General features: G+C 64.1%; 60 protein-coding genes and 1 pseudogene (2 of these 61 running past the window's edge). 32 read left to right on the forward strand and 29 right to left on the reverse strand.

What is annotated here, in order from left to right:
- Together HWV23_RS14585 and HWV23_RS14590 are read left to right on the forward strand one after the other, a co-directional pair.
- Nucleotides 1-367, forward strand: the final stretch of a protein-coding gene (locus HWV23_RS14585; RefSeq protein WP_178291119.1) for a zinc-dependent alcohol dehydrogenase family protein. 680 nt of this gene lie to the left of the window's left edge; only the last 367 of its 1047 coding nucleotides appear in the window; the start codon falls outside the window, past its left edge; its stop codon occupies nt 365-367.
- A 57-nt stretch (nt 368-424) separates the two neighbouring features.
- Nucleotides 425-2650 carry a CDC48 family AAA ATPase gene (locus HWV23_RS14590; RefSeq protein WP_178291120.1) on the forward strand — a complete coding sequence of 742 codons (2226 nt, stop codon included), beginning with the start codon at nt 425-427 and terminating at the stop codon, nt 2648-2650.
- Nucleotides 2651-3070: 420 nt separating this feature from the next.
- On the opposite strand, the gene HWV23_RS14595 is transcribed toward HWV23_RS14590, so the two are convergent.
- The 3 genes from HWV23_RS14595 to pstB all read right to left on the reverse strand — a co-directional run bounded on the left by HWV23_RS14595 (nt 3071) and on the right by pstB (nt 5101).
- Nucleotides 3071-3400, reverse strand: a complete 330-nt coding sequence (locus tag HWV23_RS14595) for a hypothetical protein (RefSeq protein ID WP_178291121.1) — start codon at nt 3398-3400, stop codon at nt 3071-3073.
- A gap of 97 nt (nt 3401-3497) precedes the next feature.
- The gene (gene phoU, locus HWV23_RS14600; RefSeq protein ID WP_178291122.1) at nt 3498-4178 is read right to left on the reverse strand and encodes a phosphate signaling complex protein PhoU; all 681 of its coding nucleotides are present in this window, start codon (nt 4176-4178) and stop codon (nt 3498-3500) included.
- A 65-nt stretch (nt 4179-4243) separates the two neighbouring features.
- The gene (gene pstB / locus HWV23_RS14605; protein ID WP_178291123.1) at nt 4244-5101 is read right to left on the reverse strand and encodes a phosphate ABC transporter ATP-binding protein PstB; all 858 of its coding nucleotides are present in this window, start codon (nt 5099-5101) and stop codon (nt 4244-4246) included.
- A gap of 275 nt (nt 5102-5376) precedes the next feature.
- Between pstB and HWV23_RS14615 the strand changes: the two genes are divergently transcribed.
- From HWV23_RS14615 to HWV23_RS14625, 3 genes are read left to right on the forward strand one after another with little or no spacing between them, the layout of a single operon-like run.
- Nucleotides 5377-6372 carry a phosphate uptake regulator PhoU gene (locus tag HWV23_RS14615; RefSeq protein WP_178291124.1) on the forward strand — a complete coding sequence of 332 codons (996 nt, stop codon included), beginning with the start codon at nt 5377-5379 and terminating at the stop codon, nt 6370-6372.
- A 47-nt stretch (nt 6373-6419) separates the two neighbouring features.
- Nucleotides 6420-7094 carry an MBL fold metallo-hydrolase gene (locus HWV23_RS14620; protein WP_178291125.1) on the forward strand — a complete coding sequence of 225 codons (675 nt, stop codon included), beginning with the start codon at nt 6420-6422 and terminating at the stop codon, nt 7092-7094.
- Nucleotides 7095-7131: 37 nt separating this feature from the next.
- On the forward strand, nt 7132-7497 hold the full coding sequence (locus HWV23_RS14625) for a hypothetical protein (RefSeq protein ID WP_178291126.1): 366 nt from the start codon (nt 7132-7134) through the stop codon (nt 7495-7497).
- A 15-nt stretch (nt 7498-7512) separates the two neighbouring features.
- On the opposite strand, the gene HWV23_RS14630 is transcribed toward HWV23_RS14625, so the two are convergent.
- From HWV23_RS14630 to HWV23_RS14650, 5 genes are all read right to left on the reverse strand, one after another.
- Entirely contained in the window at nt 7513-7836 is a 324-nt protein-coding gene (locus tag HWV23_RS14630) for a DUF7126 family protein (protein WP_178291127.1), read from the reverse strand.
- Nucleotides 7829-8746 (reverse strand): glutamine-hydrolyzing GMP synthase, encoded by a 918-nt coding sequence (gene guaA / locus HWV23_RS14635; protein WP_178291128.1) that lies wholly within the window; start codon nt 8744-8746, stop codon nt 7829-7831. Before guaA ends, HWV23_RS14630 begins: the two co-directional genes overlap by 8 nt.
- Nucleotides 8746-10389 (reverse strand): glutamine hydrolyzing CTP synthase, encoded by a 1644-nt coding sequence (pyrG, locus tag HWV23_RS14640; protein ID WP_178291129.1) that lies wholly within the window; start codon nt 10387-10389, stop codon nt 8746-8748. The genes guaA and pyrG overlap by 1 nt, the downstream gene beginning before the upstream one ends.
- Before the next feature lie 96 nt (nt 10390-10485).
- Entirely contained in the window at nt 10486-11004 is a 519-nt protein-coding gene (locus HWV23_RS14645) for a hypothetical protein (protein WP_178291130.1), read from the reverse strand.
- Between the two features lie 160 nt (nt 11005-11164).
- Nucleotides 11165-11749, reverse strand: a complete 585-nt coding sequence (locus tag HWV23_RS14650; RefSeq protein WP_178291131.1) for an alpha/beta hydrolase — start codon at nt 11747-11749, stop codon at nt 11165-11167.
- Between the two features lie 92 nt (nt 11750-11841).
- On the opposite strand from HWV23_RS14650, the gene HWV23_RS14655 reads away from it, so the two are divergent.
- Entirely contained in the window at nt 11842-12660 is an 819-nt protein-coding gene (locus tag HWV23_RS14655) for a PspA/IM30 family protein (protein WP_178291132.1), read from the forward strand.
- Here HWV23_RS14655 and HWV23_RS14660 read toward each other — a convergent pair whose 3' ends face one another.
- From HWV23_RS14660 to HWV23_RS14670, 3 genes are all read right to left on the reverse strand, one after another.
- Complete coding sequence (locus HWV23_RS14660) at nt 12661-13059, reverse strand: acyl-CoA thioesterase (RefSeq protein WP_178291133.1); 399 nt, start codon at nt 13057-13059, stop codon at nt 12661-12663.
- The gene (gene thrS, locus HWV23_RS14665) at nt 13060-14988 is read right to left on the reverse strand and encodes a threonine--tRNA ligase (RefSeq protein WP_178291134.1); all 1929 of its coding nucleotides are present in this window, start codon (nt 14986-14988) and stop codon (nt 13060-13062) included.
- An 814-nt stretch (nt 14989-15802) separates the two neighbouring features.
- A complete protein-coding gene (locus tag HWV23_RS14670; RefSeq protein WP_178291135.1) occupies nt 15803-16759 on the reverse strand; it encodes a ribose 1,5-bisphosphate isomerase in 957 nt (318 codons plus the stop codon).
- 75 nt (nt 16760-16834) lie between these two features.
- Here HWV23_RS14670 and deoC point away from each other — a divergent pair, with 75 nt between their 5' ends.
- Nucleotides 16835-17479, forward strand: coding sequence for a deoxyribose-phosphate aldolase (gene deoC / locus HWV23_RS14675; protein ID WP_178291136.1), 645 nt, complete (start codon nt 16835-16837; stop codon nt 17477-17479).
- On the opposite strand, the gene HWV23_RS14680 is transcribed toward deoC, so the two are convergent.
- On the reverse strand, nt 17480-18637 hold the full coding sequence (locus tag HWV23_RS14680) for an outer membrane protein assembly factor BamB family protein (protein ID WP_178291137.1): 1158 nt from the start codon (nt 18635-18637) through the stop codon (nt 17480-17482). It abuts the gene before it with no gap.
- 87 nt (nt 18638-18724) lie between these two features.
- Here HWV23_RS14680 and HWV23_RS14685 point away from each other — a divergent pair, with 87 nt between their 5' ends.
- Nucleotides 18725-19969, forward strand: coding sequence for a tRNA (N(6)-L-threonylcarbamoyladenosine(37)-C(2))-methylthiotransferase (locus HWV23_RS14685; protein WP_178291138.1), 1245 nt, complete (start codon nt 18725-18727; stop codon nt 19967-19969).
- A gap of 6 nt (nt 19970-19975) precedes the next feature.
- On the opposite strand, the gene HWV23_RS14690 is transcribed toward HWV23_RS14685, so the two are convergent.
- Together HWV23_RS14690 and HWV23_RS14695 are read right to left on the reverse strand one after the other, a co-directional pair.
- Nucleotides 19976-20911 (reverse strand): cation diffusion facilitator family transporter, encoded by a 936-nt coding sequence (locus HWV23_RS14690; protein WP_178291139.1) that lies wholly within the window; start codon nt 20909-20911, stop codon nt 19976-19978.
- A 69-nt stretch (nt 20912-20980) separates the two neighbouring features.
- The gene (locus HWV23_RS14695; RefSeq protein ID WP_178291140.1) at nt 20981-21520 is read right to left on the reverse strand and encodes an HIT family protein; all 540 of its coding nucleotides are present in this window, start codon (nt 21518-21520) and stop codon (nt 20981-20983) included.
- Between the two features lie 236 nt (nt 21521-21756).
- Between HWV23_RS14695 and HWV23_RS14700 the strand changes: the two genes are divergently transcribed.
- A complete protein-coding gene (locus HWV23_RS14700) occupies nt 21757-21954 on the forward strand; it encodes a DUF7835 family putative zinc beta-ribbon protein (RefSeq protein ID WP_178291141.1) in 198 nt (65 codons plus the stop codon).
- A 110-nt stretch (nt 21955-22064) separates the two neighbouring features.
- Here the strand turns inward: HWV23_RS14700 and map are convergent, their stop codons facing one another.
- The gene (map, locus tag HWV23_RS14705; RefSeq protein WP_178291142.1) at nt 22065-22958 is read right to left on the reverse strand and encodes a type II methionyl aminopeptidase; all 894 of its coding nucleotides are present in this window, start codon (nt 22956-22958) and stop codon (nt 22065-22067) included.
- Nucleotides 22959-23054: 96 nt separating this feature from the next.
- Here map and HWV23_RS14710 point away from each other — a divergent pair, with 96 nt between their 5' ends.
- The 7 genes from HWV23_RS14710 (at nt 23055) to pstA (ending at nt 30093) form a co-directional block, all read left to right on the forward strand.
- A complete protein-coding gene (locus HWV23_RS14710) occupies nt 23055-23885 on the forward strand; it encodes a DUF63 family protein (protein WP_178291143.1) in 831 nt (276 codons plus the stop codon).
- 53 nt (nt 23886-23938) lie between these two features.
- Nucleotides 23939-24781 (forward strand): ATP-dependent ribose-1-phosphate kinase, encoded by an 843-nt coding sequence (locus tag HWV23_RS14715; RefSeq protein ID WP_178291144.1) that lies wholly within the window; start codon nt 23939-23941, stop codon nt 24779-24781.
- Entirely contained in the window at nt 24781-25314 is a 534-nt protein-coding gene (locus HWV23_RS14720) for a hypothetical protein (protein ID WP_178291145.1), read from the forward strand. The genes HWV23_RS14715 and HWV23_RS14720 overlap by 1 nt, the downstream gene beginning before the upstream one ends.
- A gap of 90 nt (nt 25315-25404) precedes the next feature.
- Nucleotides 25405-26130 (forward strand): guanosine phosphorylase, encoded by a 726-nt coding sequence (locus tag HWV23_RS14725; protein ID WP_178291146.1) that lies wholly within the window; start codon nt 25405-25407, stop codon nt 26128-26130.
- A gap of 173 nt (nt 26131-26303) precedes the next feature.
- Nucleotides 26304-27284 (forward strand): PstS family phosphate ABC transporter substrate-binding protein, encoded by a 981-nt coding sequence (locus HWV23_RS14730; protein WP_246282696.1) that lies wholly within the window; start codon nt 26304-26306, stop codon nt 27282-27284.
- A gap of 78 nt (nt 27285-27362) precedes the next feature.
- Nucleotides 27363-28340: a phosphate ABC transporter permease subunit PstC gene (pstC, locus tag HWV23_RS14735; RefSeq protein ID WP_178291148.1), complete on the forward strand. Its 978-nt coding sequence runs from the start codon at nt 27363-27365 to the stop codon at nt 28338-28340.
- A gap of 1 nt (nt 28341) precedes the next feature.
- Nucleotides 28342-30093: a phosphate ABC transporter permease PstA gene (pstA, locus tag HWV23_RS17125; RefSeq protein WP_178291149.1), complete on the forward strand. Its 1752-nt coding sequence runs from the start codon at nt 28342-28344 to the stop codon at nt 30091-30093.
- A gap of 37 nt (nt 30094-30130) precedes the next feature.
- Here pstA and HWV23_RS14745 read toward each other — a convergent pair whose 3' ends face one another.
- The 3 genes and pseudogenes from HWV23_RS14745 to HWV23_RS17300 all read right to left on the reverse strand — a co-directional run.
- Nucleotides 30131-30325 (reverse strand): hypothetical protein, encoded by a 195-nt coding sequence (locus tag HWV23_RS14745; protein ID WP_178291150.1) that lies wholly within the window; start codon nt 30323-30325, stop codon nt 30131-30133.
- 123 nt (nt 30326-30448) lie between these two features.
- Entirely contained in the window at nt 30449-30688 is a 240-nt protein-coding gene (locus HWV23_RS14750; RefSeq protein ID WP_178291151.1) for a DUF7511 domain-containing protein, read from the reverse strand.
- Nucleotides 30689-30728: 40 nt separating this feature from the next.
- Nucleotides 30729-30941, reverse strand: a pseudogene (locus HWV23_RS17300) (DUF7260 family protein); the annotation flags it as partial.
- 266 nt (nt 30942-31207) lie between these two features.
- Here HWV23_RS17300 and HWV23_RS14755 point away from each other — a divergent pair.
- From HWV23_RS14755 to HWV23_RS14770, 4 genes are read left to right on the forward strand one after another with little or no spacing between them, the layout of a single operon-like run.
- Complete coding sequence (locus HWV23_RS14755; protein ID WP_246282697.1) at nt 31208-32164, forward strand: PstS family phosphate ABC transporter substrate-binding protein; 957 nt, start codon at nt 31208-31210, stop codon at nt 32162-32164.
- Between the two features lie 57 nt (nt 32165-32221).
- On the forward strand, nt 32222-32614 hold the full coding sequence (locus tag HWV23_RS14760; protein WP_178291153.1) for an ArsR/SmtB family transcription factor: 393 nt from the start codon (nt 32222-32224) through the stop codon (nt 32612-32614).
- Nucleotides 32611-33783: an ACR3 family arsenite efflux transporter gene (gene arsB / locus HWV23_RS14765; protein WP_178291154.1), complete on the forward strand. Its 1173-nt coding sequence runs from the start codon at nt 32611-32613 to the stop codon at nt 33781-33783. The genes HWV23_RS14760 and arsB overlap by 4 nt, the downstream gene beginning before the upstream one ends.
- 1 nt (nt 33784) lies before the next feature.
- On the forward strand, nt 33785-34207 hold the full coding sequence (locus HWV23_RS14770; RefSeq protein WP_178291155.1) for an arsenate-mycothiol transferase ArsC: 423 nt from the start codon (nt 33785-33787) through the stop codon (nt 34205-34207).
- A gap of 11 nt (nt 34208-34218) precedes the next feature.
- On the opposite strand, the gene tgtA is transcribed toward HWV23_RS14770, so the two are convergent.
- Entirely contained in the window at nt 34219-35712 is a 1494-nt protein-coding gene (tgtA, locus tag HWV23_RS14775) for a tRNA guanosine(15) transglycosylase TgtA (protein WP_178291156.1), read from the reverse strand.
- A gap of 96 nt (nt 35713-35808) precedes the next feature.
- Here tgtA and HWV23_RS14780 point away from each other — a divergent pair, with 96 nt between their 5' ends.
- A complete protein-coding gene (locus tag HWV23_RS14780) occupies nt 35809-36096 on the forward strand; it encodes a ubiquitin-like small modifier protein 1 (RefSeq protein ID WP_178291157.1) in 288 nt (95 codons plus the stop codon).
- 541 nt (nt 36097-36637) lie between these two features.
- On the opposite strand, the gene HWV23_RS14785 is transcribed toward HWV23_RS14780, so the two are convergent.
- The 3 genes from HWV23_RS14785 to HWV23_RS14795 all read right to left on the reverse strand — a co-directional run bounded on the left by HWV23_RS14785 (nt 36638) and on the right by HWV23_RS14795 (nt 39196).
- Nucleotides 36638-37543 carry a GNAT family N-acetyltransferase gene (locus tag HWV23_RS14785; protein ID WP_178291158.1) on the reverse strand — a complete coding sequence of 302 codons (906 nt, stop codon included), beginning with the start codon at nt 37541-37543 and terminating at the stop codon, nt 36638-36640.
- 1 nt (nt 37544) lies between these two features.
- The gene (gatD, locus tag HWV23_RS14790) at nt 37545-38804 is read right to left on the reverse strand and encodes a Glu-tRNA(Gln) amidotransferase subunit GatD (RefSeq protein ID WP_178291159.1); all 1260 of its coding nucleotides are present in this window, start codon (nt 38802-38804) and stop codon (nt 37545-37547) included.
- Between the two features lie 125 nt (nt 38805-38929).
- Nucleotides 38930-39196 (reverse strand): hypothetical protein, encoded by a 267-nt coding sequence (locus HWV23_RS14795; protein WP_178291160.1) that lies wholly within the window; start codon nt 39194-39196, stop codon nt 38930-38932.
- A gap of 88 nt (nt 39197-39284) precedes the next feature.
- Here HWV23_RS14795 and HWV23_RS14800 point away from each other — a divergent pair, with 88 nt between their 5' ends.
- Nucleotides 39285-39782, forward strand: a complete 498-nt coding sequence (locus HWV23_RS14800; RefSeq protein ID WP_178291161.1) for a hypothetical protein — start codon at nt 39285-39287, stop codon at nt 39780-39782.
- Between the two features lies 1 nt (nt 39783).
- Here HWV23_RS14800 and HWV23_RS14805 read toward each other — a convergent pair whose 3' ends face one another.
- Nucleotides 39784-40455, reverse strand: coding sequence for an ArsR/SmtB family transcription factor (locus HWV23_RS14805; RefSeq protein ID WP_178291162.1), 672 nt, complete (start codon nt 40453-40455; stop codon nt 39784-39786).
- A gap of 52 nt (nt 40456-40507) precedes the next feature.
- Nucleotides 40508-41317, reverse strand: a complete 810-nt coding sequence (locus tag HWV23_RS14810) for a hypothetical protein (RefSeq protein ID WP_178291163.1) — start codon at nt 41315-41317, stop codon at nt 40508-40510.
- A gap of 237 nt (nt 41318-41554) precedes the next feature.
- On the opposite strand from HWV23_RS14810, the gene HWV23_RS14815 reads away from it, so the two are divergent.
- The 7 genes from HWV23_RS14815 (at nt 41555) to HWV23_RS14845 (ending at nt 47161) form a co-directional block, all read left to right on the forward strand.
- The gene (locus HWV23_RS14815) at nt 41555-41899 is read left to right on the forward strand and encodes a DUF5802 family protein (protein ID WP_178291685.1); all 345 of its coding nucleotides are present in this window, start codon (nt 41555-41557) and stop codon (nt 41897-41899) included.
- A 24-nt stretch (nt 41900-41923) separates the two neighbouring features.
- Nucleotides 41924-42802, forward strand: coding sequence for a Vms1/Ankzf1 family peptidyl-tRNA hydrolase (locus tag HWV23_RS14820; RefSeq protein WP_178291164.1), 879 nt, complete (start codon nt 41924-41926; stop codon nt 42800-42802).
- 74 nt (nt 42803-42876) lie between these two features.
- Nucleotides 42877-43668: a methyltransferase domain-containing protein gene (locus HWV23_RS14825; protein ID WP_178291165.1), complete on the forward strand. Its 792-nt coding sequence runs from the start codon at nt 42877-42879 to the stop codon at nt 43666-43668.
- 114 nt (nt 43669-43782) lie between these two features.
- Entirely contained in the window at nt 43783-44247 is a 465-nt protein-coding gene (locus tag HWV23_RS14830) for a GNAT family N-acetyltransferase (protein WP_178291166.1), read from the forward strand.
- 73 nt (nt 44248-44320) lie between these two features.
- Nucleotides 44321-45334, forward strand: coding sequence for an N-acetyltransferase DgcN family protein (locus tag HWV23_RS14835; protein ID WP_178291167.1), 1014 nt, complete (start codon nt 44321-44323; stop codon nt 45332-45334).
- The gene (locus tag HWV23_RS14840) at nt 45331-46365 is read left to right on the forward strand and encodes a dipeptide epimerase (RefSeq protein WP_178291168.1); all 1035 of its coding nucleotides are present in this window, start codon (nt 45331-45333) and stop codon (nt 46363-46365) included. Before HWV23_RS14835 ends, HWV23_RS14840 begins: the two co-directional genes overlap by 4 nt.
- Before the next feature lie 70 nt (nt 46366-46435).
- Nucleotides 46436-47161 (forward strand): hypothetical protein, encoded by a 726-nt coding sequence (locus HWV23_RS14845; RefSeq protein ID WP_178291169.1) that lies wholly within the window; start codon nt 46436-46438, stop codon nt 47159-47161.
- An 82-nt stretch (nt 47162-47243) separates the two neighbouring features.
- Here the strand turns inward: HWV23_RS14845 and HWV23_RS14850 are convergent, their stop codons facing one another.
- Nucleotides 47244-48389, reverse strand: a complete 1146-nt coding sequence (locus HWV23_RS14850) for a CBS domain-containing protein (protein WP_178291170.1) — start codon at nt 48387-48389, stop codon at nt 47244-47246.
- A gap of 103 nt (nt 48390-48492) precedes the next feature.
- On the opposite strand from HWV23_RS14850, the gene HWV23_RS14855 reads away from it, so the two are divergent.
- Both HWV23_RS14855 and HWV23_RS14860 read left to right on the forward strand, forming a co-directional pair.
- Nucleotides 48493-48801, forward strand: coding sequence for a lycopene cyclase domain-containing protein (locus HWV23_RS14855; protein WP_178291171.1), 309 nt, complete (start codon nt 48493-48495; stop codon nt 48799-48801).
- Between the two features lie 69 nt (nt 48802-48870).
- Complete coding sequence (locus HWV23_RS14860) at nt 48871-49800, forward strand: SDR family NAD(P)-dependent oxidoreductase (protein WP_178291172.1); 930 nt, start codon at nt 48871-48873, stop codon at nt 49798-49800.
- Between the two features lie 140 nt (nt 49801-49940).
- Here HWV23_RS14860 and HWV23_RS14865 read toward each other — a convergent pair whose 3' ends face one another.
- Nucleotides 49941-51026 carry a tyrosine-type recombinase/integrase gene (locus HWV23_RS14865; protein WP_178291173.1) on the reverse strand — a complete coding sequence of 362 codons (1086 nt, stop codon included), beginning with the start codon at nt 51024-51026 and terminating at the stop codon, nt 49941-49943.
- Nucleotides 51027-51166: 140 nt separating this feature from the next.
- On the opposite strand from HWV23_RS14865, the gene HWV23_RS14870 reads away from it, so the two are divergent.
- Nucleotides 51167-51577 carry a VanZ family protein gene (locus tag HWV23_RS14870; protein WP_178291174.1) on the forward strand — a complete coding sequence of 137 codons (411 nt, stop codon included), beginning with the start codon at nt 51167-51169 and terminating at the stop codon, nt 51575-51577.
- Nucleotides 51578-51657: 80 nt separating this feature from the next.
- Here HWV23_RS14870 and HWV23_RS14875 read toward each other — a convergent pair whose 3' ends face one another.
- The 3 genes from HWV23_RS14875 to HWV23_RS14885 form a co-directional block, all read right to left on the reverse strand.
- A complete protein-coding gene (locus HWV23_RS14875; RefSeq protein ID WP_178291175.1) occupies nt 51658-52386 on the reverse strand; it encodes a DUF6610 family protein in 729 nt (242 codons plus the stop codon).
- Complete coding sequence (locus HWV23_RS14880; protein WP_178291176.1) at nt 52373-52720, reverse strand: 7-cyano-7-deazaguanine reductase; 348 nt, start codon at nt 52718-52720, stop codon at nt 52373-52375. Before HWV23_RS14880 ends, HWV23_RS14875 begins: the two co-directional genes overlap by 14 nt.
- Nucleotides 52721-53211: 491 nt before the next feature.
- Nucleotides 53212-54559: the 3' portion of a minichromosome maintenance protein MCM gene (locus HWV23_RS14885; protein WP_178291177.1), read on the reverse strand. It continues 764 nt past the right edge of the window; only the last 1348 of its 2112 coding nucleotides appear in the window; its start codon lies off the right edge, out of view; it ends in the stop codon at nt 53212-53214.

The raw sequence follows: 54559 nt of genomic DNA on the forward strand, positions 1-54559 counted from the left end.
GCGCGCGCAGGACCTCACCTACGGCGGCGCGAATCACGTACTGGAATGTGTCGGCGCGGCGTCGGCGATGGAGACGGCCATCGAGGTCTGTCGCCCCGGCGGCACCGTCGGCTACGTCGGCGTCCCCCACGGCGTCGACGAGGAAGGGCTGGACGTCTATTCGATGTTCGGCGACAACATCACGCTGCGGGGCGGCATCGCGCCGGTTCGGGCCTACGCCGAGGAGTTGATGGCCGACGTCCTGCAGGGGACGCTCGACCCGTCGCCGATTTTCACGAAGACGGTCGATTTGGACGGCGTTCCGGCGGGCTACCGCGCTATGGACGAACGTGAAGCCATCAAGGTGCTGGTGAAGCCACAGCGGTAGGCCGACCCCCGGCAGCAAAAAGCATATCTCCGGCGCGTCCCGATACTATGTATCAGGATGAACGAGGTTCAACTAGAGGTCGCGAAGGCCTACCCGAACGACTCGGGCCGGGGCATCGCGCGCCTCGACCCCGACACGCTTCTGCATCTGAAGCTGTCTCCGGGAGACATCATCGAAATTGAGGGTGCAGACACGACCGCGGCGAAGGTCTGGCGGGCCGACCGGCAGGACTGGAACACCGATACGGTCCGCATCGACGGGTTCACGCGCCAGAACGCCGATGTCGGTATCGGCGAGCGCGTGACGATTCGGAAGGCCGAGGCGACGAAAGCGGACAAACTCGTCCTCGCGCCGCCCGAGGAGGCGTCGGTCCAGTTCGGCTCCGACGCCGCCGGCATGGTCAAACGCCAGATTCTCAAGCGGCCGGTCGTCGAACGCGACATCGTACCCGTAATGAGTTCGACGAACCACCCGTTCATGCGGTCGCCCGGACAGGCGATTCCGCTCATCGCCGTCGAGACGGAACCGGACGGGGTCTGTCTCATCACCGAGGACACCGAGGTCGAACTCCGCGAGGAGCCAATCAGCGGCTTCGAGAAGACCGGTGGGGGAATTACCTACGAGGACATCGGCGGCCTGCAAAACGAGATTCAGCGGGTCCGCGAGATGGTCGAGTTGCCGATGAAACACCCCCAGATATTCAAGAAACTCGGCATCGAGCCGCCCGCGGGGGTGTTGCTCCACGGCCCGCCCGGGACCGGCAAGACCCTGCTGGCGAAGGCCGTCGCCAACGAGACGTCGGCGTCGTTCTTCTCCATCGCCGGCCCCGAGATTATCTCGAAGTACTACGGCGAATCCGAACAGCAACTCCGTGAAATCTTCGAGGACGCGACCGAGGAGTCACCGTCTATCATCTTCATCGACGAGTTGGACTCCATCGCGCCCAAACGCGAGGACGTCACCGGCGAGGTCGAACGCCGTGTCGTCGCCCAACTGCTGACGATGATGGACGGCCTCGAAGAGCGCGGGCAGGTCGTCGTCATCGCTGCGACCAACCGGGTCGACTCGGTCGACCCCGCGCTCCGCCGTCCCGGCCGCTTCGACCGCGAAATCGAAATCGGCGTCCCCGACGAGACCGGCCGCAAGGAAATCCTCCAGATTCACACCCGCGGGATGCCGCTGGCCGACGACGTCTCGCTGGACCACATGGCCGACGAGACCCACGGCTTCGTCGGTGCCGACATCGAGAGCCTAACCAAAGAAGCCGCGATGAAGGCCCTGCGGCGTTACCTCCCGGAAATCGACCTCGACGAGGAGGACGTTCCGCCGAGTCTCATCGACCGTATGATAATCAAGCGGTCGGACTTCCGCGGCGCGCTCAACGAGGTCGACCCCTCGGCGATGCGGGAGGTGCTGGTCGAACTCCCCAAGGTTTCCTGGGACGACGTCGGCGGCCTCACCGAACCCAAAGAGCAGGTACAGGAGTCCGTCGAGTGGCCGATGAACCAACCGGAGAAGTTCGACCGTTTCGGTATCGAACCGCCCGCGGGCGTCCTACTCTATGGCCCGCCCGGTACCGGGAAGACGCTGATGGCCAAGGCCGTCGCCAACGAGACCAACGCTAACTTCATCTCGGTGCGCGGCCCGCAACTCCTCTCGAAGTGGGTCGGCGAAAGCGAGAAGGCCATCCGCCAGACCTTCCGGAAGGCCCGGCAGGTTTCGCCGACGGTCATCTTCTTCGACGAGCTCGACAGCCTCGCGCCGGGCCGCGGCGGCGAAACCGGCTCGAACGTCTCCGAGCGGGTCGTCAACCAACTGTTGACCGAACTCGACGGCCTCGAGGAGATGGGCGAGGTGATGGTCATCGGTGCGACCAACCGCCCCGACATGATCGACCCCGCGCTCATCCGTTCCGGGCGGTTCGACCGCCTCGTCATGATCGGCGAACCCGACGTCGACGGCCGCGAGCAGATTCTCCGCATCCACACCGAGGACATGCCGCTGTCGCCGGACGTCAGCCTCCGTGAACTCGCCGAAATCACCGGTGGCTACGTCGGTTCGGACCTCGAATCCATCGCGCGAGAGGCGGCCATCGAGGCCCTCCGCGAGGACGACGACGCCGAGGAAGTCGGGATGAGCCACTTCCGGCAGGCGCTCGATTCGGTCCGCCCGACCATCTCCGACGACATCCGTGAGTACTACGAGCAGATCGAAGAGGAGTTCCGCGGCGGCGGTGCCGAGGCCGGACACCGGCAGGGCGGCGGCCGTATCGGTTTCCAATAGAACCTTTTTGCACGCTCGGGCGCCTGCGGCGCCCTCGCGGCAAAAACGTTCATGAAAAAGACACGGCGGCCTTCCCTCAGGAAGACTCGCTTCGCTCACGGCTTCGCCGTTCGCTTCTCGTGGTTCTCGCTCCCTGCGGTCGCTCCGAACCACGCACCGCTCGTCTTCCAACGCTCCCGCTCACTCCGTTCGCGGGACCTACGGTCAGGCCTTGGTCCCGCGCCTCATGGTTCGAAAGACGCCTTCGACGTCTTTCGTCATCACGAGAGAGCTTCGCTCTCTCGAACGACTTCGTTCGGCGCGGTGTGGTTCGAAAGACGCCAACGGCGTCTTTCGTCATGCCAAAAGAGCGCCCCGCGCTCTTTTGAGCAAACCGCTCGCGCCCTGCGGGCGCTCGCGGATGCTATCAGAAATCTTTACTTAAGAGACGCTCGCTCTGCTGTGGAGTACGAAGCCAGCGAACACCACGATATAGCCGACCAGCGTTAGGAATAGGCCAGCATCCTGAATGAACAAGGCTTGCTCGAAGGAGAGGAGTGGCGTCACCATGAGGGAACCGAGTGCACCCAGTGCGGCGGCCTGCCCAATCGCGAGCAGACAGGCGCCTCCGGCGAGGACTTTCATCACGCGCCGCCGAGTCGACGAGTCGGCGACCGGATGCCGATACCGGAGATAACCGTAGAACCCCCCGATAATCGTGAGTTGGAACAGCAGGGCAATTAGGCCGAGTTGAACGAATCCGGGAACCACTACCCGCCGTTCGACCGGCCTTGAATTAATCGTTATGCGTGTTTCTCGTCCGATAATCGTGTGGGAGGAATCCTGAAACGGCCGCCAGAGGAGAATATCAGTAAATTAGTTCGTCGCTGTTGTCGACCATATAGAGAGTGCGGGCGGCGATATTGACGGCGTGGTCGCCCATCCGTTCGAGGTCCCGGATCGTCAGCAGGAGGCGCGAAACCTCGCCCATCAGGTCCTCGATTTCCTCGTCGGAGGAATCATCGCCCAGTTCCGTCTCGATGAGGTCCCGGACGACGGTACTGGAGGCCCGTTCACAGAGCGCGTCGATTTCGTCGTCGCGGTCGTCGATTTCGTAGCAGGCCTCGACGTCCTTGTCGGCGTAGGCTTCCATCGAATCGTCGATCATGTCGACGACGCGGTCACCGATGCCCTGAATGTCGACGTCGGGATAGAGGTCCCGCTCGGCCTGCAGGGTGTAATCGCCGAGGTTCGTCGCGAGGTCGGCGACCCGTTCGAGGTCGGTGATGATCTTGAACGAGGCGGCGATAAAGCGGAGGTCGCCCGCGACCGGCTGCTGGAGGGCAAAGAGGTCGATACAGTCCTGTTCGAGTTCCAGATACAGTTCGTTGATCTCGTGGTCGCCCTCGATGACTTCGCGGGCGAGGTCTTCGTCTTTCGATTCGAGCGCGCGCAATCCCATACGAACCCGTTCGAGAACGACCTCGCTCATGTAGAGGACGTTCTCCCGGAGTTCGTCGAGTTGCTCCTGAAATCCCTTTCGTGCCATTGGTAGCGTGTAGTCGCGTCTCCGATGTGTTTCTTCCGGCGGTTCGTCTGACGCCTGTCTGCCGATTACCCGAACTTCCCGGTGATGTAGTCCTCGACGCGCTGGCTGGAGGGGTTCTCGAAGACCTTGTCGGTGTCGTCGAACTCCACCAGTTCGCCACCGGTGAGGAAGACGGCCGTCTTATCGGAGATACGCGCCGCCTGCTGCATGTTGTGGGTGACGATAACGACCGTGTACTCCTCCGCGAGGTCGTCGATGAGGTCCTCGATTTTCGAGGTCGCGACCGGGTCAAGCGCCGAGGCCGGTTCGTCCATCAGGATGACTTCGGGGTCCGCCGCGATGGCCCGCGCGATACAGAGCCGCTGTTGTTGGCCGCCCGAGAGGTCGAGCCCCGAGGAATCGAGCTGGTCTTTGACCTCGTCCCACAGCGCCGCGCTTTTCAGAGCCTCCTCGACGCGTTCGTCGATGTCGCCCTCGTAGCCCTGAATTTTCAGGCCGTAAGCGACGTTGTCGCGGATGGATTTCGGGAAGGGGTTCGGCTTCTGGAACACCATGCCGACCTTCCGTCGGAGGGCGACCGGGTCGACGTCGTCGTCGTAGACGTTCTTGTCGTACAGTCGGAGGTTCCCCTCGACGCGGGCGGCGTCGATGAGGTCGTTCATCCGGTTGATACACCGGAGGAACGTCGATTTCCCACAGCCGGAGGGGCCGATGAGGGCCGTTACCTGCTGTTCGGGTATCTCCATCGAGATGTCGTTGAGCGCCTGCGTCTCGTCGTACCAGACGCTGATGTTCTCGGCTTCGACGATCGTTCTGCCGGTGCCGTCACGCCCCGCCTCTTCGAGGCCTGCGACGGGGGAGTCGGCGAGCGATTCCGATTCCGACGTCGATTCCGTCTCGGTGAACGTGTTGTCCGAACTCATTGTCAGTTGATTTCGTCTCCGCGCGGGCCACGGCTGCTACGCGTTGACCCCGAGTCACGCGCCTACCCGTGCGTCGTTATCCCCAACGGGTATCCGCGTCCCTAAATACCCATCTATGATTTCTATATAGTTCTATATTTTTGGGGAGTTTCGGGCGGCTATTTTCGGCGCGGACCGTATCAGAAACACGCCATCTACCAGGTATGTTGGTATCAATGCCGATAGTTGTCTATATATTCCAGTAGTAATTTATATCTTCAGTCTATATCCGGGGTATGGAAACCCGGAAGGTGCAGGTTACGGGGGGGTCGACGTATACCGTCTCGCTGCCCAAGGAGTGGGCGACTGACAACGATATCAGCGGGGGCAGCGTCGTCGAGTTCTATCCCGAGGAGGACTCGCTACTCCTGACACCCCGCCGTGACGAGGAGAAGGTCGAAGGGACGCTCAACATCACGGGACTCGAAGACGACGAATTGATGCGTGCGGTCGTGACGATGTACGTCAGCGGTTTCGACATCATCACCCTGGAGACCCAGCAGGTCACCGCCGCCCAGCGGCGAACGATTCGCGAGGCCACCCAGGGACTGGTCGGCCTCGAAGTCATCGGCGAGACCGCCGAACGGGTCAAGCTGCAGGACCTCCTGGACTCCTCGGAACTGTCGATTCACAACGCCATCACCCGGATGCGACTCGTCTCGACGACGATGCTCGCCGACGCCGTCGATGCCCTCCTGAAGGACGACGACGACCTCGCCGCGGACGTGGTCCAGCGAGACGACGACGTCGACCGCCTGTGGTCGATGGTTTCCCGGGTGTTCCGGTCGGTCCTCCGGGACCCCTCCGCGGCCGCGACCATCGGCCTCGACCGCGAGACGTGTTTCGATTACCACTCCAGTGCCCGCCAACTCGAACGGGTCGGCGACCACGCCGCCAAAATCGCGACCCACGCCGAAACCCTCGGGTCGCCGCCCGAGGACGCCGCCGAGGCGCTGCAGGACCTCCACGACGAGGCGACCGAAATCATCGAGATGGCGATGGACGCCCTTCTCGAGGAGGATTCCGACCGCGCGACCCGCCTCGCCAACGACGCCCGCCAGCGCGTGACGAAAATCGACGAACTCTCCCGGCGGGTCGACGACGAGATTCGCCAACTGGAACCCCAGCAGGCCCAACTGCTCGGCCTCGTGGTCGACTCCCTTTCTCGAAGCGCCGACTACGGCGGCAACATCGCCGAAACCGCCCTCCAGAAGGCCGCCCCGAAGCCGTAAGCCGCGCTGCCGTCGTCTTTTAACTATTAGCGGGCCCTGAAGACCGTATGGTCACGGAACTGCGGGATGGGGTGTGGTGGTACGAGGCCAGCGGCGTCAACGCCTACTTCGTCGCCGACGACGACGGCGTCACACTTGTGGACGCGGGGACGCCCTTCGACACGTCGACGGTCGAGCGGGCCGTCGAGGAAGCCGGCTTCGGCCTCGGCGACGTCGAGCGGATTCTCGTTACCCACTACGACGTCGACCACGTGGGGTCGATAGCCAAACTGGCCGTCGATGCGCCCATCTTCGTCGGCCGGAAGGACGCACCGTTCCTGACGGGCGAAAAGCGCCCCTCGCCGCTACGATTCAAGGGATTCACCCAGTTCGTTTCGGGGCCGTTCGTTCCCGACGTTCCCGAAGCGCGCGTCCGTCGCGTGGATGACGGCGATGCCATCGGTGGCTTCGCCGCGTATCACACACCGGGGCATACGCCCGGCCATACCGCCTACGTCCACGAGAATCTGGAGGTGGCCTTCCTCGGCGATTTGGTCATCGAACGCGACGGCGCGTTGCGGCCAGCGCCGTGGTTCATCTGCGACGACGCGGATACCGTCGACCGGAGCATCCGGTCGTTTGCCGCTGCGGCCCCCGACTTCGAAGTCGCCGCGATGGGCCACGGAACCCCCTTCAAGCGCGGTGGGAGCGAGCACCTGCGTCAACTGGCCGATTCCCGGTAGGCGTACTCTTTTCAAACTGCCGACCGAAATCGTGTGTATGGCTGACACCTCTCTGCCCGCTCCCGAGGGATGGGGCGAAGTCGAGGAGACGCCGCAACCAATCGAGAAGTATCAGGCCGAAAACCCCGCGCTGTTCGAACACGACGAGGAACCCCTCGGCGTGCAGGTCCTGCCGGACGACCCGCTGGAAAGCGGCATCTGGCGGGTCGGCGTGATACTGGGCGAGAAGACGGATATGGAGGCCGTCGAGACGGTCGAACGCGGGATTCGCGGCCGACAGGAAGCACTCCAAGAGGCCCGCGAGTTGATGGAGGCGTTCAACGAGCAGGGGATGGCCCATATCGAGCAGGCGCTCGAAGACGGAACGAACCCGGTCAAAGAGGCGCCGGAATCCGACGAATAGCGCGGAATCCGGTGGTTATGCGGTGAGTTCTTCGGCCACGGCCTCGGCGTCGAGCAGTTCGGGGTCGATGATGTGGCCGGCCTGTCCCTTGACGAACTCCGGGACGGAATCGCGCGTGTAGAAGACCACGCGCACGTCGGGGTTGAGGTCCGTCGCGATGGGGACCGAAGTCGCGAGGCCGGCGTCGGTGATGACGATGACGTCGGCCTCGACGATGCCCGCCTCTTCGAGGGCGGGCCGGTTGGCCGTCCCCTCGGCGTAGGAGACGTCCGCACCGTGGTCTTCGAGCGCTTCGCCGAGATTGTCGGGGTCCTCGCCCGCGATGATTACCTTACTCATATTCGATGGTTGCCGGGGGTTTGTGGGTCACGTCGTAGACGACGCGGGAGACGTTATCCAGCGTGCCCGTGATGCGGGACTGGATGCGCTGGAGGGTCTCCCAGTCGATTTCCTGTGCGCGGGCGGTCATGCCGTCGCGGGATTCGACGGAGCGAACCGAAACGACCCACCCGTGGACGCGGTTGTCGCCCTTGACGCCCGTCGCCTTGCCGAGAACCGCTGCGAGGGCCTGCCAAGGGTCGTACTCTTCGAGTTCCTCCTCGATGATGTGGTTGGACTCGCGGGCGACTTCGAGTTTCTCCTCGGTCACTTCGCCGAGGACGCGGATAGCGAGACCGGGACCGGGGAACGGCATCCGCTCGGAGACGACTTCTTCGAGGTCCAGCGCGCGGGCGACCTCGCGAACCTCGTCCTTGTAGAGGTCACGCATCGGCTCGACGATGCCCTCGAAGTCGACGACGTCGGGGAGACCACCGACGTTGTGGTGGGATTTGATGGTCCCCTCGCTCTCGATGCGGTCCGGGTAGATGGTCCCCTGAACGAGATAGTCGGCGTCGACCTCGTTGGCGACCGTCTCGAACTCGCGGATGAACTGTTCGCCGATGGCGTGGCGCTTCTCCTCGGGGTCTGTGATGCCCGACAGCGCATCGAGGAAGCGGTCGCGGGCGTCGACGATGCGGAGACTCTCCATGTAGTCGAACGTCTCACGGACGCTCTCGGTTTCGCCCTTCCGCATCAGACCGGTGTCGACGTAGACCGGAGTCAACTGGTCGCCGACGGCCTCGTAGGCCAAGGCGGCGGCCGTCGATGAGTCGACGCCGCCGGAAAGGGCGATGACTGCGTTCTTGTCGCCGATTGCGTCGCTGATCTCCTCGATTTTCTCCTCGATGAATTCGTCTGTATCGACCATTAGGCGGTCACCTCTTCGGTGGATTCGGATTCTGCAAGAATCGTTTCGACCATCGCGAGGAAGGGCGGGGAGGCCCGTCCCGGACGGGAGCGGAACTCGGGGTGGAACTGCGTCCCGAAGAAGAACGGATGGTCCGGCAATTCGAGGATTTCCATCCGGTTGCCGGCGCGGCCGGAGAAGACGAGGCCGGCGTCTTCGAGGTCGTCGATGTATTCGGGATTGACCTCGTAGCGGTGGCGGTGGCGTTCGGTACACGACGTATCCTCGTAGATGTCGTGGGCCATCGTTCCGGGTTCGATGTCGGTCTCGTGGGCGCCGAGCCGCATCGTCCCGCCCATGTCCTCGATTTCGTACTGTTCGGGCAGGATGTCGATGACCGGATGCGGCGTGTCCTCCTCCATCTCCGCGGAGTGGGCGCCCTCGAAGCCACAGACGTTGCGGGCGAACTCCACGACGCCCATCTGGAAGCCGAGACACAACCCGAGGAACGGGACGTCGTTCTCCCGGGCGTACTGGACGGCCTCGATTTTCCCCTCGGTGCCGCGGGCGCCGAAGCCGCCGGGGACGATGATGCCGTCGGCCTGTTCGAGGCGGTCGGCGTGGGCGTCGTCCATCTCGTCGGCGTCGACCCAGAGGACGTTCACGTCGGTGTTGGTCTCGAAGCCGGCGTGTTTGAGCGATTCGTGAATCGAGAGGTAGGCGTCCTCGAGGGCGTACTTGCCGACCAAGGCGATGTCGACCTCGTCGGTCGTCTCCTGTGTGACGATGTCGCGCCACTCGTTTTCGCGTTCGTCCGCCGGGATGGCCTCGTCGGCCAGATTCAGCCGCTCCATGACGTACTCGTCGAGGCCCTCTTCCTCGACCATCAGGGGGACGTGATAGATGTCCTCGACGTCGGGATTCGAGAAGACGGCGTCGGTCGGGACGTCGCAGAACAGCGCGATTTTCTCCTTGGTCTTGGGGTCGAGTTTGTCCTCACAGCGGCCGACGAGAATGTCGGGCTGGAGGCCGATAGAACGGAGTTCCTTGACGGAGTGCTGGGTCGGCTTGGTCTTCTGCTCGCCGTTCTTCGAGTAGGGGACCAACGTGACGTGGGTAAAGAGGATGTCCTCGTCGTCTTCCTCGTGGGCGAACTGTCGGAGTGCTTCGAGGTAGGGCATCCCCTCGATGTCCCCGACGGTCCCGCCGACCTCGATGAGACAGACGTCGTGACCCTCGGCGGCCTCCCGAATCCGGCGTTTGATGTCGTCGGTGATGTGGGGGATAATCTGGACGGTGTTACCGAGGTAGTCCCCGGCCCGTTCCTTCTCGATGACGTGGCGATAGGTCTTGCCCGTCGTGATGTTGTGGTCGAAGGTCATGTCGATATCGAGGAACCGCTCGTAGTTCCCCAAGTCGAGGTCGACCTCCCCGCCGTCCTTCAGCACGTAGACTTCCCCGTGCTGGTAGGGGTTCATCGTCCCCGCGTCGACGTTGAGATACGGGTCGATTTTCACGGCCGTCACGTCGAAACCGGCGTTGGCGAGCAAGCGTCCCGTACTCGCCGCTGTGATGCCTTTGCCCAGGCCGGACATCACGCCACCGGTGACGAAGATGAACTTGTTCCCCAGTGTGGGGTCGTAATCAGTAAGCTCCGTCGGCATACCGACGGTCCGCGAGCGTCGGACAAAACGGTTTCGACACCCACCCGGTGCGGCCCGGTCTGTCACGCCAGCGAGTGGCGGTCGAGGTCGGCCGAGTCAGGAATGAGCTTCCTCTTTCGCGGCTTCCATCAGTCCCTCGTCGGTGGCGACGAGCACCCACGCCCAGCGGTAGCGCCGGTCGACGACGACAAGCGTGAAGTTCCACCACGGGTCGCCGAACCAGTCGCTCCATGGGTCGCGAGTACGATAGACGGTCATCTCCTCGTAGCGGTCCTCGACGATCCCGTCGGTGAACCCGCGCGCGAGTCGCTTCGCGCTCGCACAGCTCCCGTACTGCTGTTCGATGGTATCGACGTACGGCTTCGACCCACCGTGGACGAGCTGTTCGGCGAGGACGCCGTCCAGTGACAGCGCCGATTCGACGGTAAACGTCGGGTCCGCGTCGTCGTCGGCGTCGATGCCGAGTGCCGCCGTGACGGCCTTCGAGGTCAGCAGTTCGGTGAAGAAATTCGCCTCCGCGAGCACGTTGTTGGCAAGATACCAGTCTATCGTCTCCGAGTCGGGAATCCGGACACAACAGTGCCGAGCGTCACCTCTCGGCCGCGTATCTGACATAGACTGGACATATCTGTCGACCGCGTCCACCTCCGGGTCGACGGCGTCGAACGTGTTGGTCTCCCAGACACGATTTACGTCGTCTCTCCCGGGTTTAGCGGAATCCCAGTCGACATCGAGCATACCGGAAGGACGGTATTCGTACTTAAAGACTTCGTGCCTAAATAAGCAAATTCGCTATCGTGTCGGCGACTTTGACTGTTTGACCGACGAAGAAGTGGTCGGCTCCGATGGCTTCGACCATCCCCCCGGTGGCGCCCACTCGCTCTGCGACGGCCGCCGCGTCGACGGTGGTGTCCCGCTCGCCGTAGACGATACCGACCGGACAGTCGATATCGTCGATGGCCGCGACGGCATCGATGTCCTCGGTGAGGCTGGCCGCGGGCGCGAGCGCGGCCACGGCAAAGGGTGGGGTCCCCGCATCGCTCTCGCGGGCCGCCGCCACCAGCGCGAGACAACCGCCGAAACTGTAGCCGAACAGGCCCACCCGGTCGTATCGGTCCCGCGCCCACGCGTAGGCGTCCCTGGTGTCGACCAGTTCGCCGCGACCCTCGTCCCACGCGCCGTAATCGAAGCGGAGACAGGCACAGTCCAGCGCGTCGCTGACCGCCTGCAACCGCGAATCGGTGCGACTGCCGCCCATCTGTGGATGCGGCGGACAGGCGACGACGCAGGTGTCGCTCTCCGGTGTATCCAGCGTCCCGCGCACATCACGGTCCGAGGGGACGACGATTGACTCGCTCATGGGCCGGCTTTGCGGCCCGCGGACTTGAGCGTGTCCGGTCGGCCGCCGAACGCGCGTAGCGTTTTAAGGGTTGGGCCCCACAATACCCCGGTATGGGTATCCTCTCGCGGGCCTCCTACGTCATCCGGTCGAAAGTAAACGCCGTCCTGAACCGTGCGGAAGACCCCCACGAGACGCTCGATTACTCCTACGAGCAATTACGGGACGAACTACAGAACGTCAAGCAGGGCATCGCCGATTTGACGACACAGAAAAAACGGCTGGAAATCCAGAAGCGTCGCCTCGAAGAAAACGTCGACAAGCACAACCAGCAGGCCAGACAGGCCGTCGAGCAGGGCCGTGACGACCTCGCGCGGAAGGCCCTCGAAAAGAAGAAACAGAAGATGTCCCAGATAGAGGACCTGGAGGCCCAGATTGCGGACCTCCAGAACACGCAGGACAATCTCGTCGAGAAGAAGAACGAACTCCAGAGCCAGATTCAGCAGTTCCGAACCGAGAAGGAGACGATGAAGGCCCGCCACGACGCCGCCGAAGCAAGCGCCCGCGTCAGCGAGGCCATGACCGGCGCCGGCGACGAGATGGAGAACATCAACCGCTCCATCGAACGCGCTCGCGAGCAGACCGAGGAGATGGAAGCCCGGTCGGCCGCGATGGACGAACTCGAGGAAAGCGGCGCCTTCGAGAGCGCGCTCTCGGACGGGGACGACATCGACAAGGAACTCGAAGAGATGCGCCGCGAGGGCGAAGTCGAGGCCGAACTGGAGACGCTGAAGTCCGAAACCGGGACGGACGGCGACACCGAGGCCGCAGCATCCGAAGCCGAACCGGACACCGACACCCCCTCCGCGGACCCCGACATCGAGGCCGAACTCGAGGAACTCAAAGAGGAAGACGAGGACAAAGAGGAGTAGTTACGCCGACAGCGTCGCCGTTTCCCGCAACGCCGCCCGCCAGTCTTCGGGCACCGGTATCGGTTCGTCGGCCTCCCCGACGATGACCTGAATCGTTTTTCCGGTCGCGGCTTTCTCCTCGCCGCGCCACAGCGTCACTTCGGTCGTGAGGCTCGTCGTCCCGATATCGAGCACCTCGATTTCGCCGACGATACGGTCGCCGGCGAACAGTTCGGCGTGGTAGTCGAGTTCGAGTCGAGCGACCGGCCGACCGTACTCCTCGAACCGGGGGACCGTCTCCCGGAGGAACGCCTCCCGGACCTGCGCGATATAGGCCGGGAAGACGGTGTTGTCGACGTGCTCGTTGCCGACGTCGCGACTCCCGGCGACGAGTTCGTGCTGGAAATTCGCGCCCGACATTTATTCGTCGATGAAGTCGGGTTCAACCCGCTTGTCGTCGACTTCCGATTCGAGGTGCTCGCGGAAGGCCTCGACTTCCACGTCCTTTGCCTCGTTCTCGAAGCGGTCCCGGACCGAGACGGTGCCTGCTTCCTCCTCGTCGTCGCCGACGACGAGCATGTAGGGCACGCGGTCGTCGTGGGCGGTCTGAATCTTCTTTCCGACCGTCCACGAGCGGTCCTCGATTTCGACGCGGAAGTCGCCGAGGTAGCGGTTCTTGAGTTGCTTGGCGTAGCCGATGTTGTCGTCGGAGACGGGCAGGATGCGCACTTGCTCGGGCGCCAGCCACGTCGGGAAGTTGCCGTTGAAGTGCTCGACGAGCACCATGAAGAAGCGCTCGTAACTGCCGTAGAGCGCGCGGTGAATCATGACCGGGCGGTGTTCCTCGTTGTCCTCGCCCGTATACGAGAGGTCGAACCGCTCGGGCATGTTGAAGTCGAGTTGGACCGTCGGGCCGTCCCACTTGCGCCCAAGCGCGTCCTCGAAGGCGAAGTCGATTTTCGGGCCGTAAAAGGCGCCGTCGCCCGACTCGATGTCGTAGTCCATGCCGCTGTCCTGGAGGACCGAACGGAGCTGGTTTTCGGCCTGCTCCCAGATTTCGTCGCTGCCGACGGACTTCTCGGGGCGCGTCGCGAGGGCCACCTCGTAATCGAGGTCGAACGTTTCGAGGACCTCGTTAATTTGCTCCATGATGGTGTTGACCTCCCGCTCGATCGATTCCGGCTTGACGAACAGGTGGCCGTCGTCGATGGTGAACGCCCAGACTCGCGAGAGCCCCGAGAGTTCGCCGCGCTGTTCCTTGCGGTAGACCTTCCCGTTCTCGGCGTAGCGAACCGGCAGGTCGCGGTAGGACCAGTTGCCCTGGTCGAAGATGGTCGCGTGACCGGGGCAGTTCATCGGCTTGAGGCCGTATTCCTCCTCGTTGACGTCGAGGAGGAACATGTCGTCGACGTAGTTGTCGTAGTGGCCGGACTTCTTCCAGAGTTCCGTCCGGAAGAGATGCGGCGTCTCGACGAACTCGTAGCCCTCGTCGTCGTTCAGTTGGTCGACGAACTGCTCCAGTTCCCGGAGGATGCGCTTGCCGTTGGGGTGATACAGCGGGAGACCGGGCCCCGTCACGTCGGGAATCGAGAACAGGTCGAGTTCCTGGCCGAGTTTCCGGTGGTCGCGCTTCTTGGCCTCCTGCCGTCGTTCGAGGAACGTCTCGAGGTCCTTCTCGCTCTCGAAGGCCGTCCCGTAGACGCGGGTCAACTGTTCGTTTTCCTCGTCGCCGCGCCAGTAGGCTGAGGCGATGTTGAGCAGTTCGACGGCGCCGATTTCGCCCGTCGATTCGACGTGGGGGCCCTGACAGAGGTCCTGCCAGTCGTCCTGCACGTAGAAGGTGACGGTCTCCTCGCCGCTGGCCTCCTCCTGGAGGATCTCCTGCTTGTAGTCGTTATCGTCGTAGATATCGAGGGCCTCCTCGTGGGAGCGCTCGACGCGCTCGATGTCGTAGTCGGCCTCGATGATGTCGTACATCTCGGCCTCGATGTCCTCGAGGTCGTCGGCGTCGAGGTCGACGTTCGTCACGTCGTAGTAGAAGCCGTCCTCGGTCGGCGGGCCGATGGCGAGTTTCGCTTCGGGGTGGATGCGCTGGAGGGCCTGCGCGAAGACGTGGGCCGCGGAGTGGCGCAGTACCTGCAGGTATTCGTCGCTCTGGTCGGTGACGATGACGAGTTCCGCGCCGTCGTCGAGTTCGTCGTATTTCGAGACGAGGTCGCCGTCGACGACGCCCGCGACGGTGTCCTTGCCGAGGCCCGGTCCGATTTCGTAGGCCGCGTCCTCGACGGTCGACCCCTCCTCGAGTTCGAGTTCGGAGCCGTCCGGCAGCGTGACAACGATATCGCTCATGCCCGAGTTAAGCCAAGGCGGGCGGATAAGTGTTTAGAGACGTTGGTGGGTGTTACAGAGTGTCACACAGGCGTTCGGCAGTAGTTGGTAACGCGATTTTATCCAGTCTCGGTCTCGACCCAGTGTGTGACAGAATCGGCCGATGGAGTGCGCAGACCTATCGAGTCAAGCAGGATGGAACAGCCGATACTCAGTCTTCGACGGATGCCGGTTGGGGATGGAGCCGACGATACCACGGAAGCAACGGCGGCGCGAGAAGCCCAACAATGCCGAGAAAGACGAGTATCGCCAGGAGTGGTCGCGGGATGAGTGCCCAAACGAGCCATGCGGGTATCGCTGCGGCGAATACGTGAGCGAAGAACAACACCGCAATCGGAACGAACCCGTGGGAGGGATGCCCAACGACACTCATTATACATTCAACATATCCTGACGTATACTAATAAGATATTCTATGATTCTAACCTTTCTCGATTGCTACATTCCCGCGCGTTTTCGCGGTTGATTCAGTTATATCGACCTAAAAATATCTAAATCCCGATTCGGCCGATAGAGAGCGTTCACGCATGAATCAGTCGAGGTGCGACTTCAGCGAAACTCGCTATTTAATCCAGTGTCATCGCTCCAGTACCAGCGGAGCGTCAGGTACCCAACCCCGACGAAAATGCCGATGCCGACGATTGCGCTGACTAATTCCATGCGGCGATTTTCACGTTCGCCCACTAACAAACTTCGGTCAATTCCCACGCTCGTTCTTACAGCTATTTCAACCGATGCTGAATAAAGAAACCGTGCTCCCAGTTACTGAGAGGGATTACTCGCTCCACGGCTCCTCGACGCTTTCGCCGAACAACTCCCGCATCAGCACGACCACGCTTTCGGGCGGGAACTGCCCGTGCTCGGTGACGATGGCGTCGACGTGACGGGGTGGAGTCACGTCGAAGGCCGGGTTCGCCACGTCGATGTCGCCCACTTCCTCGCGTGTTTCGTCGTCGATGACCTCCATGGCGTCCCGCTGTTCGATTTCGACGGCCGCACCGGTCAGCGTCCGTGGATGGAGTTTGATGGATTGGGCGGCGACCATGACGGGGACGCCACGGTCACGGGCCGAGACGGCGAGGCCGGCGGTTCCGATCTTGTTGACGACGCTGCCGTCGGCGGCGATGCTGTCGGCGCCGACAAGCAGGTGGTCGACGTCGTTCATAAATCGGTGGGCGGCGTTGTCGACGATGAGCGTGACCGGCACGCCTAACTCAGAGAGGCGTTCGGCGGTGATATGACCCTGATTGCGCGGGCGCGTCTCCTTGACGATAGCTTCGAGGTCGGTGCCGTCCTCGACGGCAGCCTCGATACAGGCCAAGGCGTCCGTCGAGTGACAGTGGGTCATCACCACGTCGCCGTCGTTGAGGCGGCCGGCGCCGATGCGGCCGAGGCGGTCCTGTGCGGCGTCGAGGTCCGCGCGGAATCGCGCTGCCTGTTCCTCGACCGATTTCCGGAGTTCGGCTACTGTCTCTCCCTCCATGCCCGTAAGGACGTATCGGAGCGCGTTCGGGAGGCTAACCGCAGTCGGCCGGGTCTCGTGAAGCCGACGGGCCGCATCGCGCATTTCCCTTCGGAACGCCTCGGGGGTTTCGGCATCGCTATCGGCGGCCTGTGCGCCGAGGGCCGCCGCTGCCGCGTCGGCGATGGTGGCCGCGCCTCGGATTTCCATCTCGGCGATGTCGTCGGCCGTCCGTTCGAGTTCGGGGTGAAGCCCCGAGGAATCGACCATGTCTCCTCTTGGCACGGAACGGGCAAAAGCCCCGCGCCCGGCGGGATTTATAACGCCTCCTCGTGAGGGTCCGGTATGGACCGCGCCGAGTTCGCCGCGCGTATCGACCACACCGTTCTCGGGCCGGAGACCACCTGGAGCGACGTCGAACAGGTCCTCGATGCCGCGGCCGAGCACGGGATGAACGCGTGTATCCCGCCGTGTTACGTCGCCGAGGCCGCCGAATACGCCCCGGACGTCACTCTCGTCACCGTCTGTGGGTTCCCCCACGGACAGGAGGCGCCGGGTGCCAAGGAAGACGAGGCCGAGCGCGCGTGGGAAGATGGCGCCGACGAGATAGATGTGGTCCTCAACGTCGGCCGTCTCCACGACGCCGACGGCGACGCCATCGCGGACGAACTCGAACGCGTCGTCGCGGCAGTTCCCTTGCCGGTGAAAGTCATCGTCGAGGCGCCGCTGCTCGGGGTTGGCGAACTCCGAACCGCCTGCGAACTCGCTGAAGACGCGGGCGCGGCGTTCGTCAAGACTGCAACCGGCTTCTCGGACGGTGGTGCGACCGTCGAAGACGTCGAAATCATGGCCGAATACCTCCCGGTCAAGGCCAGCGGCGGCATCGGGAGTTTCGAGGAAGCCGTCGGGATGCTCGAAGCGGGCGCGGAGCGTATCGGCGCCTCCTCGGGCGTCGAAATCGTCGACGGCTACGACGCCGAGGCGTTCTGATTACTCGAGGGCGTACAGCGTCACGTCGCCGTCGTCGTTCATGGCAGCCGCGAACACCGCTCCATCAGCGACCGCCAATCCCGTCGTGACGGTGCCGTCGACCTCGTGTCGCCAGCGTTCCGTGTTCACTCGGTACTCGCCGACGCCGGTACCGCCGCCCATCGCGTAGCCGGCGACGAAGCCGTCGCCGCCGGTATAGACCGTATCGCCCGCGCCCGCCGGCGGCGCACGGAGGCGGTCGTCGACCGTCCAGCGCCGTTCGCCGGTCCGGGTATGTACCGCGGTGAGTCCCCCACCGACCGCGTACGTGTCGCCCGCGACGACGAACCCATGCGAGCCGGTGTCGTGCGACCAGCGTTCCGCCCCTGCTGCGGTGTCGTCCCGCCGGGTCGTCGGGCCGCCGAACACCGAGACGACGATGCCGTCGCCGTCGAGCAGGGTCACCTGCACCACGCGTCCGTCCAGTTGTCGGCGCCACATGCCGTTGGGGTCGCCCATTCCCGCGTACGCGAACAGTTCGCCGCCCGAGGTGCCGGCGTAGAGGACGTCGCCCCACGATGCCAGCGCGGTGACTTCGGTGAACGTCTCGCGCCGCCACAGTTGCTCGCCGTCCATATCGAGACCCACGAGGCCGAAATCGGTTCCCACCGCGAGTCGCTCCCGGTCGATGCCGACTACCGGCGGAGCGGTGGCCGACGTTTCGAACTCGACCGTCCACGCCTCGGTCCCGTCGGTGACGTTGACAGCGACCAGCCCCGTCCGTGTCCCGAGGTAAGCGAGGCCGTCGACGACAATCGGCGGCGTTCGGAGGTCGGGTCCGTCCTCGCCGAAGCCGAACCGCCACTGCTCGTCGCCCGACGTCACGTCGTAGGCGACGAGGCCGCCCTGTGTCGGGAGCATCACCCGTCCACTGGCGACGATGGGTCGGCCGGCTGGCCAGATGCTCGGAACGGCCCATCGTTCGTCGGGGGCCTCCCGCGGAGCGGCGGCGTCGGCGCGGTAGCAATCGAAGCGGTCGGTACCGCCGGGTTGGGGCCATTCGGTGTCGGTCTCGGTTCCAGGGGAAACGTCGTTCCCGGACGGACCGTCGGTACAGCCGGCAAGCCCCGCTGCCGCGAGGCTCCCGAAACCGCAGAGAAGGCGTCGTCTGGAGGGCATCATCAACGCATGCCCGCGAACCGACAAGTGTCTTTGGGACCCGAAACGTCGCCCTTTTGAGCGCCCGTACGTAACTGCAGGTATACGATGGCCACGTATCACATCGAGACGTACGGCTGTACGTCAAACCGGGGTGAGAGCCGTCAGATAGAGCGCAAGCTCCGCGACGCGGGCCACTACCGCGTCGACGGCCCCGAGAAAGCCGACGTGGCCATTCTCAACACCTGTACCGTCGTCGAGAAGACCGAACGCAACATGCTCCGGCGGGCCGAGGAGTTAGAGGACGAAACCTCGGACCTCATCGTCACCGGTTGTATGGCCCTCGCGCAGGGCGAGGAGTTCGACGGCGTCGACGCACAGGTCCTCCACTGGGAGGACGTCCCGACAGCCGTCACCAACGGCGAGTGTCCGACGACGACGCCCGACGCCGAGCCGATTCTCGATGGCGTCGTCGGCATCCTGCCCATCGCCCGCGGCTGTATGTCCAACTGCTCCTACTGCATCACGAAGTTCGCGACGGGACGAGTCGACTCCCCGCCCGTCGAGGAGAACGTCGAGAAGGCACGGGCGCTGGTTCACGCGGGCGCGAAGGAAATCCGAATCACGGGTCAGGACACCGGCGTCTACGGCTGGGACAAGGGCGACCGGAAACTCCCCGAGTTGCTCGACCGCATCTGTGATATCGAGGGCGATTTCCGGGTTCGTCTCGGGATGGCCAACCCCGGCGGTATCCACGGAATTCACGACGAACTCGCGGACGTCTTCGCCGAAAACGAGAAACTCTACAACTTCATCCACGCGCCGGTCCAGTCCGGAAGCGACGACGTCCTCGAAGACATGCGCCGCCAGCACCGCGTCGAGAAGTTCGAGGAAATCGTCGACACCTTCGACGACCGCCTCGACCACTGGACGCTGTCGACGGACTTCATCGTCGGCTTCCCCACCGAGGACCCCGAGGACCACGAGAAGTCCATGGAACTGCTCGCTGATGTCCGTCCCGAGAAAATCAACATCACGCGCTTCTCGAAGCGGCCCGGCACCGACGCCGCGGACATGAAGGGCCTCGGCGGGACCATCAAGAAGGAGCGGTCCAAGGAGATGACCGACCTGAAGATGGACGTCTGTCGGGAGGCCCACGAATCGATGGTCGGCGAAACCCACGAGGCACTGGTCGTCGAGGACGGGACCGGTGATTCGGTGAAGTGCCGTGACGAGGCCTACCGGCAGGTCATCGTCACGAACGCCTCGGAGAAGGACCTCGAAATCGGCGATTTCGTCGAGGTCGAAATCACGACCAACGAGAACGTCTACTGCTTCGGCGAACCGGTCTGAGTCGGCCTATTCTCGGCTTTCTTCGGCGTCTTTCCACTCCCCGATACCCGCCGGGTCGAGATGCAGGTGGACGTCGCCGACGTTGTCCAGTTCGCGGAGACGGTCCATCAGTTCCGTTTCGAGGTCGTGGGCCTCGACGAGCGTCAGTTCGCCGTCGACCTCGACGTGGGCCTCGACTTCGAGGTCGGTACCGTCGTAGAAGACCACCAGGTCGTGGACGCCCTCGACCGCGGAGTGGTTCCGGAGCGCCTCGACGACGCGCCGCCGTTCGGCGTCGGAGGGTGCGCCCCCGACCAGATACGTGACGTTCTCGCGGCTGATTTCGAACCCCTGATAAATGACGAGGACGCTGACGACCGCGCCGGCCCCGGCGTCGAGGAGCGGATAGCCGAGGAAGACGCCGGCGATGCCGACCAGCGCGGCGATGGTCGTGTAGATATCGTTGAGACAATCGACGGCCAGCGCGTCCAGCGCCGCGGAATCGACCGTCTCGTTGACCCACGTCGTATACCGGTAGAGGACGTACATATCGGCCATCGCAAAGAGGAGCGCGCCGACCAGTATCGGACTGAAGCGCACGTCGACGCCGACGACGAACCCCCGGACGGATTCATAAAAGAAGTTCAGGCCGAGCAGGACGACGACGCTACCGACGAACAGCGCGGCCAGTGGTTCGACGCGCTGGTGGCCGTGCGGGTGGGTTTCGTCGGGGTCGGCGTAGACGCTGCGACCCCACACCAACACGACGATGCTGGCGACGAGGTCGGCGACGGAGTGGGCGGCGTCGGCCAAAAGCGCGAGCGAACCGAAGGTGAGGCCGGCGGCCGCTTCGACCGCGATTTTGACGGCGTTACCGAGGACGTTGACGACGCTGGCGCGGATGAAATCACGCCGCTCGGTGCCGGATTCGACACCCGCCTCGGTCAGCGCCGCGTCGCTCATACCGACCGTAGCGTGACCGCCCGGATAAGTGATAGGATTAGCGGGAGCGAACGCGGCGGTTCGTCGTGGCTAAAAATCGAATCGGACCGAGTCACTGTCGGAAACCGATGCGTCGGATTGGGCAGCGAACGCATCATGGAGCGTCTCGTAGGTGTCGTCGACGGCTTCGACGATGACCTTCGTATCGGAGAGCACCGGCATGAAATTGGTATCGCCGTGCCAGCGGGGAACGACGTGGGTGTGGAGGTGGTCGTCGATGGAGCCGCCGGAGGCGTTGCCGAGATTCAGCCCGGCGTTGACACCGTCGGCACCGAGTCCCGACTCGATAGCGTCGATAGTTCGCTGCTTGAGTCGGGCGTGGTCAAGCAACACTTCGTCGTCCAATTCGGTGTACTCGCCCGTGTGTTCCCGGGGGATGACCATCGCGTGGCCGGGGTTGTAGGGGTAGTTGTTCAACAGGACGAAGGCGTGTTCGGATTCGGCGACGACGCGTGCCTCCCGGGCGTCCGCTCTGTCGGGGAGGACACAGAAGGGACAGCCCTCGATTTCGTCTTCTTCGTCGTCGCGCTCGACCCACTCGATTCGCCACGGGGCGAACAACTGGTCCATATCACCCCTCAGAACGGCGCGCTGTTAACGCTGCTCACTCCGATTCATACTATATAATGGTTTCGTCGGTTTACAGAGTCGCTAAATTCTCGAAACCCTCTAAGAGGATTCTATAAACAGTATAGGTGGCAAAGAGGCGTTCTCAGTGACATCTCTCTGTTGCCGCTTGGACGGATTAAACGGTGGTTAACCGAGTTGTGTTTTTATGCAGATACCCGGGGTAGGAAGAGGTGACCATGGCAACCCGAATCGACGACGAGGGAATGTCGGAGACCTGTACCGAGTGTGGTCGTGAGACCCCCCACGAGGTGAGTATCCAGCTCCTGACCGAGAGTCGGAAGGAGGAGAACGCGGAGTTCTCCCGAGAGCCCTACCGCGTCGCCACGTGTCGCGTGTGCGGTACCGAGGAAACCGTCCGGATGAACAACGCCTGATTTTCGATCCCGTTCGCCGCTGACTACTGCCTTCGCTAGATGAGCGGCTGTTTTTAAGACGAATCGGCAGCGAAACGCGGCGTCGACGATGCCGGTCGATTGGTGGCCGATTAATCGAGCCGCGTCGTCACTTCACAGCCGTCTTCAGTGACGATGATGGTGTGTTCCTTCTGGCTGACGAGATAGCCGTCCTGTTCTTTGAGGACGGGGTAGCCGTGGACGACGTTCTGCTGTTTGAGACGCCGGAGCGCCATCTCCGCGCGCTGGGTTTCGAGCCACCGGCGAGCGAAGGGCAGCGTCTTGAACTCGTCGACGATCTGTTCGAGCGCGTCGCGGGCCGCGCGGTTGCGGACGCTGGCCTCGCGTTCGAGCGCGAAAATCTCCTCGTCGGCACCCTCGTTGACCTTGCCACCGCCGTCGGTGGCGAACGGTTCGATGGCGACGACGTCGCCGACTTCGAGTTCGACGCCCTGCTTGACGCCGCGGTTCGGGATGTTCGGGTCGGTGTGCTGTTCCCAGTGGCCGAGGCCGTGCCCCGAGAGGTTGACGACGGGGTTGTAACCGTAGCCGTCGATGACGTCCTCGATTTCGGCGCCGATTTCGCCCGTGTGGACGCCGGGTTCGACGATATCGAGAGCGGCATCCAGCGCCTCGGCGGGCGCTTCGGCCAGTTCTGTATGCCCCGAGAGGTCGACGGTGACGGCGGTGTCGGCCAGCCAGCCGTCGACGTGGACCCCGATGTCGAGGTTGACCATCTCCTCGCCGAAGGTGGTGTCGTCGCCGGGTTCCGGCGTGGCGTGGGCGGCCTCCTCGTCGATGCTGATGTTGACGGGGAAGGCGGGTTCGCCGCCGAGTTCGCGGATGCGGTCCTCGGCGAACTCGGCGATTTCGAGGTGGCTGACGCCGACTTCGACCCGCTCGGCGGCCTCCTCGCGGACCTGCGCGAGGATTTCGCCGGCTTCCCGATGTTTCTCGAACTTCTCGTCGGAGAGGTCCACGGTCATGGCTTCCGGTTCGGCAGGTGCGATAAAAGGGATTGCGTTCCCGGGAGACCGGCGGAATCGCAACGTTTTCGAGTCACCGCCACGCCGCTTCCGGTAGTGCCGATACTTCCGTCCGGTTTCGCGCTACCCGCGCTTCCGTACCTGCTCGGATTGCTCGTCGCCGGTGTGGCGACGGGGGTCCTGCTGTATCTGCGTCGCCCGCCCGTCACCGAGGATACGGTGGCTGCGCTCACGCCGTGGATGGCCGGCGGCGGCGCGCTCTACGCGCTGTATCAGGACGGCGTCGTCCCGCCCGGCGTGGCGCCGCTTTTCGGGTCGCCCGCGGTCTACGTCACGACCGGCATCCTCGCGGGGTTGGTGTGGGCCGCCATCGCTGACCGCGCTCCCGAGGGGTGGCAGCCGACGACGGCGCCCGGTCTGCTGGCGATTACCGGCACGGCCGTCCTGCTTTCGGCGCTGACGGCGGCGTACGCCAGCAGCGTCAACAGCGGCGACGGCTTCAACGGCGGCATCGCGGTCGGCATTCTCCTTGGGGCTGTCGTCCTGACCGCCGTCGTCTGGTTTGCCCTGTTTCGCACGCGCGGCCGCGCCGTCGAGGCGACGGGCACCGTGGGTCTGGCCGCGGTGTTCGGCCACGCGCTCGACGGGGTGTCGACGGCCGTCGGCTACGACCTGCTCGGGTTCGGCGAGCAGACGCCGCTGTCCCGAATCATCATCGAGGCAGCGGGGGCGTTGCCCACCGCGGAACTCATCGGCTCGGGGTGGCTCTTCGTCCTCGTGAAACTGGCCCTCGCGGCCGTCGTCGTGGCTGCGTTCGAGGACTACGTTCGCGAGGAACCCTCCGAGGGCTACCTGTTTTTGGGCCTCATCGCAGCAGTCGGCCTCGGCCCCGGCGCACACAACGTCGTTCTCTTCGCTATCGTCTAAGCGGACGACAGATAACTGACGGTTTTTATAACGGCGCCGCTCCCACTCGGGGTATGCGCGTCGTCTGTGCGGGCCACATCAACTGGGACGTCCGCCTCCGCGTCGACCGACTGCCCGACCCCGACGACGAGGCTCGCGTTCGCGACCGGTCGGCCTCGGGCGGCGGGAGCGCGGCCAACGTCGCGGTCTGTCTCTCCCGTCTCGGCATCGATACGCGACTGTTAGGCAGCGTCGGCGACGACGACACCGGCCGCGAGGCGCTCGCGGACATCCGGGCGGCGGGAGTGGACCCGTCGGTGACCGTCGTCGAGGACGCCGAAACGACGACGAAATACATCCTCATCGACGTCGACGGGGAAGTCGCGCTGCTGGGAACCGACGGCGCCAACGAGGCGCTCGGTCCGGCGGACGTCTCTCCCGAACTCTTCGATGGCGCCGAACTCGTCCACCTCACCGGACAGCGGCCGGACACCGCCCGCCACATTGCGGACCTCGCAGTCGACCGTGACGTCTTCGTCAGTTTCGACCCCGGCCGGCGACTCCCGGACCGGGATTACGCCGACGTTCTGGACCGGACGGACCTCCTCTTCGTCACCGACCGCGAGGCAGAAGCCATCGAGGCGGCCGTCCCGCGACAGGTGACCAAACACGGGGTCGGCGGCGCGACCTACGCAGGCCCCGAGGGCGAGTACAGCCACGCCGGGTTCGGCGTCGAGTCGGTCGTCGACACGACCGGAGCGGGCGATGCGTTCGCTGCCGGTTTCCTCTCGTCGTGGCTCGCGGAACGCGACCCCGAACACGCCCTCTCGGTCGGCAACGCGGCCGGCGCGCTGGCGGCCTCGACCTACGGGCCGCGGCCCGACCTCCCGTCGGACCCCCTTTCGGAGGTGCGGTGATGGACGCCCTCTCTGTCCCGCTCCACGGCGTGGCTGCCACGACGCCGCTGGACGTCCGACTCGTGGTGGCCGCCGTCGCGGGGCTGCTTGCAACCCTCGGGATGACCGTCGCGATGCGCCTGCAGTCCCACGGCGATGTCCCGACGTACGTCGCCGCGAGCGCCCTGTGGCGACAGCCGCCCGAACGGGTCTCGTGGTCGGCCGCTAATGCGGTCCACCTGGTCGCCGGAATGCTCGCCGGCGTACTCTTCGAGGCGCTCGTCGTCGGCGGTGAACGGCTCCGCTCCGCCCTGGGTATCACCGTCGAGTTTCTCGTCCTCGGGGTCGTCTCGGTCCTCGAACTGCTCGCCCTCGCCGTCGTCGCCGCGTTCCTCTACGGCTTCTTCGCGTGGGTCGTCTTCCCCCGGTACGGCGGAACTGCCTACGATTCCGGCGCCGGGACGGTCCGACGACAGTGGGCGCTTTCGGCGGCCGTCTACGTCTGTCTGCTCTTCGCCGCGATGACGGCGATTCATCAGTCGCTGCCGGTATAGGGTGGCTGTCGGGCTGTCTGCCATCGTCCGGGTCGCCCCGGCCGCGTCGAACCCGCGCGACTTTTGGGGCGGCCCGCCGACGATTCCGGCATGGCAAAACAGCCGCACCTGCTCGTCGAGGAGGGTGACCTCGCCGACGTCGCGCTCGTGCCCGGCGATCCCGGGCGCGTCGACCGCATCGCCGACCACTGTGACGACGCCGAAACCGTCGCGGAGAACCGCGAATACAAGGTCGTCAACGCCACCTACGAGGGGACGGAGTTGACAATCTGTTCGACCGGTATCGGGTCGCCGTCGACTGCCATCGCCGTCGAGGAGATGGCGGCCGTCGGCGTCGAGCGGTTCGTCCGAGTCGGGACGACCGGCGCCCTCCAGTCCGGCATCGAAATCGGGGACATGATCGTCGCCACCGGTGCCGCCAAGGACGAGGGGACGACGAAACGCTACGAGAACGTCGAGGTACCCGCAGTGCCCGACTACGAGACGCTGGACGCGCTCGTCGAGGCCGCCAAACACCGCGACGCGCCGGTCCACGTCGGCCCCATCGCTACCGACGACGCCTTCTACGCCGAAACCGAGGCGGTCGTCGATGACTGGGAGGCCGCCGAGCTGCTCTGTGTCGAGATGGAGGCCGCCGCGCTCTTCACGCTCGCCCGTCGGAAGGGGCTCAGCGCCGGCGCCATCTGTACCGTCGACGGCAACCTCGTCGAGGGAACCCAGAAGGGCGAAACCGAGGACGAGGAACTGCCCGACAAGGCCAAGGACAACGTCGGCCGTGCGATTCGTATCGCACTGGACGCCGTCGAGGGTCTCTAACCGGTTCTGCCGCTGTTCTCCCGGTCTTCTTCGGACGACTGCCGTATCGACGAGTCGCTGTCGCTTTATTCTATATAGCACTATATACGAGTGTATTGCTCAGGGGTGGGTTACAGCGATATCTACAACAATCATAGTACCTCCTATATGTGCCCCTCGGATACGCGACAATGATGGAAGCGAGCCGATTCGGCGACCTGACTCGACGTGACGCACTAAAGGCATTCGGCGGGGCCGGTGCGGTCGCGGTGGCCGGCTGTACCGAAACCGAAAACGGCGACTCGGGAGGCCTCTCCGGGAATATCAATATCGCTGGATCGAGCACCGTGTTCCCGCTAATGAGCGCGATGGCGGAGGAGTTCAGCAGCGACTACTCCGGTGTCAACATCGACATCTCCTCGACCGGCACCGGCGGTGGCTTCTCGAACCACTTCTGTCCGGCCAACACCGACTTCAACAACGCCAGTCGGGAAATCATGCCGGAAGAGGAGGAACTGTGTGCCGACAATAACGTCGACTATATAGAACTGACCGTGGCGACGGACGCGCTGACCGTCGTCGTCAACAACGAGGCGGATTTCGTGGACTGCCTGACCGTCGAGGAACTGGCGAGCATCTGGGAGTCGGATGCCGTCGAGACGTGGGACGAGGTCCGCGACGAGTTCCCTAACGAACCGATCGAGCGGTACGGTGCGGCCGACACGTCCGGCACCTACGACTACTTCATCGAGAACGTGCAGGGCGCGGAGGCCGGCCACACCGACGATTATCAGGCGACCGAACGCGACGATACCATTGCACAGGGCGTCGCCGGCAGTGAATACGCCATCGGTTACTTCGGCTTTTCCTACTACTACAACAACCCGGATGAGGTGAAAGCCCTCGGCATCGACAACGGCGACGGCTGTGTCAAGCCGAGCCTCGATACTGCCTCTTCCGGCGAGTACCAGCCGCTCTCGCGGAGACTCTACACGTATCCGTCGATGTCGTCGCTGGCCAAAGACCACGTCGCCGAGTTCGCCCGCTTCGTCGTCGAACAGACCACCAACGAGGAACTCGTCGCACAGGATGTCGGCTACGTGCCCCTGAACGACTCACGGCAGGAAGAAGAGATGAACAAACTGGAATCGGCGATCGAGGACGCCCAGAGCTAACCACATGACCCAGAAAACGAACGACGCCGGCCGGCCGCTTTTCGCGTGCAGGCCGACTGACCGGAGGTGGAGCCGACCGTGAGCCAAGCGGACGGGCCGGACCTGCAGCGCTCCGGTACCATCGACAGACTCAGAGAGCGGTCCTATAGCGGCTTCTTCCTCGCGTGTGCGACGGTGACGCTGTTGACGACGCTGGCGATTTTCCTGACCCTGCTTTCGGACGCGGTGGCCTTCTTCATCGAATACAACGTCATCGAGTTCCTGACGGGCCTGGAGTGGAGTCCGAACCCCCGTGGTGACGGCTACATCTTCGGCATTATCCCGCTTTTAATCGGGACCATCGTCGTCACGATAACCGCCGCGTTCGTGGCGCTGCCCATCGGGACGCTAACGGCCATCTACCTCAGCGAGTACGCCACCCCGCGCGCACGGTCGATTCTCAAGCCGATGCTTGAAATCCTCGCCGGCATCCCGACGGTCGTCTACGGCTACTTCGCGCTGGTCTACGTGACGCCCGTACTGGAGGCGACGCTGTTCCCGAACATCAGCACGTTCAACGCCCTCTCGGCGTCGCTGATGGTCGGTATCATGACTATCCCGATGGTCTCCTCCATCAGCGAGGACGCGATGAGTGCGGTCCCCGACGAACTCCGACAGGCGGGCTACGGCCTCGGCGCCACGAAATTCGAGGTCTCGACCGGTATCGTCGTCCCCGCATCGATTTCGGGCATCGCCTCCTCGTACATTCTCGCGGTCTCGCGTGCCATCGGCGAGACGATGATCGTCGTCGTCGCGATGGGCGCGCAGGCGAACCTGCCGCCGATTCGCGAAATCGCGATTGGTAGCGGCATCCCTTACGTCAATCCCGCGGACGTCCTCCTCGAACCCGGGATGACGATTACGGTGGCGATGGTCCAGATCGCGGGCGGTGACCTCACCGGTGGCTCCATCGCCTACGACGCGATGTTCGCCCTCGGGTTGACGCTCTTCGTGGTCACGCTCATCATGAACATCATCAGCGACATCGTCGCACAGCGCTACCGGGAGGAGTACTGAGATGGCGACCGAAACCTCACCCGAGTTCGAACAGGTCAGTCGAACCAAGGGCGTCGCCTTCGAGTACCTCTCGCTCGGGGCCTCGGTCGTTGGCCTCGTCGCGCTGGCGGTGCTGCTCATCTACGTCTTCGTCGACGCCTTCGACCTCGCCGCGGCCAGCCCCGAATGGCTGTTGACCTACTTCCTGACGCTCGTCGTTCCCTTCATCGGGTTCTGTCTGTACAGCGCGAAGAGCCGCGAACTCGCCCGGAACACGGCTATCGCACTCGGTGGTGGTCTCGTCGGTACTGCTGCGGTCTTCACTGCCATCGAAACGTTCCTCGGCACCGTCCCGCGGCTATCCTGGCAACTGGTCTATCTGTTCGTCGTCGTGACGCCCGTGACGGCCTACGTCACGTTCGTCGGCAGCCAGAAGCCCACCGGAAAAGCCGGATTCGGCCTCCTCGGTCGCCTTCTGGGTGGCGCCGCACTCGGCCTCGCACTCGTCGTCCTCTTTTTGGTCTTCGACGCGCGCCTCTGGTTCCTCGCCTACACCCTCGGCGTCTTCCCGGCCGCCGTCGTCTTCCTCTACGGTCGCTACAACCCCGACTCCCGACTCTCGATGGCGGCAGCCCCGCTTGCGGTCGTCGGCCTCGTCGTCGCGACCGTCCTCCGGCAAATCGTCAACGTCTACCCGACCACCTTCCTCATCTACGTCTGGACGCTGGTCGTTCCGGTTGCTGCGGCCGTCGGCGCGCTCACCTACCGGCGACGCGGCCGCACCGTCGGCACGATTGCCGGCCTCCTGACGCTGGCAATCGCCGCGGGCGGCGGGTTTGCGACGGGCATGGTCGGCCAGTCGATGGCCAAGGCGACGCTCGTCCTGCTGACTGCCAGCGCACCGACGATTACCTTCGTCGACCGTGTTTTCGAAAAGCGCGAGGGCCGGGAAGGCCTGCTGCTCCCGCTGTTGGTACTCGCCGGCGTCCTCGCCGGAGCAGCCATCGTGAGCATGTGGGGCGTTCCGAAACCGGACCCGTGGCTCGACCCCTCGTTCGTGACGAGCGCACCCTCACGGAACGCCATCGAGGCGGGCCTCTATCCCGCCATCGTCGGATCGGTCCTTATCATCGCCATCGTGGCTATTCTCTCGTTCGTCCTCGGTGTCGGCACCGCCGTCTTCCTCGAAGAGTACACCTCCGACACCGGCATCATCGGCGCGCTCACCCGACTCATCCAGGTCAACATCGCCAACCTCGCGGCCGTCCCCTCGGTCGTCTACGGCCTGCTCGGCCTGGGCCTGTTCGCCAACCTGCTCGGGTTCGGCTACGGGACGGCCGTCACCGCCGGGATTACGCTCTCGCTTTTGATTCTCCCGATTACCATCATCTCCGCACAGGAGGCCATCCGCTCGATTCCCGACGATATGCGTCGGGGGTCGGATGCGATGGGAGCGACCCGCTGGCAGACGACGAAGAACGTTGTCCTCCCCGAGGCGCTGCCCGGTATCCTGACCGGGACCATCCTCGCACTGGGTCGGGCCATCGGCGAGACGGCACCGCTTATCATGATCGGTGCCGCGACGACCGTCTTCAGCCCCCCCAGCAGCATCTGGAACAAGATCAGCGCGATGCCGATGCAGATCTTCGCGTGGGCGAACTACCCCCAAGACGAGTTCCGATACGGGGTCGTCGCTGCCGGCGTCGTCACGCTGCTTATCGTCCTGCTCGGGATGAACGCTACGGCGATTCTCATCCGAAACAAGGCCGAATAACCGTCGCCGTTCTTTTTCAGTCGAACTATCGCCACACCTAGATGGCGGTGGCGATAGCATCACGGAGTCGAAGCAGGGCGTATACCCCCCAGAACGCCAGCAGGGTTCCGAGGACGACGAGGTGTGGGTCCACGTAACTGACGGTGTTCGACGTCAGCGGGACACCCTCGGCGGCGAGGGCAGTCGTGAGGTCGAACGGCCGGACGAGGGACGTGCCGATGTCGTAGCGCATGGTCACGGGGACCTCCCAGACGATGCTTCCCTCGTATCGTGCCTAAAGGCTGCTAAGAGGGGTTCGTACCGCAAGGGAGCGCTCTATACTCGCCGGGAGCGGTTCGGTCCACCGCTGACGGCTCTACCGGAACGCTTCAAGGTCGACGACACAGTCCGCGTTGACCGACAGCCACGTCGACATGCGGGGAACGCCGGTTGCGTCAGCGGGAAACACCGTCCAACGGTCCGGGTCGTCGGACCGGCGAACCGTCCGCGACGTCAGCCCTGGTCGTTCGGGCCGCTCCGAGCGCCGAACGACTGGATGTTCGCGTTCGGTCTCCTCTCCCTCTCGCTCCGTTCCGGGCGGTCGGTCGGAAGGCATCGATGGGAACGACGCCGCCATCGTATTTTACAGCTGATAATTCCCGTCCGGAACGGTCAGGTGAGGCATGGACGTCTCCATACCGTTCGGGAGTACTCCGTCCGGCTACGGGCCCGATCGAACGGACGCGCCTCTCGAAGCGCCGGAACGCGTCGATTTCGTCGGTTGCACGCCGGCGTTCCCGTTCGAGTTCGGCGGCGGCAGCGGCCAGTCTGGGATCGGTCTCGGTGGTTCGAGAACTGGTAGCTCCCATCGACTACGAACGGACCGCGCAGTGTCATAAGCCGATATAATAGGTATACGTAGGGCTGGGGACCGCTATGTGGCCTCTACCGCCGGATGCGCTCGTTGGCGCTGCGTCACGCCCCGGCGTCGCTCGAGAGAACGCGTGAGAACATATGTCAATATATGCGTTCCGAGTATAGTATATAGATAGGAGACGATATACAGCGCTCATAGCATCGGTTTTACCGTTTACTCGGCAACGCTCAGGTGATGCCGACGAACCGATTTAGCGATATGACGCGACGTGACGCGCTAAAGGCCTTCGGCGGTGCTGGCACCGTCGCGGTGGCTGGCTGCCTCGAAACCGAAAACAGCGACTCGGAGGGGCTCTCCGGGAATATCAATATCGCTGGGTCGAGCACCGTGTTCCCGTTGATGAGCGCAATCGCGGAGGAGTTCAGCAGCGACTACTCCGGTGTCAACATCGACATTTCGTCGACAGGGTCGGGCGGCGGCTTCTCGAACCACTTCTGTCCGGGCAACACCGACTTCAACAACGCCAGTCGGGAAATCAAGCCCCAGGAAGAGGAGCTGTGTGCGAACAACGACGTCGACTATATAGAACTCGTCGCCGCGACGGACGCGCTGACCGTCGTCGTCAACAACGAGGCGGATTTCGTGGACTGTCTGACAATCGAGGAGTTGGCGAGCATCTGGAAATCCGACGCGGTTCAGACCTGGGACGAAGTGCGTGACGAGTTCCCCAACGAGGAGATCAAGCGGTTCGGCGCGGCCGACACGTCCGGTACCTACGACTACTTCATCGAGAACGTCCAGGGGTCGGAGGCCGGCCACACCGACGATTATCAGGCGACCGAACGCGACGACACCATCGCACAGGGTGTCGCCGGCAGCAAGTACGCCATCGGTTACTTCGGCTTTTCCTACTACTACAACAATCCCGACGACGTCAAGGCCCTCGGCATCGACAACGGCGACGGCTGTATCAAGCCGAGCCTCGATACTGCCTCTTCCGGCAAGTATCAGCCCCTCTCTCGCGAACTCTACACGTATCCGGCGATGTCGTCGCTGGCCAAAGACCACGTCGCCGAATTCGCCCGCTTTTTCGTCGAACAGACCACCAACGAGGAACTCGTCGCACAGGACGTCGGCTACGTGCCCCTGAGCGACGAAAAACAGGAAGAACAGATGGAGAAACTCGAAGCCGCCATTGAGGAAGCACAGGGCTGACGCTAGGTCTCTGACTGGACCGGAGCCATTAATTGAAGAGACTTTCAACTGACTCTTGTGTCACAAGCGACGGAACGCCTCGAACGGTACCTCGAAGACGAGCTTGGCGAGTGCCGAAGCGAGGACGTCGACCAAAGACTTGACGAACTCGGCAACTTGACGGCCGCTATCGAGGGCGGTCGAATCGATCGGGAACTCGACGTCCTTTCGGCGCTCAGCAACGAGACGCGGTTTACGTTGCTTCGCGTGCTGGTCGCGGCCGGCGAGGAACTCTGCGTCTGCGAACTCAATGCGGTCGTCGACGTCAGCGAGAGCGGATTGAGCCACGCCATGTCCGACCTCGTCGACGCGGGCCTCGTCGACGGACGCAAGGACGGCCGCTGGAAGAAGTATCGCGCGACCAACCGGGCGGTCGCCATCGTCACGGTTCTGGACGGGAGCATCGAATGACCGCGGCAGAAACCCATGACCACGGCCCGAACTGCGGCTGTGAGGCATGCGGCGACCCGCGGTCGATGGACCTCCTCGACAAGTATCTCACCGTCTGGATCTTCCTCGCGATGGGCGTCGGCGTCGTACTCGGCTTCGTCGCGCCCGGGGTAGTCGAGCCGATACAGGAGTACTACCTCGTCGAAATCGGCCTCGTGTTGATGATGTATCCGCCGCTAGCGAAGGTCGACTACGGCCGTCTCCCCAGAGTCTTCCGACAATGGCGCGTGCTCAGTCTGAGTCTGCTTCAGAACTGGCTCATCGGGCCGACGCTGATGTTCGGCCTCGCGGTGTTCTTCTTCAGCGGGCTGGTACCCGGCCTGCCCGCCCGCCCGGAGTATTTCCTCGGCTTGGTGTTCATCGGGATGGCCCGGTGTATCGCGATGGTGCTCGTCTGGAACGACCTCGCCGACGGCTCCAGCGAGTACGCCGCCGGGTTGGTCGCGTTCAACAGCGTCTTCCAGATACTCACCTACGGCGTCTACGTCTGGTTTTTCGCCCTGTTCCTGCCGCCGCTTCTGGGGATGGACGCGCTCGTCGCCAGCATCGAAACCTTCGACATCTCCGTCGGGCAGGTCTTCCGTGCTATCGCCGTCTTTCTCGGCCTCCCGTTCCTGGCGGGTATCCTCACGCGCACGGGTGGCGTCCGACTTAAAGGCGAAGACTGGTACGACGACTCGTTCATCCCGACTATCAGCCCGCTGACGCTCGTCGCCCTCCTGTTTACCGTCGTCGTGATGTTCGCAACGCAGGGTGACACCATCGTCGAGGCACCGACCGACGTGTTGCTCATCGCGGTGCCGTTGACTATCTACTTCGTCGTCATGTTCCTCGTGAGTTTCGCGATGGGTCACGGCATCGGCGCCGACTACTCCACGACGACGGCCATCGGTTTTACCGCCGCCTCGAACAACTTCGAACTCGCTATCGCCGTCGCCGTCGCCGTCTTCGGCGTCGGCTCCGGCGTCGCCTTCGCCACCGTCGTCGGCCCGCTCATCGAGGTGCCGGTGTTGCTCTCGCTGGTCTACGTCGCTACCTGGTTCCAGCAGCGGTTCGACTGGGTCGGCCACGACACCGGCAGTCTCGATAGTGCGGATACACCCGCAAACCCACCCACTGAGGACGATTGACATGACCGACAACTCGATTCGACTCGGCTTTGTCTGCGTCCAGAACGCCGGCCGCAGTCAGATGGCAACGGCCTTCGCCGAACGCGAACGCGACGAGCGTGGCCTCAAAGGTACCGTCGACATCGTCACCGGCGGCACCGACCCCGCCGACGAGGTCCACGACATCGTCGTCCGACTCATGGACGAGGAAGGAATCGACCTCTCCGAGCGAAGCCCCCGCGAGGTGTCGACCGAGGAACTGAACGCCTGTGACGTCGTCGCAACGATGGGCTGTTCGACGCTGGAACTCGACGCCGACACCGATGTTCGGGACTGGGCCCTCCGTGACCCCGACGGCGCCGACGAGGAAACCGCTCGCGAGGTTCGTGAAGAGGTCCGCGAAAACGTTCGGGCACTTTTCGACGAAATCGAAGCGGAGCAGTAGCCGCTCGCTGTTCAGTCTTCGACCGGGTTCTCGCTGTCCTCGCCGAGTGCGAGCACCTCCACCCTGTCCGGAAGCATCGCCAGCGCGCTCTCGGGCCACCGCCAGTGGGCGACGGCGAACTCCGTATCGGGGTTGGATTCGACCAGCCGGCGGACGCCCTCTGCGGCGGCCTCGTAGGCCTCGCGGTCGAGGCGCTCGGGGAACTCCGCCGAAACCGGGTAGCTCTCCGAAAGCGCCGAGGGAAACGGCCCGAACGGTGGCTGGAGGCGCCACGTTTCGTCGAAGCGGCGGTTGTCGCCGCCCTCCGACAGCAGGACGCGGTCGGCATCGACGGAGAGCCGTTCGATGCGGTCGTGATGGCGAGTGACCTCCGGACGGCGTGCGGACTGCGGCGAGAGATAGAAGAACGACCCCTTCGAGACGGGGTCCTGCCGCTCCAGTTGGTCGGCGCCGTCGAGCAGGGCCTTGTAGCCGTCGGCCATCGCGGGGTGGCTCCGGGCGCGCCGTTCGACCAGTTCCATGAGTTCGCCGTCGCGAATCGCCTGTTTGACCGTCCGGAGTTCCTGATAGCTGACGTGGAGATTGTGCCGGGCCAGCAGTTCCTCCCGCTCGCGCTCGTCGGCCGCCCGGAGGTCATCGGGCGTGTGCTCGGCACAGACCGGACACGAGCAGGGGAGATAGTCGAGGTCATCGAGGTGTTCGGTACCCGAAATCGTGAGATACCGGTCGTCACGAGCGTAGAGGGCGTAGGCCGCCGAATCGAAGAGGTCACAGCCGGCGGCGACCGCGAGCGCGAACATCATGGGATGGCCGGCGCCGAAGAGGTGGACCGGCGCGTCGGCGCCGAGGCCGCGCTTGGCTGCGAGTACGACGTCGACCATATCTGCGTATCGGTAGCTGTTCATCATCGGAACGACGGCGCCGACCGGGAACACGTCGAGGCTCGTTCCGTAGGCGTGTTCGGCGGCCTCCGTCCGGAGGTCGGCGTAGGTCGACCCCTGAACGGGCGCGTTGACGAGCATCTCGCCAACGTCGACGTCTTCGGCGGCTTCGATCCGTTCCTTGGTGGTCGCGAGTTCGTCTTCGGCCTGCTCGCGGCCGGCGTCCGGCGGGGTCGGGATATCCACGGGCGTGCCGATGTCCGAGCCGATTTCGGCCTGGAAGCGCAGGATTTCCTCGTTTGTGACCGAGATTTCGCCGTACTCGGAGAGCTGGAAGGACCCCGAATCGGTCATGATAGCGCCAGAGAAATCCAGCAGTTCGTGCAGCCCCTCGTCGAGGGCCTGTTCGCGGTACTCCTCGGAGGTATAGAAGATGTAGCCGTTGGTGATGAGGATATCAGCGCCGAAGTCGGATTCGAGGGTCGCGGGTTCTATCGTTCGGATGTGGGGGTTGATAACCGGCAAGAGCGCAGGCGTCTCGACGGTGACGCCGGCGCGTGGGACGTCGAGTTCGCCGATACGACCGGCGCCGTCGACGTCCCGTAACTCGAAGATTTCTCGCATTACCAGTCGTTTCAGGCCGACGGCGGTAAGGATTACGTCACGAGCGCGGTTGTCGCCGTCGACACCCCTAAGAGGGACGCAAACCGACCCACGACTATGGAATGGCGCCTGTTCGCCAACCTCGCGGAGACCGTCGGCACGAAACACGTCGAGGTTCCCGCTGAGCCCGGCGACACGTTCGGCGAGGCCTTCGAGCAACTGCTCGAGGCCCACCCCGAACTCGAAGACGAGGTGTTGGACGACGACGGAGAGCTTCGGGACCACATCCGCGTTCTCCGGAACGACCACAACCCCTTCGTGAAGGACGACGGCTACGACACCGTCCTCGAAGACGGCGACGAACTCGCGCTGTTTCCGCCGGTCAGCGGCGGGTCAAGGAAATAGCGTTTTTAGGCCACCTAACGAACGACGACGCCGAGGTCTGTCCCGACCTGCAGTCCGGCCGTTACCGGTTCGCGTACTTCGGGGGCATCGGCGAGGGGCCGTGGCTGTCTCATTCGACCTGACCGTGTAGCCACTCCGGAATCCGATAGAAACAACAGCGGGCGCCGCGATTTGGACCTGGACGGGAGATGTTTTCCACGGCCCGTACGGCTGTTGCCGGTCTCCCGGGTTCGCAAACCTCGTTTACACGAGGTCCGTTACTTGGCCTTCACGCCCGTCCGCCATGGCGGAGGGGTTTCGGGCCGCTGCGGTTCTCCTTCGAGGCGTTCACCTTGTTCCCCTTTTACGGGGGCTTTGGTTTTACCTCTAACCTCCTCCAACCCGGTCGGTAACCGGACCGGAGCAGGTCGTCCTGTAAGCCCTCGCGTCGCCTACTGGACATTGTCGTTTGTTACCAAGGAACAAAAATCTTTCTGCGCGGCCAGCGGCGGCAATCGCCTCCCGGATGAAAACGTCTGGCTTCCACAGGGACGGCTCGGAGTCAGTACCGGGTCAGGTCTCGTTCGAGGACGAAGTCGGGGTCCTCGGAGAAATCGACGCGTGCGTAGGCCGCATCCGAGATATGCCGCGGGGTTTCCGGGACGAGCATTCGGGCCTTCTCGGCGCCCTGTTCGGCCGCATCGCGTGCGATGGCGTCCGCGAGCGATTCCAGCGTCTCGTGGTCGTCCCACGCGCCGACGCCGTACTCACACCACGTCTCCTCGTCGCCGTCGTCGTTCTCGCGCTCGAAGGTCCGGAGTCGATAGGTCATGCCGCGGGCGCGCTCGTCGTCCGCGACGGCGAACGCTCGGTCGGCTTCGGCGAGGCGGGCTTTCGTGACTTCCGCGAGCGCCCACGATTCCTCCAAATCGAGTCCGAGGCCGCAGAGTTCGTGGTAGGCGTCGCTGCCGTGGAAGACGCTCCAGGCGACGGCGGGGTCCTCGACGACGTCGAGTTCGGGTTCGGCACCGGCGATGGCGTCCGGTTCGACCCAGCGGAACTCCGCGAGTGGCTCGAAACCCATCGCGCGGGACTGCCCGAGGCCGGCGTCGTTCCACGAAAACACCATGTTCCGACAGACGGTCGCACCCTTGTCGGCGGCCCACTCGTAGACAGCCTCGGTGAGCCTCGGGCTGATTTGCCGCCCGCGGTAATCGGGGTCGACGCGCATGCCCTGGGCCCACGCTTCGTGGGCCGACAGCATGGCGCCCTGACAGATGCCGACCGGCCGGCCGTCGATGGTGGCGACGAAGGTGCGCTGGTCCGGCCCGTCGGTTTCTATCCACTCGTCGAAGACCCGCGGGATGTAATCGCCGCCGAGTTCCGGCCACGTATCGCGCGTAAAGGAGACGACGGCCTCGCGGTCCTCGGCGCGAGCCTTCCGGGTTTCGACTGCCGCGTCGCTCATCTCACGTCCACGGAACGGAGCGTTCCTGGAGTTCGCCGGCGACCGACCGACGCATCGTCTCCTCAACCGATTCGACGTTCGCCAGCGCCCACATCAGTTTGACGTAGGCCGTCTCCGGCAGGGTGTCCCCGGCTTCGACGACGCCGGCGTCTAGCAGGTCCCGGCCGGTGTCGTAGACGCGGTCACAGACGCGGCCCTCCAGACACTGGCTGGTCATGACGACCGTCGTACCGTTCTCGATGAGTTCCTCGATGCGGGGTATCCATTCGGTCGTGACGTGGCCGAGGCCGGTCCCCTCGATGACGAGGCCGGATGCGTCCTCGGCGACGTCGAGGAACTCGACGGGCGCGCCGGGGACGAACTTGATGTGCTGGACGTCCCGGTCGAGGTCCGCCGCGAGATGCAGGTCGTTCGCGTCGCGGGCGGCGGGGTCGCGGTTGAACGATACCTCGCCGGCCTCGCCGTCGCCGTCCTTCCATTCGACCTCGCCGAGCGGTTCGGCGCCGACCGTCTCGAAGGCATCTCGGCGGGAGGTGTGGTTCTTCCGGACGCGCGTGCCCCGATGGAGGGCACAGTAATCGTCGGATTCGTCGGCGTGCATACAGACCACCGTCTCGGAGTGGTCGGCCTTGGCGGCCTCGACCGCACAGACGGCGTTCATCACGTTGTCCGAGGACGGCCGGTCCGCCGAGCGCTGACTCCCCGTGAAGACCACGGGGACGGGCGTATCCAGCATGAAGGACAGCGCGGAGGCGGTGTGCTGCATCGTGTCGGTCCCGTGCATCACGACGACGCCGTCGGCGCCCTGCTCGATTTCCTCGTGGACGGCCTCGGCGAGGTCGACCCACACGTCCGGCGTCATGTTCTCCGAGAGGATGTTCGCGACGACACGACCCCGGTAGTTCGCGCGACCGGCCAGTTCGGGGACGGCCCGGAGGACGTCCTCGGCGTCGAACTGCGCCGTCACGGCGCCCGTCCGGTAGTCGACCGTCGAGGCGATGGTCCCGCCGGTCGAGATGAGCGAAATCGTCGGCAGGTCGTCCTCGAAGGTGATTTCGGAGGTGCCGCCGGTGTCCTGAGCCTCCTCGATGTCGTAGCTGTCCCGTTCCAGTACCTCGACGTCGGCCTCGTCGCGGTCGATGCCGACGTTGTAGCCGCCTTCCAGTTTGACGACCAGGTTCTCGGCCGTCGTCGAGGGCATCAACACGCCCTCGTAGGTGGCGGTGTCGCGTTCGACGCGCACGCGGTCCCCTGCGTTCATACAGTCGGCTACCACACCAGTACCCTTCAAACCCACTTTTCCCCGCGGGCGCAGTCTTCGGACGCGGTCGCTACGCGCCGGTATCGAAACGGACGATGGCTAACACGCCTCACTCCCGAGCGGCGTTATGCCTCGATGGCGAAATCCTCGACCGACCGACCCTTTCGGGCGACCTGTTCGCTGATGAGGAGCTTCTCCTGACGGTCAAGTTTCGACCATTCCAGGGACTCGGGCGGTGACTCCTCGAAGGTCCGGAACTGTTCGAAGACTGTTTCGTTGACCAGCCGTTCGAACGAGTCACAGACGGGGCAGTGCTTCGAGAGGTGCGAGGTGTCGAAGGGCCGGGAGACGGTGTGTTCGGTGCAGTTGAGGCACCGATACGTGCGGTTCACGTTTCCAGTAGGGGCCTGCGGCGTGTATATCTGTCCGCTCCGACAAATCGTGGGAAAGACCGATAGCCGTGGCGTCCCACGTTCACGTATGAGCCGCGACCGGACCCGGACCGACGAGCGCTCCGGTGGCGACGTCACCGCCGACCTCGATGTCGGTCTCGACGAGGAAAGCGACGCCGGTCAGTCGTCCGAAACTCGGTCGTCCGGTATCCGTGGTCGTGTCGGTTCACGGGCAACATCGGTCTTCTCTCCGCGGATGTTCGTCGCCGCGTTCCTGCTGTCGGTCTTCGGCGTCTTCGTCGCCAGCACGTTCGTTCCCGTTCCGGGAAGCGGCCTGCTCGGCGTGTTCCTCGCCACCTTCGTGTTCGGCCTCGTCGTCTCCGAGCGTCGGTATGTGGAGGCGACCGCCGCGGGCGGCATCGCGATGGCTGGCAGCGCCGTCTTCGATGTGGCCGTCATCGCCTTTCTGGGCGGCTTCGGCCTGCCGCTGGCGCTGCTCGGCGGTGCGGCCGGTGCCGTGGTCGGCCTTGTCGGCAACTATTTCGGCCGGGATTTGCGCCACGGGCTGACGCGGGATATCGAGTGAGTCAGGCCAACTGCCAGCGGTCGCCGTCCTGTTCGACGACGCCGTGGGCGGCCAGTCCCTCCAGCGCGTCGGCGACGACGTCCGGTGGGGCCTCGACGCGACGGCTCAGTTCCGTGGGCGTCGCCGGCCCCGTCGCGAGGCCGCGCAGGAGGTCGGCATAAAAGCGGCCGTCCAGCCCCTCGAAGTGGGCGCTGATCTGGTCGAGTGTCTCGGTGAGTCGTCCCTGAACCCACCGCTGGGCCATCGACAACTCGTTTTCGAGGCGTTCGAGACATTCGAGGTCGGCGGCCAGTTCCGTGAGGTCCTTGTCTGCGATGTCGGCCTCCGAGAGGTCCTCGGGGCGGTCGGTTTTCAGCGAGACGTAGCGCCACGACGTGATATCGAGGTTCGAGGAGGCCGAGTACGCGCTTTTCGTGCCGAAATCGTAGGGGGAGACGTTGACTTCGAGCCGGAGGTTCCGAGCGATAGAGAAGTACTTCCGACGGCCGTCATCGACGGTCGATTCGACGAGACCGGCCTCTTCGAGCTTTCGCAGGTGGTCGATGACGGCTTTCGGACTGACCCCCAGGTACTCGCTGATCTCCGTCACGTAGCAGGGCTTCCGCGCGAGCAGCCGCAGGATGCGCCTACGGTTCTCGTTGCCCAGCAAATCCAAGAGGGCAGCCGAATCCATTAGCTACCTCTTCGGGTTGCGTACGAAAAAGCGTGACGCGAACTCGGCGAGATTACCCGGTCGTCTCAGCGCCGTCTTCCCCGTCCGGCTGTGAGTCATTCCCGGAGTCGCTTTCGCTCCCGTCCGGTCCCGGCTCATCACCATCGGCGGGGCCGTTTCCGCTACCTCGCTCGTCGGTGCTTCCGTTCTTCGGTTGGTGGTCGGCCTCGCCGCGCTCGGCGGAGCCGTTACCCGGACGGTCGATACTCGCGTTTCCCGCCCGGTCGGGTCGTTCCTCGCTGGCGTTTCCGGCCGGCGAGTCGACCGGCGGGCCGCCGACGCCGGGGCGGTCACCGGGTGGGCCCGCGAGGCTACGGGCGAGTTCGGCGACTTCACCGCCCGAGAGGTCCCGGGCGTTCGTCCGGAGTTGCTCCAGTCGGGTCGTGTTGACGCCGGCGCTCGCCGCGACCGGCTCGGTTTCGTTGACGGATTCGGTCAGTTGGGTGGCGCCGACGGCGACGCGGACCGCCAGCGCTCGGTCACGAACGTTGCCGGTGCTCCGGATGTCCGCCCGGCGTTCTTCGAGGCGCTGTTGGCGCTCCTCGAGCCGTTGGGTCCGGTTCTCGATGAGTTGACGGCGCTCCTCGGGGTCTTCGGTGCGGCTCAGCGCCGCGTCGAACATCCCGTCGTCAACCTCGCCTTCGGCCTCCGCGGTGCTGGCCTGCATGAACGAGGACACCTCCGCACCGACCGACGCGTTGCCGCTGGAGGCGTTCGCCCCGGTCTCGGTGGTGTGGGTATCGGCGACGGCACCGCCCATTGCGGCCACCGCGAGGACGGCGAGGGCAACGAGGAGCCCCGCCGCGACAGCATTGGTTCTCATTACCTGTTTCTGAGGGACGTATATCGTAAAAACCCGCCTTCTGTTCGGACCGTTTACCGCTACTCCGAAACGCCATTAAATCGTCCAATAGCGTTCATCGGGATAGCAATCGCGACGATAGCGGAATTCAGTCGAACGTGTCAGCTGATGTGAAACAGAGGTCGCTGTTTGCCCGACGGCATAAGGGCTTCCGCGCAACGCTTATGTGTGGTAACCAATGACATGGTACTAGCGGCAATGTTCGAACCGTTCTCAAGCGGCTACTACCTCGGTCGGCTCTACGTCGAGCCATACGAGGGCGACCGCGCGGTCATGCATCGCGCGGAACACGAGCAGGTCAACGAACAGTTGTACGACGGGCAAGGCGACCCGCTCGTCATGAAAATCGGGTCGGCACACGTCCCCGTCCACGGCGCCGAGGACGTCCCGGGTCGGACCATCGGCCTCCCCGAATCGGCCCTCGCGGCCACAGGCGTCGACAACCCGCCGACGCTCCGGGAGGTCCTCTTGGCGAAAGCCGACCGCGCCGCCCAACTGCTCGGGGTCGACCCGGGGACGGACGACGGTCCCGCGGGCTTTTAGGCGCCTCCCTTCGTCGGTCCGGCGATGCTCGACGACCTCCTCGGCCGGACGAAACTGAAAGAGCGAATTGCGGAACTCGAAGACGAGGTCGACAGCCTCCAGGCGCAACTGGAGGCCGAAAACGAGCGCCGTTCGGCGGCCGTCAGCGCCAAACAGGAGGCCGAAGAGCGCGTCAACCGCCTCGAAGACCGCATTGCCGACCTCGAAGGCCGAGTCGACGCCGACACCGAGGAGGCCGCCGTCGGCTTCCGCCATCAATCGTCGGTCCGCGGCGCCCGCCTCGATGCCGTCCTCTCGCGACTCGACTCGTTCTACGGCGAGCCCGAAAGCGTCCTGACGGCCTACGTCGACGGGGACCTCCCGGAGGACGTCCGGGAGACCCTTGGAGACCACGCGCCGCTGGTTTCCCGGGCCGAACCCTGTCTCGTCTGTGCCGACGACGCCGGCCTGCTGGCGGTCGCCCTCCGGCCACCCATCGCACCCGACCCGTTCGTGACGTGGGAGGATTCCCCGCATATCGACCACACCTGGTTCCGTCCGAGCGGCCGCTACGCGCTCGCATTGGTCCGCTCGGACGTCTTCGCGGTCGGCATCTACGAGGGCACCGACCGCGTCGACTACGAGGGCTTCTCCAGCAACGTCAAAAGCGACCATTCGAAGGGCGGCTTCTCCCAGTCCCGCTTCGAGCGCATCCGCGACGAGCAAATCGCCGACCACGTCGAGAAATGTCAGGCGGCGCTGGCCGACGTGGAGGCCGACCGCACCTTCGTCGTCGGCGACCGCCGACTCATCGATGAGTTCGACGCCGACGCGACGGCGGCCGTCGACGCCACCGGCAAGCCCGAGGAGGCCCTCGACGACGCCTACGAGGACTTCTGGTCGGTCCCCGTCTACGGGCTTTAATCGGTGGTTAGGCGGTTCCTTCGACTCGGAGATACGTATTTACTGCTGGGAATCAAGACACGAGACGACCGAACATGGGTGATTCCCTCGAATACACGGAAGCGGAAGCCAAACAGGAGGAGGCCACCTACCGGACGCCCTCGATGGGTTCCCGTCGCCGTCTCGTCAGGGACCGACTCGACCTCCGTGCGGGCGAGGACGTGCTCTCGCTGGGCTGTGGTCCGGGCTTCGAGCCGGCCGAACTCGCCGAAGCCGTCGGACCCGAAGGCCACGTTCACGCTATCGACCGAAGCGAGGCGATGCTCGCGCTTGCGAAGCGCCGCTGTGGGGGAAATCCACGGGTCACGCTGACTGAAGCCGACGTGACCGATGTCCCCCTCAGCGACGAATCCGTCGATGCGGCGACGGCCGTGCAGGTCTACGCATACGTCGATGCCCTCGATACGGCGCTTGCGGAACTCCACCGAGTATTGCGTCCCGGCGGTCGTGCCGTGGTCTACGACACCGATTTCGATTCCCTCGTGTGGCATTCATCCGATAGCGAGCGAACCGAACGCGTTCTCACCGCGTTCGACGACCATTGTCCGAGGCCGCATCTCGGCTCCCGCCTCGGGCCGCGTCTCCGCGATGCGGGACTGACAGTCGAGCGAGTCGAACCGAACTCGATTCTCAACACGCGACTCGACGAAGACACGTTCAGCTATCATCTCATGGCGGCGATTCGAGACTACGTCGTCGACCGCGACCTGATTGCTGTCGACGAAGCCGATGCGTGGGTCGAAGACCTCCGTCGAATCGAGGAGCGTGGCGAGACGTTCTTCAGTCTCACACAGTACCTCTACGTGGTTCGTAAGGCCGACGATTGATGTACGTATAATGGGTTGGAACGCCTGTGCTCCCCGGGCTTATTACCGTTCGATGAACATCGGAGCCTATCGAATGAGCGAGCACGAACAGGTGACGACGGGGGTGACCGACGGATGGTAAGGATACGGGAGGCGACTGTCACCGACGCCGAGCCACTCGCGGCCGTCTATCGGAGCGCCTACCGGGAGAATCGGGAACTCGGGTTCCCGGCAAAGGCCGAATCCGCCACTGCCGACCGGGTTTCGGGGTGGATCCGTGACCAGCGCGTCTTCGTTGCCGAACGCGACGGAGCCATCGTCGGTGGTGTCCGCGTCGAACCGACGGCTCCCGAGCGGCTGAAAGTCAGTCGTTTCGGCGTCGATGAGACGCACAAGGGCGAGGGAATCGGGACCACGCTACTCCAACACGTCGAAGACTGGGCCCGGGCGGAAGGCTATTCGACGGTGTGGCTCACGACGCCCGGCGAGCATCCGTCACTTCCGGGATTCTACCGGGACCGGGGATACGAGAAGACGGGTGATTACCCCCTCGACCACCGGGACTACGACGAAATCGTCATGGAAAAACGCGTGCGGTAGGTGGGGCCTCGAAGGGAACCGAACACCGGCCGGACTGGATGCGTTTATACCCACGGGACGCTTCGGCCGAGGTATGCGCGTTGCGATTCTCGCTCACGAGCAGTTTCCCGACCGGGCGAAGACGGCCGTTGGTGTCCTCCGATACGGCAACCAGGACGTCGTTGCCGTCCTCGACCGTGACAACGTCGGCACGACCGTCGGCGACCACCTCTCCGATATCGACTCCGATACTCCCGTCGTCGAGAGCGTCCACGACGCTCCCGACTTCGATGCGCTCATCATCGGCATCGCACCCATCGGCGGCGGCTTCGACGAGTCGTGGCGACCGGACGTCACCGAGGCCATCGAGCGCGGCGCGGACGTAATCGCGGGGCTGCATTACTTCCTCGAAGACGACGAGGAGTTCGCCCGACTCGCCGACGAGAACGGGACCGACCTCTGGGACGTCCGCAAACCGCCCGAGGACCTGACGGTCGCCGATGGCGTCGCTCGCGACCTCGATGCGGAAATCGTCCTGACGGTCGGCACCGACTGCTCGACCGGCAAGATGACGACGACGCTGGAACTCGTCGAAGCGGCCCGCGATGCCGGCCTCGATGCCGGGTTCGTCCCGACCGGCCAGACGGGCATTATGATCGACGACTGGGGCATTCCCATCGACCGCACAATCAGCGACTTCACGAACGGTGCCGTCGAGCGGATGCTCGTCGAGAAGGCCGACGAGCACGACTACCTCTTCGTCGAGGGGCAGGGCTCTATCATCCATCCCGCCTACTCTGCGGTCACCTGCGGCATCCTCCACGGGTCGATGCCCGACCACCTCGTGCTCTGCCACGAGGCCGGCCGCGAGGCGATTCACGGCTACGAGGCCTTCGACATCCCGGACCCCGGCGAGGTGGCGGACCTCTATCTCGACCTCGCGGAGAACGTCGCGCCGACCGACGTCCTCGGCGGCGCGCTGAACACCTCGCACCTGAACGAAACCGAGGCGGGACAGGCGCTGGCCGACTACGAGGAATCCATCGGCGCGCCCGCGGTCGACCCGGTCCGAAACGACGCCGCGGCGCTTATCGACCAGCTAGAATGAACGCCAGTTTCGACACCGTCGAACTGACCCTCGACGTCCCCTTTACCATCGCGCGCGGGACGACGGCCACGACGGAGAACGTCGTCGTCGCTATCGATCACGACGGCGAGACGGGTTACGGCGCGGCCGCCCCCTCCCGCCACTACGGCGAGACGACGGCTACCGTCGAGGCGCTGCTGCCCGAGTTGTTCGAGGTCGTCGAGAACGCCGAATCACCGCACGCACGCCGGGCGATTCACGACGGGATGCTGACGGTCGCTCGCGAGAACCCCGCCGCCCGCGCGGCCGTCGACATCGCGCTGTGGGACCTCGCCGGCAAGTTGCTCGACCAACCCGTCTATCGCCTGCTCGGCCTCGGTGACGACCCCGAGGCGCGCCCGCCGACCTCCTTTACCATCGGACTCGACGAGACAGCGGCGATGAAACGCCGCGCCCGCGAGGCCGCCCGGGGCGGCTACCCGGTCCTGAAGGTGAAACTCGGGACCGACCGCGACCTGCGCATCATCGAGGCGATTCGCGCTGTCGCGCCCGACGTCGACATTCGGGTCGACGCCAACGAGGCGTGGACGCCGAAGGAGGCCGTCCGGAAGTGTCGAAAACTGGCCGACTACGACGTCGAGTTCGTCGAACAGCCGGTCCCAGCCGAGAACCCGGAGGGCCTGCGACACGTCTACGAGCGGTCGCCGCTACCCATCGCGGCCGACGAGTCCTGCAAGACCGCCGACGACGTGCCCGCTATCGCCGACCGCTGTGACATCGCGAACCTGAAACTCATAAAGACCGGCGGCATCACGCCCGCCCTCGATTTGATTCACGCGGCGCGCGCACACGGGCTGGAGGTCATGTGCGGCTGTATGCTGGAGACGAACGCCGCCATCGCCGGCGGTGCCCACCTGCTTCCCCTGCTGGATTACGCCGACCTCGACGGGTCGCTCCTGCTGGAGGCCGACCCCTACGGCGGCGTTCCCATCTCGCAGGGCCGCTTCGACCTCGGCACGGTCGAGTCTGGAACCGGCGCGCTGCCTCGGTAATCGGCCGTCAGCCGACCCCCTTCTCGCGCTGCCGTCGTATTTAAGCAGGCATCGTCCGAACCCCGAGATAGTGATAGTCGTCGCGACGGAGAACTTCGAGGTTTATCACGGCGTGGTCGACGAGCTGCGGGACCGCGGCGTCCGGTTTACGACCGTCGAACCCGGCGACCCACTGCCCGAGGGCGCCCGCGTCGCCGTCGTCGGTCCCGAGGACGAACACCCGACTATCGAGACGGTCCGTGCGGACCCGGAGAACCCGCGTCGGGCCGTCGACGAGGCCCTCGCAATTCTCCGCGGCGAGGACGGACGCACCATCGTCGGCATCGACCCCGGAGACAGACCCGGAATCGCGGTGCTGTCCGGCGATACCGTCGTCGCGGCGTTTCAGGTGCCGGCCGACGAGACCGCCGAGGTCGTCGCCCGGGAAACCGAGGACGCGGGCGACCCGCTGGTCCGCATCGGCGACGGCGCGCGCCTCGAGGGCGCCAAAATCATCGAGGCTATCGAGGACGTCCCGGTCGAACTGGTCGACGAAACCGGGACCACGCCGTATCTCGGCACCGGCGCTCGGGGGATGGGCGACGTCCTCGCGGCGGTCAACATCGCCCGGCTGGAGGGCGAGGTAGTACAGGAACGGGATATCGAGCCGACGCCCGGCGAAATCCAGCGCATCAAGGACCGCTCCCGCCGCGAGAGCGAGGCCGAACGCACCATCAGCGAACGGCTCGCGCGCAAGGTCGCGACCGGGGAGTTGCGTATGGACGAAGCGCTGGCGAAACACCGCGGTGACGAGTAGTCGCGGTCACGAAAAAGAAAACGGGAAACGCGTCTCGGTCCGGTTTTTTGGTCGATTGGCGCGATGAACGCGCGGTCCTCGCTTAGAGTTCGCCCAGTTTGCGGAGGAGTTGGCCCTCGTATTCCTCGTCGGCGCGGGTGCCTTTGAGTTCGAGGACGTTCCGCTCCAGTTTGTCGAGGGCGACGTGGAAGGCCGTTTCCGCGCCGTAGCCCTCGCCCGTTCCGGGGGCCTGTCCGCGGTTGGTCCGGAGGCGAATCTGACACTGGATGAGCGGGGTCCCACGGAGCCGTTCCTTGTGCTCGTGGAACCGGACGTGGGCGTGCTGGACCTGCATGTCCTGGTACTTGTCGGTCACCTCGGTGATGGCGTCGGTGATGTCCGACCGCGAGAGGGTGTCCAGGAGGTTGATGTTCGTAATCTGGACGTCCATGCTCTCCTTTTCCGTGTAGGTGAGCGCCCGCAGCACGTCCGTCTTCGTGACGATGCCGGCGATGACTTCGTCGTTGTCATCGGGCGTGACGACCAGGCCGGCGTAGTCGTTCTCCAGCATCCGTTCGACGGCATTCCGAACCGTCGCATCCCGGGTAATCGTCGAGACGGGGCTGTTCATCAGGTCGTAGACCGGCAGGTCGAGCATCCGGTCGGTGTCGCCCGAGCGGTCGCCGGAGTGTTGCCGCTCCATCGTCCGGACGGCGAAGTCGGCGATGTCGTGGGTCGTAATCATCCCCGTCAGTTTGCCGTTCTCGTTGACGACGGGCAACCGCGAGATGCCGTGTTCGCGGAGGTAGTTGATGGCCTTTCCGAGGTTGTCGTCCTCGGTGAGGGTCACCACGTCGCCGGTGAAAATCTGGTCGACGGTCAAGACTTCGAGGTTGTCGAGGACGGCTTCCAGAATGGCGTCCTCGGTGATGATGCCCCACAGTTTGCCGCCCTCGAAGACGGGCGCGACTTTCGTGTTGCCCTCGACGAGCATGCGCGCGACGTCACGGACGTCTTCGTCCCGCTCGACCTGCGGGATGTTGCGACGGACCATCACGCTCGCCTTGGCGTCGTCCTCGATGTGGGACTGCAGGAGCTGACGCTCGGTGATGATGCCCTCGTAGTCACCGTCGTCGGTTACGATAATCCCCTTCGAGTTCTCGCGCTCGAAAGCCGAGCGGACCTTGCCGAGACGGTCGTCGACGTCCACCTCGATAAACTCCTCGGTGGAAATATCTGCAATATTCATCTCTCCCGTTTGACTTCTCCTCGATGGCTCTTCAAAGTACCCCCCAACAAACTAGCCAGCCCTCCCCTGTAGGCCTATTAGGCGCCGGCCCGACAGGGGGCGTATGCGACCCGATATTACGGTCTTCGGCCGGTTTACCTACCTCGTCACCGAACTCCTGTGGGGCAGCGTCGCGCTCGCCCTGCTGCGAAAGACCGAATCGACGACGAAGGCCCTCCGGGTCTGTCTCGTCCTGTACCCCTTCGCGTACGCGTGGGACAGATACACCCTCGGTGTAGGTGTCTTCGAGATTCCGCTTCGGACCGGCATCGAAATCGCCGACGTTCCGCTCGAAGAGCACATCTTCATGTTCGTCGTCCCGTCGATGGTCGTCGGCACCTACGAACTGCTGGCGGACCTGTTCGACGAGTAGCCGGTAACGGCCGCGAGATTCCGGGGGACCGGTGCAAACATGAGGCGCTGTGAATAACGTTCACTCAAGATGGCACGGAACGAAGCGGAACCGGAAGCAAAGGCGGGGGTCGAGGACGCGGACCTCTCCGGCAAAACGGTCCTCGTCACGGGGTCGACAAGCGGCGTCGGACGGGAGGCAGCCCGTTCCTTCGGCCGCCTCGGCGCGGACGTTATCGTCCACGGCCGCCGCGAGGAAGCCGGCAACAAAGTCGTCGAGGAAATCGAAGCCTCGGGCAGCAGCGCCGAGTTCATCGCCGCGGACTTCGCCGACGTCGATGCGGTCGACGCGCTCGTCGAGAGCGTTCAGGAATCGGTCGACGAACTCGATATCCTCTGTAACAACGCTGGCGGCCTCTTCCGGGACGCCGGGACGACCGACCTCGGCGTCGAGATGACCTTCCACGTCAACCACCTCTCGCCGTATCAACTCACCACCGGCCTCCTCGAAACGCTCGCCGAGGACGCTCGCGTGGTGACGACGGCGTCTATCGGCCACCGCGGGGCGACGCTGAACCTCGACCGCGTCGTCGAACTGGCCGGTCTCTCACCGTGGGCCGCCTACTGCCGGTCGAAACTCGCGAACATCCAGTTCTCGAACGAACTCGCCCGTCGGCTGGAGGCGGCCGACAGCGACGTGACCTCGAACTCCTTCCATCCGGGTCTCATCCCCGGCAGCGAGTTCTCCCGGGGGTTCATCGCGCCGACGAAGGGCGTGACCGACTTCCTGAAGACACTTCCCGTCGGCGACACGCCGAAGGACGGCGCCGCGACGATGGTCTATCTCGGCGCCTCCGAGGAGACAGCGGACGTCTCGGGTAAGTACTTCGCACGCTGTCGGCAGCGCCGCGCCGCCCCCTCCGCGCGCGATGAAGAAGCGATGGCTGAACTGTGGGAACGGAGCGCTGATTTGCTCGATATCGAGGAACCGCTCGCCGACGCAGTTCAGTCGGGGAGATAGTCGACCCCGAAACAAAGTGAATGACTGCTGTCTATCGAACGTAGCGAATTGAAAAGCAAGTGGGTTCGGGCAGACACGAATAATCCGTCCGCTGCCTGCCGATTCGATTCGTTCCGCTCGTGATGTTGACATACTTGTGATCATGCTTCTTCTCCGTTGATGTGGCTGAGTTCGTCGATTTCGTGACCGAGGTTGAGTCGGCTCAGTTCCGGCGCCCGGCGCTTCCGAAGCGCCTTCATCGGGTCCGGCTTGTCGTAGTGGTCTTCGATGACGTCGACCGAGACGTTCGCGCGCTCGGAGACGGTCGTCATCGAGACGCCCTGGTTGAGTTGCCAAGTAATCGAGCCCGTCCGAATCTGATGGGGGCTGCGGGTAGACGGGCACTTGCTGATGGAGTCGCTACTCCAGTATTCGCAGGCCTGGTCGGGCCGATCGTGTGGGCAGGGGTCCCGGAGACACGGCGCCGTTCCGAAGTACGAATCGGTACGGATCGTGGTTCGCGACGCTCGCCCAACCGACGTCGTGAAGAGGGGTTTGCGCCCGTTCTCGTCACGGACGCGGTTCCGGTTGAACTTGAGATACTCGTCGAGGAGGTCGGCGACCCGCTCCGAGAGCCAAACCGGGCGTTCGCCGTCCTCCTTGTTCTTCAGCGGGGTGCCGCTCTCGGGTCGGTGCCGGAAGTAGAGGTACCGAATCCGAGACCCATCGGCCCCTTCAACGTCGTTGTAGTCGCGCAAGTCGAGCGCTCGAAGGCCGCCCATCCGGCAGCCGATGTGCCAGAGGAGTTCGAGGACGATGTGCCGTCGCGAAGCCCGGTGCTCCTCATTGTTCCGGTAGAACGCGAGTTGCGGGAGGGCGTCCTCGTCATCGAGTTTGATGTCGCTCGATTTCTGTTGCTTCGGAACGTCCGGCGGGTTGACGGCCTCCACGACCTCCTCGGAAACGAGCCCGCGGGAGGCGCACCATTCGAGCCAGTTCTGGATGGTTCCGAACTGCTTGTTCAGCGACAGAAGCTTGATCTTCGACCGCCGTTCGGCTTCGAACTCTTCGATAGTCCACGGTGTCACGTCCTCCAACTGCTCGATGTCGTTCTCCTCGCACCACTCCCAGAACTGCTTCAGTCTGTAGTAGAGGGTGGAGATCGAGGAATCACTCGATGGGCCGCGCTTTCGGTCAAGCCAGCGCTCGGCGGCCTCCCGAACGGTGAGATCGGGCGTGCCGGTCATGGGTGCGCCCTTCCCGTGGAACGGTCAGTATCCGGACTTAGTGGGTGGAGATTCCGCTTGGTTTGATTAGAAATGAGTGAGGGAGATACCCAAAGGCGTTCCAGAACACCTTCATTCCACGAGTATGTGGCGTAGATTAGATGACCAAAGTTCGGATACCCCTGTTTCCTACGTCTGTTCGGTGGATTCTGGCGTTTGGACTGGCTGCCGTCATCTTCTATCTCTCTGTACTTACAGCACCGCCTGCTCAACCGGTTGCCCCGAAGCCAGATCCGCTTCCCCTCGATAAGTGGCGCCATTTCCTCGCGTATGGAGCGTTGGCGAATGCACTCGCGTACGCCACCGCCGATTGGGATCGACCGTCGTGGCAGCTTATGGGCCTGATTATCGGAGCCACGATATTGTATGGAGTCGGCATCGAAGCCGCCCAAGCTCTGGTCCCCTATCGGTACTTTTCGGTTCTTGATGCCTACGCCAACGCTCTTGGAGCGCTGTTCGCCATCCCTTGGTTTCTCATTCGGAGCCGGATTGAGATGGTGGATCTCTTTTGAGACTACTGATCGTACGGTATCGTTGTTGTGTGAATCAGCTTGGTTCATTTTTATTGATAAGTGGATTTATCTCGCTTTGTTCAGTCAGATCGGTCAGTATCCGTGCTGTCCGTGAGGCTGTTTCCGCCGTCAGTCGCCGGAAACAACCCGCGCCGTTGATGCTCGCGGTTCAGATTCCCGACCGAGATTTTGTACGCCTGCTCGACGGCGTTCTCCATACCTGCCGGCCCGACCTTCCGCCAGCGCGGGCGGGTAGGATACCACGCCTTCGCGCCGATGGTCGCGGCCTTGTGGTGGCTGTTGCAGTCCATCGAGACGACGTTCTCGACCCACAGGTCGGCAAGCACGCGGTGCTGTTGATGCGGCGTCCCGCCGAGAATGTGGATGTCGTGGTGCGTCTCGCGGTACTTGCGGCGTTTGATGTCGGTCCCGCCGTAGTCGGTCGGGGTCGAATAGCCGACGACACACCAATCGGGGACGTGCGCGAGGTCGCCGGGCGACTTCGGGACGACGATGACGTTCTCGGCGTGCGGCCGAAGCCGCCCCGCTCGGTTGTTCACCGCTGCCACGTTATCCTCGTCGCGGAGGTAATCGCCCGCAATCACGTACTTCGGCGTGTGCTCGCGGGCTTTCTCGACCAACAGGTCCGGTTGTGGGTCTTCCCAGTGCATATCGAGGAAGTCGACCGAGATGCCGCGGACTTCGTACTCGCCGAGTTTGTCGAGTCGAGCGCCGCGGAGGTAGCCGTATTCGGCGGCGTACTCGGTGAGGTCCGGCCGCCCCGTCGTGATAATATCAACAGAGGGCACGGTCGCCCACCTCCACAGTCTCCTCGATGCCACCGCGACGTGCCTGTTCCAGTCGGATGTACAGGCGCTCCGGCACGATGGCGTCTTCGATGGCGCGGTACAGGGCGTCGGCCAGGCGTTCGGCGGTGATCTCCTCGTCGCGGTAGGATTCGAGCCGCTGTTTCAGCGACCGCGATTCGAGGCAGTAGTCCGCCGGCTCGTATTTGATAACGAGCGTGTAGTGGTCCGGGCCGCCGAAGTCGAAGGGGCACAGCGCCGTGAGTTCGTCTGTCTCGAAGGTCGTCACCTGCTCCGACGGCGGCGCCTCGAATCGCTCCATATCTTTCTCAGGCATGGTGTCCCTCCTGTGGTTCGGCGTAGGCCGTGCAGTCGGGACACGGGGCGTCCGTCTTCACGACCCAAATCCATCCGTCATCGTTACACCGCTCGCACGGGTCAGGGCCGACGTTCCAGTCGTTTCCACAGTCGGGGCAAGCAGCCCGTCGCCCCTCGTCGACTAGCTGGGCAGGCGACCCACACCCCATACAGACGTGAGACCGCGACCGCTTCATGCCGTCCACAGATTGACCGGTCTGGTCTCCGCTCATTGCGATACCTCCGTTTTTGAACCGATTACAGCAACGAAGGTTGCCGGGCAGTCCTCGCCGTCACACTCATGAACCGCTCCGTATCCCTCTACTGGCGTGAGTTCGCCAGGACAGTACGGGCAGTCTTCCCGCTTTACCTGGTCCGCGCGTGAACTAGTTTCGTGCATAGTTTCGTTAATCGGTGTTTGTGGGTCGTCTGCGTGCTGTTCTCGCTGGTCGCTGTCGCTGGTCTCTCGGGTCATTCTGAGGTCCTGTAGTGCTCGGATTTCGGCTCGTAAATCGCGCCTTTCTCTTTCAGATTCGTGATGCTCTTCTCGACGTCAGAGCGGTCGTAGCCCTCGTCTTCGCCCAGCTCGACGACCGCCTCATGGGGCGCGCCCATCCGCTCTTCTTCCTCCAGGTCGCCGATGATGTCTTTAATCAGGTCGATGCGGTCGCGCTGGGACTTCGAGCGTCCGGTTTCCTTGATATCGGCATCGAACTCCCCCGTCTCGGGGTCGATGCCGACGTCTTCCAGACACCGCCGATGGATGGCGATGGCCCGCGTAGCGTCTTCCTCGCTAATCTGCTCGGAGAGCCGAACGCGAGCGCTGGCTTCCGCCAGTCGAATCAGCGCCTCGGTCATGCGGGCGGTCGTCGGGATCGGGCCGTCATCGTCGTTGGCCGTCCGGAGGTCGACGTACTCGTCGGTGATGCGCTGAATCGCCTCCTTCGTCAGGACGGGGTTCAGTTGCCGTGCGTGCGCGATGTAGGCCTGCATCACCTCCGGCTCGATAGCCGGCGTCGCCGACTCCGCGTCGTCGACGCTGTATTCGTCGTTGGCAATCTTCTGGCCGACCTGGGCCACCTTCGTCATGTGGGAGGCGATTTCGCGGTCCTGCTCGGCATCCGGCGAATCCGACACCGTGAACACGAGGTCGAACCGCGAGAAAATCGCCGGATCAAGCTCGATTTGCTCGGCGACGGGGTCGTACTGGTCGAACCGGCCATCGCGGGGGTTCGCGGCCGCCAGCACCGTCGTCTTCGCCGGCAGCGTCGCGTTGATGCCGGCCTTCGAGATGCTAATCTCCTGCTCGCTCATCGCCTGCATCACGCCCGACTGGTCCTCGTCGTCCATCTTGTCGAACTCGTCAATCGCCGCGAGGCCTTTGTGAGCCTCCACGAGCGCGCCCGCGTCGATGGTCCAGCCACCGTCGCCGAAGTCGTCCTGCACCGCGGCGCCGGTGAGGCCAGCGGCGGTCGACTGCTTCCCGCTGGTGTAGACCGCCCGCGGCGACAGGCGCTTCGCATACCGGAGAAGTGCTGACTTCCCACAGCCAGGGTCGCCGACGATGAGAATGTGCATCGTCCCGCGCTTGTGTGCGCCGTCCGGGAGCTGTTTCTCGACGCCGCCGAACATCTGGTAGGCGATGGCCTCCTTGATGGCGTCGTAACCACGGATGGACGGCGCTATCGAGTCGACGATGGTCTCGATAGGGTTCGGCTTCGAAGCGATCTCCTTGATGCGGTCGAGGTGTTCCTCAATCTCGATATCATCGAAGTCAGCCTCCAGCATGTCGATGGACTCGCCCTTGACCTCCAGGTCC

Origin of the sequence: Natronomonas halophila (assembly GCF_013391085.1) — an archaeon.
Classification (GTDB): Archaea; Halobacteriota; Halobacteria; order Halobacteriales; family Haloarculaceae; genus Natronomonas; species Natronomonas halophila.

Coding starts and splice junctions, on each gene's coding strand:
- HWV23_RS14590 (WP_178291120.1), top strand. CDS start 425: ATGAACGAGGTTCAACTAGAGGTCGCGAAGGCCTACCCGAACGACTCG.
- phoU (WP_178291122.1), bottom strand. CDS start 4,178: ATGGCACGAAAGGGATTTCAGGAGCAACTCGACGAACTCCGGGAGAAC.
- pstB (WP_178291123.1), bottom strand. CDS start 5,101: ATGAGTTCGGACAACACGTTCACCGAGACGGAATCGACGTCGGAATCG.
- HWV23_RS14615 (WP_178291124.1), top strand. CDS start 5,377: ATGGAAACCCGGAAGGTGCAGGTTACGGGGGGGTCGACGTATACCGTC.
- HWV23_RS14620 (WP_178291125.1), top strand. CDS start 6,420: ATGGTCACGGAACTGCGGGATGGGGTGTGGTGGTACGAGGCCAGCGGC.
- HWV23_RS14625 (WP_178291126.1), top strand. CDS start 7,132: ATGGCTGACACCTCTCTGCCCGCTCCCGAGGGATGGGGCGAAGTCGAG.
- HWV23_RS14630 (WP_178291127.1), bottom strand. CDS start 7,836: ATGAGTAAGGTAATCATCGCGGGCGAGGACCCCGACAATCTCGGCGAA.
- guaA (WP_178291128.1), bottom strand. CDS start 8,746: ATGGTCGATACAGACGAATTCATCGAGGAGAAAATCGAGGAGATCAGC.
- pyrG (WP_178291129.1), bottom strand. CDS start 10,389: ATGCCGACGGAGCTTACTGATTACGACCCCACACTGGGGAACAAGTTC.
- HWV23_RS14645 (WP_178291130.1), bottom strand. CDS start 11,004: ATGTCAGATACGCGGCCGAGAGGTGACGCTCGGCACTGTTGTGTCCGG.
- HWV23_RS14650 (WP_178291131.1), bottom strand. CDS start 11,749: ATGAGCGAGTCAATCGTCGTCCCCTCGGACCGTGATGTGCGCGGGACG.
- HWV23_RS14655 (WP_178291132.1), top strand. CDS start 11,842: ATGGGTATCCTCTCGCGGGCCTCCTACGTCATCCGGTCGAAAGTAAAC.
- HWV23_RS14660 (WP_178291133.1), bottom strand. CDS start 13,059: ATGTCGGGCGCGAATTTCCAGCACGAACTCGTCGCCGGGAGTCGCGAC.
- thrS (WP_178291134.1), bottom strand. CDS start 14,988: ATGAGCGATATCGTTGTCACGCTGCCGGACGGCTCCGAACTCGAACTC.
- HWV23_RS14670 (WP_178291135.1), bottom strand. CDS start 16,759: ATGGTCGATTCCTCGGGGCTTCACCCCGAACTCGAACGGACGGCCGAC.
- deoC (WP_178291136.1), top strand. CDS start 16,835: ATGGACCGCGCCGAGTTCGCCGCGCGTATCGACCACACCGTTCTCGGG.
- HWV23_RS14680 (WP_178291137.1), bottom strand. CDS start 18,637: ATGCCCTCCAGACGACGCCTTCTCTGCGGTTTCGGGAGCCTCGCGGCA.
- HWV23_RS14685 (WP_178291138.1), top strand. CDS start 18,725: ATGGCCACGTATCACATCGAGACGTACGGCTGTACGTCAAACCGGGGT.
- HWV23_RS14690 (WP_178291139.1), bottom strand. CDS start 20,911: ATGAGCGACGCGGCGCTGACCGAGGCGGGTGTCGAATCCGGCACCGAG.
- HWV23_RS14695 (WP_178291140.1), bottom strand. CDS start 21,520: ATGGACCAGTTGTTCGCCCCGTGGCGAATCGAGTGGGTCGAGCGCGAC.
- HWV23_RS14700 (WP_178291141.1), top strand. CDS start 21,757: ATGGCAACCCGAATCGACGACGAGGGAATGTCGGAGACCTGTACCGAG.
- map (WP_178291142.1), bottom strand. CDS start 22,958: ATGACCGTGGACCTCTCCGACGAGAAGTTCGAGAAACATCGGGAAGCC.
- HWV23_RS14715 (WP_178291144.1), top strand. CDS start 23,939: ATGCGCGTCGTCTGTGCGGGCCACATCAACTGGGACGTCCGCCTCCGC.
- HWV23_RS14720 (WP_178291145.1), top strand. CDS start 24,781: ATGGACGCCCTCTCTGTCCCGCTCCACGGCGTGGCTGCCACGACGCCG.
- HWV23_RS14725 (WP_178291146.1), top strand. CDS start 25,405: ATGGCAAAACAGCCGCACCTGCTCGTCGAGGAGGGTGACCTCGCCGAC.
- HWV23_RS14730 (WP_246282696.1), top strand. CDS start 26,304: ATGGAAGCGAGCCGATTCGGCGACCTGACTCGACGTGACGCACTAAAG.
- pstA (WP_178291149.1), top strand. CDS start 28,342: ATGGCGACCGAAACCTCACCCGAGTTCGAACAGGTCAGTCGAACCAAG.
- HWV23_RS14745 (WP_178291150.1), bottom strand. CDS start 30,325: ATGCGCTACGACATCGGCACGTCCCTCGTCCGGCCGTTCGACCTCACG.
- HWV23_RS14750 (WP_178291151.1), bottom strand. CDS start 30,688: ATGCCTTCCGACCGACCGCCCGGAACGGAGCGAGAGGGAGAGGAGACC.
- HWV23_RS14755 (WP_246282697.1), top strand. CDS start 31,208: ATGACGCGACGTGACGCGCTAAAGGCCTTCGGCGGTGCTGGCACCGTC.
- arsB (WP_178291154.1), top strand. CDS start 32,611: ATGACCGCGGCAGAAACCCATGACCACGGCCCGAACTGCGGCTGTGAG.
- HWV23_RS14770 (WP_178291155.1), top strand. CDS start 33,785: ATGACCGACAACTCGATTCGACTCGGCTTTGTCTGCGTCCAGAACGCC.
- tgtA (WP_178291156.1), bottom strand. CDS start 35,712: ATGCGAGAAATCTTCGAGTTACGGGACGTCGACGGCGCCGGTCGTATC.
- HWV23_RS14780 (WP_178291157.1), top strand. CDS start 35,809: ATGGAATGGCGCCTGTTCGCCAACCTCGCGGAGACCGTCGGCACGAAA.
- HWV23_RS14785 (WP_178291158.1), bottom strand. CDS start 37,543: ATGAGCGACGCGGCAGTCGAAACCCGGAAGGCTCGCGCCGAGGACCGC.
- gatD (WP_178291159.1), bottom strand. CDS start 38,804: ATGAACGCAGGGGACCGCGTGCGCGTCGAACGCGACACCGCCACCTAC.
- HWV23_RS14800 (WP_178291161.1), top strand. CDS start 39,285: ATGAGCCGCGACCGGACCCGGACCGACGAGCGCTCCGGTGGCGACGTC.
- HWV23_RS14805 (WP_178291162.1), bottom strand. CDS start 40,455: ATGGATTCGGCTGCCCTCTTGGATTTGCTGGGCAACGAGAACCGTAGG.
- HWV23_RS14810 (WP_178291163.1), bottom strand. CDS start 41,317: ATGAGAACCAATGCTGTCGCGGCGGGGCTCCTCGTTGCCCTCGCCGTC.
- HWV23_RS14815 (WP_178291685.1), top strand. CDS start 41,555: ATGTTCGAACCGTTCTCAAGCGGCTACTACCTCGGTCGGCTCTACGTC.
- HWV23_RS14820 (WP_178291164.1), top strand. CDS start 41,924: ATGCTCGACGACCTCCTCGGCCGGACGAAACTGAAAGAGCGAATTGCG.
- HWV23_RS14825 (WP_178291165.1), top strand. CDS start 42,877: ATGGGTGATTCCCTCGAATACACGGAAGCGGAAGCCAAACAGGAGGAG.
- HWV23_RS14830 (WP_178291166.1), top strand. CDS start 43,783: ATGGTAAGGATACGGGAGGCGACTGTCACCGACGCCGAGCCACTCGCG.
- HWV23_RS14835 (WP_178291167.1), top strand. CDS start 44,321: ATGCGCGTTGCGATTCTCGCTCACGAGCAGTTTCCCGACCGGGCGAAG.
- HWV23_RS14840 (WP_178291168.1), top strand. CDS start 45,331: ATGAACGCCAGTTTCGACACCGTCGAACTGACCCTCGACGTCCCCTTT.
- HWV23_RS14850 (WP_178291170.1), bottom strand. CDS start 48,389: ATGAATATTGCAGATATTTCCACCGAGGAGTTTATCGAGGTGGACGTC.
- HWV23_RS14855 (WP_178291171.1), top strand. CDS start 48,493: ATGCGACCCGATATTACGGTCTTCGGCCGGTTTACCTACCTCGTCACC.
- HWV23_RS14860 (WP_178291172.1), top strand. CDS start 48,871: ATGGCACGGAACGAAGCGGAACCGGAAGCAAAGGCGGGGGTCGAGGAC.
- HWV23_RS14865 (WP_178291173.1), bottom strand. CDS start 51,026: ATGACCGGCACGCCCGATCTCACCGTTCGGGAGGCCGCCGAGCGCTGG.
- HWV23_RS14870 (WP_178291174.1), top strand. CDS start 51,167: ATGACCAAAGTTCGGATACCCCTGTTTCCTACGTCTGTTCGGTGGATT.
- HWV23_RS14880 (WP_178291176.1), bottom strand. CDS start 52,720: ATGCCTGAGAAAGATATGGAGCGATTCGAGGCGCCGCCGTCGGAGCAG.